This is a genomic window from Pseudomonas sp. ES4, from assembly GCF_050586665.1.
GTDB lineage: Bacteria > Pseudomonadota > Gammaproteobacteria > Pseudomonadales > Pseudomonadaceae > Aquipseudomonas > Aquipseudomonas frederiksbergensis.
Window position 1 is genome coordinate 344893 of record NZ_JBOBDO010000001.1, and the last position, 57671, is coordinate 402563.

General features: G+C 58.9%; 50 protein-coding genes and 1 other RNA gene (1 of these 51 running past the window's edge). 16 read left to right on the forward strand and 35 right to left on the reverse strand.

Translation table 11 applies throughout. The features are described from left to right. From ACQ4OB_RS01505 to ACQ4OB_RS01520, 4 genes are all read left to right on the forward strand, one after another. Positions 1-1218 carry the 3' end of a multidrug efflux RND transporter permease subunit gene (locus ACQ4OB_RS01505; protein WP_430954999.1) on the forward strand. It extends 1887 nt beyond the left edge of the window, so only the last 1218 of its 3105 coding nucleotides appear in the window; its start codon lies off the left edge, out of view; it ends in the stop codon at positions 1216-1218. Between the two features lie 364 nt (positions 1219-1582). Further along, complete coding sequence (locus ACQ4OB_RS01510; RefSeq protein ID WP_074880051.1) at positions 1583-1807, forward strand: hypothetical protein; 225 nt, start codon at positions 1583-1585, stop codon at positions 1805-1807. Between the two features lie 194 nt (positions 1808-2001). Then, positions 2002-3321, forward strand: a complete 1320-nt coding sequence (locus tag ACQ4OB_RS01515) for an OprD family porin (RefSeq protein WP_430955000.1) — start codon at positions 2002-2004, stop codon at positions 3319-3321. 146 nt (positions 3322-3467) lie between these two features. Then, a complete protein-coding gene (locus ACQ4OB_RS01520; RefSeq protein WP_102616484.1) occupies positions 3468-4961 on the forward strand; it encodes a sensor domain-containing diguanylate cyclase in 1494 nt (497 codons plus the stop codon). 196 nt (positions 4962-5157) lie between these two features. On the opposite strand, the gene lpxC is transcribed toward ACQ4OB_RS01520, so the two are convergent. The 18 genes from lpxC to rsmI form a co-directional block, all read right to left on the reverse strand. Further along, entirely contained in the window at positions 5158-6069 is a 912-nt protein-coding gene (lpxC, locus tag ACQ4OB_RS01525) for a UDP-3-O-acyl-N-acetylglucosamine deacetylase (RefSeq protein WP_008147525.1), read from the reverse strand. Positions 6070-6181: 112 nt separating this feature from the next. Then, positions 6182-7375, reverse strand: a complete 1194-nt coding sequence (gene ftsZ / locus ACQ4OB_RS01530; RefSeq protein ID WP_074880059.1) for a cell division protein FtsZ — start codon at positions 7373-7375, stop codon at positions 6182-6184. 95 nt (positions 7376-7470) lie between these two features. Further along, the gene (gene ftsA / locus ACQ4OB_RS01535; protein ID WP_008147519.1) at positions 7471-8730 is read right to left on the reverse strand and encodes a cell division protein FtsA; all 1260 of its coding nucleotides are present in this window, start codon (positions 8728-8730) and stop codon (positions 7471-7473) included. 14 nt (positions 8731-8744) lie between these two features. Next, positions 8745-9614, reverse strand: coding sequence for a cell division protein FtsQ/DivIB (locus ACQ4OB_RS01540; RefSeq protein WP_074880062.1), 870 nt, complete (start codon positions 9612-9614; stop codon positions 8745-8747). 4 nt (positions 9615-9618) lie between these two features. After that, positions 9619-10575 (reverse strand): D-alanine--D-alanine ligase, encoded by a 957-nt coding sequence (locus ACQ4OB_RS01545; RefSeq protein ID WP_430955001.1) that lies wholly within the window; start codon positions 10573-10575, stop codon positions 9619-9621. After that, a complete protein-coding gene (murC, locus tag ACQ4OB_RS01550; protein ID WP_074880068.1) occupies positions 10572-12032 on the reverse strand; it encodes a UDP-N-acetylmuramate--L-alanine ligase in 1461 nt (486 codons plus the stop codon). Before murC ends, ACQ4OB_RS01545 begins: the two co-directional genes overlap by 4 nt. Further along, the gene (murG, locus tag ACQ4OB_RS01555; RefSeq protein ID WP_076029837.1) at positions 12025-13095 is read right to left on the reverse strand and encodes an undecaprenyldiphospho-muramoylpentapeptide beta-N-acetylglucosaminyltransferase; all 1071 of its coding nucleotides are present in this window, start codon (positions 13093-13095) and stop codon (positions 12025-12027) included. The genes murC and murG overlap by 8 nt, the downstream gene beginning before the upstream one ends. Further along, complete coding sequence (ftsW, locus tag ACQ4OB_RS01560; protein WP_074880076.1) at positions 13085-14302, reverse strand: putative lipid II flippase FtsW; 1218 nt, start codon at positions 14300-14302, stop codon at positions 13085-13087. The genes murG and ftsW overlap by 11 nt, the downstream gene beginning before the upstream one ends. Then, a complete protein-coding gene (murD, locus tag ACQ4OB_RS01565; protein WP_074880081.1) occupies positions 14299-15645 on the reverse strand; it encodes a UDP-N-acetylmuramoyl-L-alanine--D-glutamate ligase in 1347 nt (448 codons plus the stop codon). The genes ftsW and murD overlap by 4 nt, the downstream gene beginning before the upstream one ends. Positions 15646-15650: 5 nt before the next feature. Then, positions 15651-16733 (reverse strand): phospho-N-acetylmuramoyl-pentapeptide-transferase, encoded by a 1083-nt coding sequence (mraY, locus tag ACQ4OB_RS01570; RefSeq protein ID WP_008147501.1) that lies wholly within the window; start codon positions 16731-16733, stop codon positions 15651-15653. Then, a complete protein-coding gene (locus ACQ4OB_RS01575) occupies positions 16733-18100 on the reverse strand; it encodes a UDP-N-acetylmuramoyl-tripeptide--D-alanyl-D-alanine ligase (protein WP_430955002.1) in 1368 nt (455 codons plus the stop codon). Before ACQ4OB_RS01575 ends, mraY begins: the two co-directional genes overlap by 1 nt. After that, complete coding sequence (locus ACQ4OB_RS01580; RefSeq protein ID WP_430955003.1) at positions 18093-19556, reverse strand: UDP-N-acetylmuramoyl-L-alanyl-D-glutamate--2,6-diaminopimelate ligase; 1464 nt, start codon at positions 19554-19556, stop codon at positions 18093-18095. The genes ACQ4OB_RS01575 and ACQ4OB_RS01580 overlap by 8 nt, the downstream gene beginning before the upstream one ends. Next, the gene (locus ACQ4OB_RS01585) at positions 19556-21295 is read right to left on the reverse strand and encodes a peptidoglycan D,D-transpeptidase FtsI family protein (RefSeq protein ID WP_173860459.1); all 1740 of its coding nucleotides are present in this window, start codon (positions 21293-21295) and stop codon (positions 19556-19558) included. The genes ACQ4OB_RS01580 and ACQ4OB_RS01585 overlap by 1 nt, the downstream gene beginning before the upstream one ends. After that, positions 21295-21588 (reverse strand): cell division protein FtsL, encoded by a 294-nt coding sequence (ftsL, locus tag ACQ4OB_RS01590; protein ID WP_033053422.1) that lies wholly within the window; start codon positions 21586-21588, stop codon positions 21295-21297. The genes ACQ4OB_RS01585 and ftsL overlap by 1 nt, the downstream gene beginning before the upstream one ends. Continuing rightward, entirely contained in the window at positions 21585-22532 is a 948-nt protein-coding gene (rsmH, locus tag ACQ4OB_RS01595; protein WP_074880092.1) for a 16S rRNA (cytosine(1402)-N(4))-methyltransferase RsmH, read from the reverse strand. Before rsmH ends, ftsL begins: the two co-directional genes overlap by 4 nt. Then, positions 22529-22984 carry a division/cell wall cluster transcriptional repressor MraZ gene (gene mraZ, locus ACQ4OB_RS01600; RefSeq protein ID WP_008147486.1) on the reverse strand — a complete coding sequence of 152 codons (456 nt, stop codon included), beginning with the start codon at positions 22982-22984 and terminating at the stop codon, positions 22529-22531. Before mraZ ends, rsmH begins: the two co-directional genes overlap by 4 nt. Before the next feature lie 355 nt (positions 22985-23339). Next, positions 23340-23694: RNase P RNA component class A (rnpB, locus tag ACQ4OB_RS01605), an RNA gene on the reverse strand. A 75-nt stretch (positions 23695-23769) separates the two neighbouring features. Beyond that, on the reverse strand, positions 23770-24675 hold the full coding sequence (gene rsmI / locus ACQ4OB_RS01610; protein ID WP_162493963.1) for a 16S rRNA (cytidine(1402)-2'-O)-methyltransferase: 906 nt from the start codon (positions 24673-24675) through the stop codon (positions 23770-23772). Positions 24676-24851: 176 nt separating this feature from the next. On the opposite strand from rsmI, the gene ACQ4OB_RS01615 reads away from it, so the two are divergent. The 4 genes from ACQ4OB_RS01615 to ACQ4OB_RS01630 all read left to right on the forward strand — a co-directional run bounded on the left by ACQ4OB_RS01615 (position 24852) and on the right by ACQ4OB_RS01630 (position 28298). Further along, complete coding sequence (locus tag ACQ4OB_RS01615) at positions 24852-26663, forward strand: penicillin-binding protein activator (RefSeq protein WP_074880099.1); 1812 nt, start codon at positions 24852-24854, stop codon at positions 26661-26663. Then, complete coding sequence (locus tag ACQ4OB_RS01620) at positions 26663-27025, forward strand: YraN family protein (protein WP_074880102.1); 363 nt, start codon at positions 26663-26665, stop codon at positions 27023-27025. Before ACQ4OB_RS01615 ends, ACQ4OB_RS01620 begins: the two co-directional genes overlap by 1 nt. A 104-nt stretch (positions 27026-27129) precedes the next feature. After that, the gene (locus ACQ4OB_RS01625; RefSeq protein WP_007943727.1) at positions 27130-27723 is read left to right on the forward strand and encodes a phosphoheptose isomerase; all 594 of its coding nucleotides are present in this window, start codon (positions 27130-27132) and stop codon (positions 27721-27723) included. Then, positions 27720-28298 carry a BON domain-containing protein gene (locus ACQ4OB_RS01630; RefSeq protein WP_074880104.1) on the forward strand — a complete coding sequence of 193 codons (579 nt, stop codon included), beginning with the start codon at positions 27720-27722 and terminating at the stop codon, positions 28296-28298. Before ACQ4OB_RS01625 ends, ACQ4OB_RS01630 begins: the two co-directional genes overlap by 4 nt. 100 nt (positions 28299-28398) lie before the next feature. On the opposite strand, the gene ACQ4OB_RS01635 is transcribed toward ACQ4OB_RS01630, so the two are convergent. The 7 genes from ACQ4OB_RS01635 to rplM form a co-directional block, all read right to left on the reverse strand. Then, positions 28399-28812, reverse strand: coding sequence for a ClpXP protease specificity-enhancing factor (locus tag ACQ4OB_RS01635; protein WP_074880107.1), 414 nt, complete (start codon positions 28810-28812; stop codon positions 28399-28401). A 16-nt stretch (positions 28813-28828) separates the two neighbouring features. Beyond that, positions 28829-29446, reverse strand: coding sequence for a glutathione S-transferase N-terminal domain-containing protein (locus ACQ4OB_RS01640; protein WP_008155978.1), 618 nt, complete (start codon positions 29444-29446; stop codon positions 28829-28831). 148 nt (positions 29447-29594) lie between these two features. Further along, complete coding sequence (locus tag ACQ4OB_RS01645; RefSeq protein WP_074880110.1) at positions 29595-30377, reverse strand: cytochrome c1; 783 nt, start codon at positions 30375-30377, stop codon at positions 29595-29597. Continuing rightward, positions 30377-31588, reverse strand: a complete 1212-nt coding sequence (locus ACQ4OB_RS01650) for a cytochrome b (RefSeq protein ID WP_074880111.1) — start codon at positions 31586-31588, stop codon at positions 30377-30379. Before ACQ4OB_RS01650 ends, ACQ4OB_RS01645 begins: the two co-directional genes overlap by 1 nt. Continuing rightward, positions 31588-32181: a ubiquinol-cytochrome c reductase iron-sulfur subunit gene (gene petA, locus ACQ4OB_RS01655; protein WP_074880113.1), complete on the reverse strand. Its 594-nt coding sequence runs from the start codon at positions 32179-32181 to the stop codon at positions 31588-31590. Before petA ends, ACQ4OB_RS01650 begins: the two co-directional genes overlap by 1 nt. 268 nt (positions 32182-32449) lie before the next feature. Beyond that, entirely contained in the window at positions 32450-32842 is a 393-nt protein-coding gene (rpsI, locus tag ACQ4OB_RS01660) for a 30S ribosomal protein S9 (protein ID WP_003216038.1), read from the reverse strand. 14 nt (positions 32843-32856) lie between these two features. Further along, positions 32857-33285, reverse strand: coding sequence for a 50S ribosomal protein L13 (gene rplM, locus ACQ4OB_RS01665; protein WP_007905295.1), 429 nt, complete (start codon positions 33283-33285; stop codon positions 32857-32859). A 245-nt stretch (positions 33286-33530) separates the two neighbouring features. Here rplM and ACQ4OB_RS01670 point away from each other — a divergent pair, with 245 nt between their 5' ends. Beyond that, complete coding sequence (locus ACQ4OB_RS01670; RefSeq protein ID WP_074880116.1) at positions 33531-34571, forward strand: NADP(H)-dependent aldo-keto reductase; 1041 nt, start codon at positions 33531-33533, stop codon at positions 34569-34571. A gap of 122 nt (positions 34572-34693) precedes the next feature. On the opposite strand, the gene ACQ4OB_RS01675 is transcribed toward ACQ4OB_RS01670, so the two are convergent. Continuing rightward, on the reverse strand, positions 34694-35830 hold the full coding sequence (locus ACQ4OB_RS01675; RefSeq protein ID WP_074880118.1) for an acyl-CoA dehydrogenase family protein: 1137 nt from the start codon (positions 35828-35830) through the stop codon (positions 34694-34696). 244 nt (positions 35831-36074) lie between these two features. Here ACQ4OB_RS01675 and ACQ4OB_RS01680 point away from each other — a divergent pair, with 244 nt between their 5' ends. The 5 genes from ACQ4OB_RS01680 to ACQ4OB_RS01700 all read left to right on the forward strand — a co-directional run bounded on the left by ACQ4OB_RS01680 (position 36075) and on the right by ACQ4OB_RS01700 (position 42525). Further along, positions 36075-36971 (forward strand): GlxA family transcriptional regulator, encoded by an 897-nt coding sequence (locus ACQ4OB_RS01680; RefSeq protein WP_173860460.1) that lies wholly within the window; start codon positions 36075-36077, stop codon positions 36969-36971. 224 nt (positions 36972-37195) lie between these two features. Further along, positions 37196-39133: a flavin monoamine oxidase family protein gene (locus tag ACQ4OB_RS01685; protein WP_430955004.1), complete on the forward strand. Its 1938-nt coding sequence runs from the start codon at positions 37196-37198 to the stop codon at positions 39131-39133. Between the two features lie 228 nt (positions 39134-39361). After that, complete coding sequence (locus ACQ4OB_RS01690; protein ID WP_076029827.1) at positions 39362-40249, forward strand: nitrilase family protein; 888 nt, start codon at positions 39362-39364, stop codon at positions 40247-40249. A 15-nt stretch (positions 40250-40264) separates the two neighbouring features. Beyond that, positions 40265-41467, forward strand: a complete 1203-nt coding sequence (locus ACQ4OB_RS01695) for a hypothetical protein (RefSeq protein ID WP_430955005.1) — start codon at positions 40265-40267, stop codon at positions 41465-41467. 77 nt (positions 41468-41544) lie between these two features. After that, positions 41545-42525 carry an asparaginase gene (locus ACQ4OB_RS01700; protein ID WP_430955006.1) on the forward strand — a complete coding sequence of 327 codons (981 nt, stop codon included), beginning with the start codon at positions 41545-41547 and terminating at the stop codon, positions 42523-42525. 84 nt (positions 42526-42609) lie between these two features. Here ACQ4OB_RS01700 and zapE read toward each other — a convergent pair whose 3' ends face one another. The 3 genes from zapE to ACQ4OB_RS01715 form a co-directional block, all read right to left on the reverse strand. After that, positions 42610-43704 carry a cell division protein ZapE gene (zapE, locus tag ACQ4OB_RS01705; protein ID WP_074880131.1) on the reverse strand — a complete coding sequence of 365 codons (1095 nt, stop codon included), beginning with the start codon at positions 43702-43704 and terminating at the stop codon, positions 42610-42612. Positions 43705-43795: 91 nt separating this feature from the next. Continuing rightward, positions 43796-45151 carry a tryptophan--tRNA ligase gene (locus ACQ4OB_RS01710; RefSeq protein ID WP_430955007.1) on the reverse strand — a complete coding sequence of 452 codons (1356 nt, stop codon included), beginning with the start codon at positions 45149-45151 and terminating at the stop codon, positions 43796-43798. Positions 45152-45175: 24 nt separating this feature from the next. Further along, positions 45176-45805, reverse strand: a complete 630-nt coding sequence (locus ACQ4OB_RS01715) for an alpha/beta hydrolase (RefSeq protein ID WP_074880135.1) — start codon at positions 45803-45805, stop codon at positions 45176-45178. 144 nt (positions 45806-45949) lie between these two features. On the opposite strand from ACQ4OB_RS01715, the gene ACQ4OB_RS01720 reads away from it, so the two are divergent. Next, on the forward strand, positions 45950-46384 hold the full coding sequence (locus ACQ4OB_RS01720) for a YhcB family protein (protein ID WP_008155956.1): 435 nt from the start codon (positions 45950-45952) through the stop codon (positions 46382-46384). Positions 46385-46626: 242 nt separating this feature from the next. On the opposite strand, the gene ACQ4OB_RS01725 is transcribed toward ACQ4OB_RS01720, so the two are convergent. Together ACQ4OB_RS01725 and ACQ4OB_RS01730 are read right to left on the reverse strand one after the other, a co-directional pair. Then, positions 46627-47358, reverse strand: a complete 732-nt coding sequence (locus ACQ4OB_RS01725; RefSeq protein ID WP_076029822.1) for an OmpA family protein — start codon at positions 47356-47358, stop codon at positions 46627-46629. Between the two features lie 103 nt (positions 47359-47461). After that, entirely contained in the window at positions 47462-48106 is a 645-nt protein-coding gene (locus tag ACQ4OB_RS01730; protein WP_046048274.1) for an MBL fold metallo-hydrolase, read from the reverse strand. A gap of 233 nt (positions 48107-48339) precedes the next feature. Here ACQ4OB_RS01730 and ACQ4OB_RS01735 point away from each other — a divergent pair, with 233 nt between their 5' ends. Continuing rightward, positions 48340-49110 (forward strand): PP2C family serine/threonine-protein phosphatase, encoded by a 771-nt coding sequence (locus tag ACQ4OB_RS01735; protein ID WP_430955008.1) that lies wholly within the window; start codon positions 48340-48342, stop codon positions 49108-49110. 102 nt (positions 49111-49212) lie between these two features. Here the strand turns inward: ACQ4OB_RS01735 and ACQ4OB_RS01740 are convergent, their stop codons facing one another. From ACQ4OB_RS01740 to ACQ4OB_RS01755, 4 genes are all read right to left on the reverse strand, one after another. Continuing rightward, positions 49213-51948 carry a LuxR C-terminal-related transcriptional regulator gene (locus tag ACQ4OB_RS01740; RefSeq protein ID WP_430955009.1) on the reverse strand — a complete coding sequence of 912 codons (2736 nt, stop codon included), beginning with the start codon at positions 51946-51948 and terminating at the stop codon, positions 49213-49215. A 256-nt stretch (positions 51949-52204) separates the two neighbouring features. Then, positions 52205-53569: a DUF1329 domain-containing protein gene (locus ACQ4OB_RS01745; protein WP_074880145.1), complete on the reverse strand. Its 1365-nt coding sequence runs from the start codon at positions 53567-53569 to the stop codon at positions 52205-52207. A 28-nt stretch (positions 53570-53597) separates the two neighbouring features. Further along, a complete protein-coding gene (locus ACQ4OB_RS01750; RefSeq protein ID WP_430955010.1) occupies positions 53598-55535 on the reverse strand; it encodes a DUF1302 domain-containing protein in 1938 nt (645 codons plus the stop codon). 335 nt (positions 55536-55870) lie between these two features. Beyond that, the gene (locus tag ACQ4OB_RS01755) at positions 55871-57553 is read right to left on the reverse strand and encodes a fatty acid--CoA ligase (protein ID WP_074880151.1); all 1683 of its coding nucleotides are present in this window, start codon (positions 57551-57553) and stop codon (positions 55871-55873) included. Positions 57554-57671: the final 118 nt, after the last annotated feature.

Consider the following 57671-nt stretch of genomic DNA (forward strand, 5'->3'; position numbering starts at 1 on the left):
CGGATTCGCCCGCAACTGATGAAAGTCCCGGGCATCGTGCTGTACCTGCGCGCCGGGCAAGACATCAACCTCAGTTCCGGTCCGAGTCGCGCGCAGTACCAATACGTGCTCAAGAGCAACGACGGGGCACTCCTGAGCACCTGGACCCAGCGCCTGACGGAAAAGCTGCGCGCCAACCCGGCGTTCCGCGACATTTCCAACGACCTGCAACTGGGCGGCAGCATCACCCACATCAGCATTGACCGCAGCGCCGCAGCGCGTTTCGGCCTGACCGCCAGCGATGTCGACGAAGCGTTGTACGATGCCTTCGGTCAACGGCAGATCAACGAGTTCCAGACCCAGACCAACCAGTACAACGTGATTCTGGAACTCGACACCAAGCAGCGCGGCAAGGCCGAAAGCCTCAACTATTTCTACCTGCGCTCGCCCCTGAGCGGGGAAATGGTGCCGCTGTCGGCCCTGGCGAAATTCGAAGCGCCGACCATCGGCCCGTTATCTATCGCTCATGACGGGATGTTCCCGGCGGCCAACCTGTCGTTCAACCTGGCGCCCGGCGTCGCGTTGGGCGATGCGGTGATCATGCTCGACCAGGCCAAGACCGACATCGGCATGCCGGTGGCCATCAGTGGCAATTTCCAGGGCGCGGCCCAGGCGTTCCAGAGTTCGCTGGCCAGTCAGCCTTGGCTGATTCTGGCGGCGCTGGTCGCGGTGTACATCATTCTTGGCGTTCTGTATGAAAGCTTCGTGCATCCGCTGACGATCATTTCGACGCTGCCCTCGGCGGGGCTGGGGGCGGTGATCATGCTGTGGATCTGCGGCCAGGACTTTTCGATCATGGCGCTGATCGGGCTGGTGCTGCTGATCGGCATCGTCAAGAAGAACGGCATCCTGATGATCGACTTCGCGCTGGAAGCGCAACGCAACCGTGGCTTGCCTCCCGAAGAGGCGATCTATGAGGCGTGTATGACGCGGTTCCGACCGATCATCATGACCACCCTCGCCGCCCTGCTCGGCGCCCTGCCACTGATGCTCGGCTATGGCACCGGCGCCGAACTGCGCCAGCCGCTGGGGATTGCGGTGGTTGGCGGCTTGCTGGTGAGCCAGGCGCTGACGCTGTTCACCACGCCGGTCATATACTTGTGGCTCGAGCGGCTATTCCATCGGCACCCTCTCCCACCAGCATCAGCACCTCAACCGGCGCTGGCGACCACAGACTGAGGCGGGTCATGCGCGTTCTGATTATCGAAGACTTCAAGGCCATTGCGCTGATGCATGGTGGGGATGTTTTTGTGCGCAGTGATCACGGCATGAATACCTTCGGTATCCATCTCCCGGTCTGACCCCGCCAAATGATCGTTCCCACGCTCCGCGTGGGAATGCAGCCAGGGACGCTCCGCGTCCCATTCCAAGCCGAACGCGGAGCGTCCGTTGAGGCATTCCCACGCAGAGCGTGGGAACGATCGGTGGTCAACTGTTGCCTTAAGCGCAACAGTCCTTTCATGAATCCGCTCTTTTTCCCCTCGCAAAACCCCCTTATCTTTGCCGCACCAAACAGCACTTGCCAAGCAAGAAGGTTTTAAAGATGTCCAACACTATGGGTATTGCCAGCGCTTTCGTTTTGTCCTCTTTGTTTCTGTCTCCGTTCGCCATCGCTGAAGAGTCGCAGACGTTCGTCGCGCAAAACTCCGCACGCGCGGCTGCATTCGAACAGACTCACAACGAAATGACGGCCAAGGCTCAGGAAGCTGCGCAAACCCCTCAAGCGTCGAGCACTCAGGCCCGACCACCGATTGAGAAAGAAAGCTGATTGTTCAATATCGCTCTGTTTCCCTCGACACTTTTCATCGGCTCTTTCCTTTGAAAAGTTGTCTTCAAGCCGCTGCTATCAGCGGCTTTTTTTCGTTGTGGTTTTAATCAGTTTTAGTTCGTCTCCCCTAACAAGAAACATCCTGAGTCTCAAGACAATGAGGCTCTAAGTTGACCCAAGGAGCTTTACCGCTAGTGCGTTTCCCTCTCAGATTCAGCCCGTTGTTCATTGCAATCGCTGCAACGGTGACGCCTGCTGCTCACGCCGCAGACGACTCAAACGCCGAAGGTTTCGTTGAAGGATCGAGCCTCAACCTCAACGCCCGTAACTACTACATGAACCGCAACCGCCTGCAGCAGACGGACGACAACATTGAATGGGGCCAGGGTTTCCTTGGCCTCTTCGACTCGGGCTACACCCAAGGCGCCGTCGGTTTCGGCGTTGACGCCCACGCGATGCTCGGGCTCAAGCTCGACGGCGGTGGCGGTACCGATGGGTCGAGCATCCTGCCGGTCAGCGATGGCAACGGCAAAGCGCCGGGCTCGTTCTCGACGGCGGGTGGCACGCTGAAAATGCGTGCCTACGATACCGAACTGAAGGCCGGTGACTTGTTTCTCGCCAACCCGGTGATCGCCGGCGGCGAAACCCGCATGCTGCCCCAGACCTTTCGCGGCGTCAGCCTGACCAACCACCGTTTTGACGGCTGGATGATTGAAGGTGGCCAGGCGAGTTTCACCAAGCCTTACAACCAGAGTGGACACACCCGAATCGGCACGTCCTACGGCAGCCTGGCCGACGGTGACGAAAGTAAGCACCTGAATTGGGCCGGCGTGGCCTGGAGCGGCCTGCCGGGGTTGACCAGCAGCGTCTATGCTTCCGAACTCAAGGACATCTGGAACCAGTATTACTACGACCTGGATTACACCTACGCCTTGAACGATCGGGTCAGCCTCAACCCCGGCCTGCATGCCTATCACACGCAAGACACCGGCGATGCGCTGCTGGGCCACATCGACAACAATACCTACAGCCTGCATTTCACCGTGGGGGTCGGCGATCACAGCGTTACCGCGGCCTATCAGCGGGTCAACGGCAACACGCCGTTCGACTACATCAGCCAGGGCGACAGCGTCTACCTCGACAACTCCCAGCAGTATTCGGACTTCAACGGCCCGAACGAACGCTCTTGGAAACTCAAGTACGCCTACGACTTTGTCGGGCTCGGCCTCCCCGGCCTGACCTCGGCGATCTCTTACTCCCGAGGTGAACTGGACCTGACCAAGGTCGATCCGGACAGTCCCGGTTATGCCTCGTGGTACAGCGCTGACGGCAAAAACGCCAGGCACTGGGAACGTGACATCGACCTCAACTACGTGGTTCAGGGCGGCAAGGCCAAAAACCTGGCGCTGCGCCTGCAATGGGCGACCAACCGTGGAGGCAACGGCTATGGCGCGCTGGATCAGGACACCGATGAATACCGGGTGATCGTCGACTACCCGCTCAATGTCTTCTAAGCTTCAATAAGCAAAAGGCCAGCATGTTTTGCTGGCCTTTTTTTTACTCGGGATTTATACAGGCGCACCGAACGCAAATGGTTTCCGGGATTCTGCCTGAGTCTTGCAAAACACTTTAATAACGCCTCATTAGCAGAAGTAGAACCATGAGTGTGAGCAGTGCGACATCTCACCACCCGGTCCGGTCGACGCGATCGGAGCGGCTCCTGGTTCTCGGCAGTTTGCTGTTGGTGATTGCGATATTGAGCATCGTCGCGTTCCTGCTCATTCGCGAACGCGCCAATGCTGAACAGTCGGCCACTCGCGCAGCAACCAACATTGTGCAACTGATCGACGCCGACGTGCTGCGCAATGTCGAACTCTATGACGTGTCCTTGCTCGGCTTGATCGCTGCCTCCCAGCGTGAAGACCTCAAGAACGTTTCTCCTGCCATTCGCCATTTGGCCTTGTTTGACCGTGCCACTGCCGCGCCGCACAAGGGCGACATTCTGTTGCTGGACAACAAGGGTGACGTGATCGCCGACTCGGCCTCGGTAGAACCCAGAAAGGGCAATTTTGCCGACCGCGAATACTTTCAGTCGCACGTGAACAATCGCGACACGAACATGCTCATCAGCCGTCCCTTCCGTTCCAGCCAACCTGAACATGAATGGCGAATCAGCTTCAGTCGCCGAATCAGCGGCTCACAAGGCGAATTTCTTGGCGTGGCCGAAGCTGCCATGCGCTTGAGTTATTTCGATCAACTGTTCAACAGCTTGAGCATCGGTCGTGACAGCTCGGTCAACCTGATCAGCTCGGACGGGATTCTTCTGGCCCAGGAGCCCCGCTTGGCCGAGGAGCTGATTGGCAAGGACTTCAGCAGCCGTCCCAACTTCCAGCGCATCGTCAAAGAAGGCAACGGCAGCTTCACCGGTGTTTCAAGCCGCTATAAGGACAAACGCCTGTACACGTTCTCCAAGGTGGGCAACTTGCCGTTGATCGTCATCGTTGCACTGTCCAGTGATGAAGTGTTTGCCTCGTGGAAGCGTACGGCGGTGGTGGTTAGCGTTGCGACGATGGCGCTGTGCATCGGCTTGCTCTGGCTGACCTGGCTGCTCAGCCGCGAACTGCGCCTGCGCCACCACGCCGAACAGGAACTGGCGCAACTGGCGGCTACCGATCCCTTGACCGGCCTGGCCAACCGCCGAACGCTGGATCAGGTGCTGCGGCATGAGTGGTTCCGCGCTCAACGTTCCGGCCAGCCTTTGTCGCTGCTGATGATTGATGCCGACCATTTCAAGGCGTTCAACGATCGTCATGGGCATCAGGCTGGCGATGATGCGTTGCGCTCGGTGGCCAAGGTGATCGCCGACAATGTGAGACGACCCGCTGACCTGGTCGCCCGTTATGGCGGTGAGGAGTTTTCGGTGATTCTCGCGGAAACCGATAGCCAGGGTGCGCAACAGATTGCCGAACACATCCGCGCGACCGTAGAGCAGTTGCCGCGGGTGGCAGGTGCCGAGTCGCCGATTACTGTCAGTATCGGTATCAGCACCTGGACCACCTCCACCGACATCAGCCTCGAACAGCTATTGTTTGCAGCGGACAAGGCGCTGTATCAGGCCAAGGAAAGTGGGCGTAATCGGGTAGTCGCAGGATGATCGTTCCCACGCTCCGCGTGGGAATGCAGCCCGGGACGCTCCGCGTCCCTTTCGAGAGCTGGAACGCGGAGCGTCCCTTGAGGCATTCCCACGCGGAGCGTGGGAACGATCATCGCAATGCGTGGGAACGATCGACTTTCCAGGCATAAAAAAAGGCCACCCGAAGGTAGCCTTTAAAAACTAGAGAGGTTTTTACTTACACGGCCGCAACTGGACGCATGTAAGAGATCGGTGCAGTGCTGGCGTCTTCGAAAGTCACGACTTCCCAAGCATCTGTCTGCTCAATCAACTTGCGCAGCAGCTGGTTGTTCAATGCATGTCCGGACTTGAAGCCCTTGAACTCACCAATCAGGCTATTGCCCAGCAGGTAGAGGTCACCAATTGCATCGAGGATCTTGTGCTTCACGAATTCGTCTTCATAGCGAAGGCCGTCTTCGTTCAGTACGCCATCCGCGTCGACCACAATAGCGTTTTCAACGCTGCCGCCGAGTGCGAGGTTGTGCTTGCGCAGGTACTCGATATCACTCATGAAACCAAAGGTACGGGCGCGGCTGACTTCTTTTACAAACGAAGTGCTGGAAAAATCCACGCTTGCACTTTGTGTGCGGTTACGGAAAACCGGGTGATCGAAATCGATCTCGAAACTCACCTTGAAGCCTTCGAAAGGGACGAAAGTGGCGCGCTTGTCGCCGTCTTCCACTGTCACTTCCCGCAGGATCCGGATGAACTTCTTCGGTGCGTCCTGTTCTTCCAGGCCGGCCGATTGAATCAGGAATACGAAAGGTCCAGCGCTACCATCCATGATCGGAACTTCAGACGCGGAGAGCTCGACGTAGGCGTTATCGATGCCCAGGCCAGCCATGGCCGAGAGCAAGTGCTCCACCGTATCCACTTTGGTGTCACCACTGACCAATGTGGTCGACATCGTGGTTTCACCAACGTTTTCCGCGCGGGCAGGAATCTGCACCACAGGGTCGAGATCGGCACGAACAAACACAATGCCGGTGTCGATAGGTGCGGGCTTGAGGGTCAGGTATACCTTTTCCCCGGAGTGCAGGCCTACACCTGTAGCACGGATAATATTTTTCAGTGTGCGTTGTTTAATCATGGCTTGGGCCGCTTCAGCGCAAATTGCGAACTGGTATCAACAAAGGCTGGCGATGATAGCAGACCAGACCTTTGCTGAACACCAATCACCTTCATAGCCCTGATACATTCCATCAATCGGCCTGACGACGCAGGAAAGCCGGGATGTCCAGGTAGTCCAGATCATCTTGCGGATTCATCTTCGCGGCAGTCGCAGCACCGGCCTGAGCCTGGTTGCGCATGACGGTCGGACGGTCCAGATCACGGTAGTTCACAGCAGGCGCTTCCTGACGCGAAGACGCTTGTTGCTGCGGCTGCGAAGCCACGGACGTGTGCATGGTGTTGTCGATGACCTTTACAGGCTTCTCGATTTTTGCGCCCAAACCAGTGGCTACTACTGTTACGTGCAGCTCGTCGCGCATGTCCGGATCGATAACGGTACCGACCTTGACCATCGCGTGCTCGGAAGCGAAAGCTTCGATGATGCTACCCACGTCGGAGTACTCACCCAGGGACAGGTCAGGACCGGCGGTGATGTTCACCAGGATGCCGCGTGCACCTTGCAGGTTCACGTCTTCCAGCAATGGGTTGCGAATGGCCGCTTCGGTGGCCTCACGTGCACGGTTCGGACCGCTGGCGCAGCCAGTGCCCATCATCGCCATGCCCATTTCGCTCATCACGGTACGCACGTCGGCAAAGTCGACGTTGATCATGCCCGGACGCTTGATGATGTCGGAGATACCGCGAACGGCACCGGCCAGTACATCGTCGGCCTTGGCGAATGCGGACAGCAGGCTTGCGTCCTTGCCAAGGATGGTCAGCAGCTTCTCGTTGGGAATGGTGATCAACGAGTCGACGCTTTCAGACAGCAGACGGATGCCTTCATCGGCGATCTGCATGCGCTTGCGACCTTCGAACGGGAAAGGACGAGTCACCACCGCAACGGTGAGAATCCCCATTTCCTTGGCCACTTCAGCAATGATCGGCGCAGCACCGGTACCGGTACCACCGCCCATGCCAGTGGTGATGAACACCATATTGGTGCCCTGCAGGACTTCGGCAATGCGCTCGCGATCTTCGAGAGCGGCCTGACGACCTACTTCAGGGTTGGCGCCAGCGCCGAGACCTTTGGTCACGCCGGTGCCCAGTTGCAGGATGGTCCGCGCGCCGATGCTTTTCAGCGCTTGGGCATCAGTGTTGGCGCAGATGAATTCAACGCCTTCAATGTTGCTCTTGACCATGTGGTTGACGGCGTTGCCGCCGCCTCCGCCAACACCGATAACTTTAATAACCGGGCTTGCGGGGATGTTGTCTACGAGTTCGAACATTTTCCCTCTCCTTTCATTTCTCTAGTTTTTTCGCCTACTGCGTTTTGCTGCTTTTACCGCTTGCCGCTTGAAACTTGTCGCTTGAATCTGCTTCGTTAGAAGTTGCCTTGTACCCAGCTCTTGATGCGATCGAGCAAGGCGGCTTTCGGTTCTTCATTGCTGTAGCTGTCGCGGCTGCTGATGCCCGAGAAGGAAATCCCGTCGGACTGCTTCTGCAGGCCGTACATCAACAGGCCAACGCCAGTGGAATAAATCGGGTTGCGGACCACGTCGTCCAGGCCCTTGACGCCATGCGGCACGCCCAGGCGCACCGGCATGTGGAAGATTTCTTCGGCCAGTTCGACTGCGCCTTCCATCTTCGACGTACCACCGGTCAGCACGATGCCGGCCGGGATCAGGTCTTCGTAGCCACTGCGACGCAGTTCGGCCTGGATCAGCGTGAAGAGTTCGTCGTAACGCGGCTCGACCACTTCGGCCAAGGCCTGACGGGACAGCTCGCGCGGTGGACGGTCGCCGACACTTGGGACCTTGATGGTTTCACCGGCACCGGCCAGTTTGGCCAGGGCGCAGGCGTAGCGAATCTTGATTTCTTCGGCGTACTGGGTCGGAGTGCGCAACGCCATGGCGATGTCGTTGGTCACCTGGTCGCCCGCAATCGGGATCACTGCGGTGTGACGGATCGCGCCTTCAGTGAAGATCGCGATGTCGGTGGTGCCGCCACCGATGTCCACCAGGCACACGCCCAGCTCTTTCTCGTCGTCGGTCAGGACCGAGTAGGCCGAAGCCAGCTGCTCGAGAATGATGTCGTCGATTTCCAGGCCGCAGCGACGCACGCATTTTTCAATGTTCTGTGCGGCGTTGACGGCGCAGGTGACCACGTGAACCTTGGCTTCCAGACGTACGCCCGACATGCCCAGAGGCTCACGAACGCCTTCCTGGTTATCGATCACGTAATCCTGCGGCAGGGTGTGCAGCACGCGCTGGTCAGCCGGGATCGCTACAGCCTGGGCGGCGTCGAGCACGCGCTCGAGGTCGGCGGAGCTGACTTCGCGATCACGAATCGCCACGATGCCGTGGGAGTTCAGGCTGCGGATGTGATTGCCGGCCACGCCGACGAACGCCGAGTGAATGCGGCAACCAGCCATCAGCTGCGCCTCTTCGATCGCGCGCTGGATCGATTGCACGGTGGACTCGATGTTCACCACCACGCCTTTCTTCAGGCCACGGGACGGATGGGTACCGATCCCGACGATTTCCAGCGTGCCGTCGTCCGAGACCTCGCCGACCAGCGCCACCACTTTGGAGGTGCCGATATCGAGACCGACGATCATTTTGCCGCTTTGCACGTTTGCCATGGTCCTGCCTCTTCTTAATTCTTCGCGACAGCGGGTTGGGCTGTCGTGGGCGCTACAGGTTCCCGCCAGCCAACAGCGAGGCCGTTGGCGTAGCGCAGATCGATGCGCGCAATGTTCGTAATCTGTTCTTTAAGCGTCTTGTCATAGATGGCAATGAAACGGCGCATCTTTTCCAGCAGGTTGCCGCGTCCCAGCAACAGTTCGATTCCCGGGCCCGCGCTGCCGGCGCCGGTGGTCAGGAACCAGCTACCTCGATCGCGCAATTCCAGGCGCGCAATCGAGAAGCCCAACGGCCTGAGCATCTGGCTCAGCACCTGGTATTGCTGCATCACTTGCTGTTGGGCCCGTTGTGGGCCGAACAGCTGTGGCAAATGTTCGTAGTTCGCCAGCTCGCGCGGGGTGAACGCCTGGCCCTGGTTGTTCAACAGCGATTCATCGCCCCAACGGGCCACCGGCAGTTGTTCTTCCAGGCGGATCACCACTTGATCCGGCCACACCCGACGCACTTCGGCGTGGGCAATCCATGGCATCGTTTCCAGCTCGGTACGCATGCTCGCCAGGTCGATGGTGAAGAAGCTCGACGCCACGTACGGGGCGATCCGTTGCTGTATTGCTTGCTGGCTGATGTAACTCAGGTCGCCCTGCACGTTGATCCTGGTGATCGGCCGGTCGGCGTACGGCAACAAACGCTGCGCGCCTTCGTAAGTACCGAAACCCAGTGCGACCAGCAGCACCGGCCAGAACAGGCTTTTCAGAAAACCGAAATTGGCTTTCGGCAGGCGCGCAGACATCGGCTCTTTGGCCACCATTCGGCTGGCACCCCGCGGTACCGGCTTGCGGCCGGTCGGTGCGGAGGGCTGATGTCTCAGCTGTGCGCCTTGCATGGTCTTAACCTCGCGGCTCAATGCTTGCGGCCAGAATCGCCAGAACCAGTTGCTGGAAATCCAGACCGGCAGCACGAGCCGCCATCGGCACCAGACTGTGATCGGTCATGCCCGGTGCGGTATTGACTTCCAGAAACCAGAACTGCCCGTCGGCGTCCTGCATCACGTCAGCCCTGCCCCAACCGGCGATACCCAGCGCCTCACAGGCTTTCGCCGTGAGGTCCATCAGTTCTTTTTCTTTGTTGCTGTCCAGGCCACACGGAATCCGATACTGGGTATCGCAAGCCACGTACTTGGCGTCGTAGTCGTAGAAGCTGTGCGTCGTGCCCAGGGCAATCGGTGGCAACACCTGGTCACGCAGGGTGGCGATGGTGAACTCCGGACCTTGAATCCATTGCTCGACCAACACTTGCGAATCGTAGGTACTGGCCGCTTTCCACGCGTCGATCAGCTCCGACGTGGAGGTCACTTTGGCCATCCCGATACTTGAACCTTCATGGGCCGGTTTGACGATCAAAGGGAAGCCCAGTTCCGTCACCGCCGAAATACAATCGGCCTCGCAGCTCAGTACGGCATGGCGTGGCGTCGGAATACCGAGGCTGTGCCAGACCTGTTTTGTCCGCAGCTTGTCCATGGCCAGCGCCGAAGCAAGAATGCCGCTGCCGGTGTACGGAATACCCAGGCATTCCAGCAGGCCCTGCATGCTGCCGTCTTCACCGCCACGACCGTGGAGAATGATGAAGGCGCGATCGATTTTTTCGTTCAGCAGGCGCTGCAACAGATCATCGCCCACGTCGAGACCGAACGCGTCCACACCGGCGCTTAGCAGCGCGTCGAGAACCGCGTTACCCGACTTGAGGGAAACCTCACGCTCGGCACTCTTGCCGCCGAAGAGCACGGCGACGCGGCCGAAATCTTTCGGCGCGACAGTGGAGACGAGGTTGGCGTAAGCAGCAGTCATTTCAACTTCCCCACACTCGGCGCAGCAACGGCGCCAGCGAACAACGGACTTTTCAACAGTTTTGGAGCAAGACCACCGATGTCACCGGCGCCCTGGCACAGCAGGATGTCGCCAGCACGCAGCAGCGGCTTGACCACCGGCGCGAGATCGACACCGCGCTCGATGTAGATCGGGTCGAGCTGACCGCGCTGACGGATGCTGTTGCACAACTTGCGGCTGTCGGCGCCCGGGATCGGTTCTTCACCGGCCGGGTAGACTTCCATCAGCAACAGGACGTTGGCGTCGGCCAATACATTGACGAAATCGTCGTACAGGTCACGGGTGCGGCTGTAACGGTGCGGCTGGTAGACCATCACCAGACGGCGTTCCGGCCAGCCACCGCGCACGGCTTTGATGACCGCGGCAACTTCGGTCGGGTGGTGACCGTAGTCGTCGACCAGCATCACGCTGCCACCGTCTACTGGCAGTTCGCCGTAGACCTGGAAGCGTCGACCGACACCCTGGAACCCGGACAGGCCCTGGACGATGGCTTCATCGCTGACGCCTTCATCGGTGGCGATGCAGATGGTTGCCAGTGCATTCAACACGTTGTGGTTGCCCGGCATGTTCACCGAGACATCCAGCGGATCGCGATCAGGACGCAGCACGGTGAAGAAGGTCTGCATGCCCTGCTGACGCACATTGATCGCACGCACATCGCAGTCGTCGCCGAAGCCATAAGTCACGGTCGGACGTTTTACCAACGGCAAGATTTCACGCACCACCGGATCGTCCAGGCACACCACCGCCAGACCGTAGAACGGCAGGTTGTGGAGGAACTCGACGAAGGTTTTCTTCAGTTTATTGAAGTCACCGTCGTAGGTCGCCATGTGGTCGGCGTCGATGTTGGTGACCACGGCCACCAGCGGCTGCAAGTGCAGGAAGCTGGCGTCGCTTTCATCTGCTTCAGCGATCAGGTAACGACTGGTGCCCAGTTGGGCATTGGTGCCCGCGGCATTCAGACGGCCACCGATCACGAATGTCGGGTCCAGGCCACCGGCGGCGAACACCGAAGCGATCAGGCTGGTGGTGGTGGTTTTGCCATGGGTACCGGCGACGGCGATGCCGTGGCGGTAGCGCATCAGCTCAGCCAGCATTTCAGCGCGAGGCACCACCGGGATGCGGCGTTCCAGGGCAGTGGCGACTTCCGGGTTGGAGGTGTTCACGGCACTGGAGGTGACCAGTACGTCGGCGTTCGCGGCGTTCTCGGCGCGGTGGCCGATAAAGATCTGGGCGCCGAAGGACTCGAGACGCTCGGTCACCGGTGAAGCTTTCAGGTCGGAACCGGACACTTCATAGCCCAGGTTCAACAACACTTCGGCAATGCCGCACATGCCCACGCCGCCGATCCCGACGAAATGGATGCGACGGATGCGGCGCATTTCCGGTTGCGGCATGGCTTTCTGATTCTCAACCATGGGCCACCTCCAGGCAGGTATCGACCACGTTACGGGTTGCATCGGGTTTGGCCAGGCGGCGTGCCGCGGTAGCCATGTCGGTGAGTCGTTGTGGTTGCATCAGGACCTCTGTCAGGCGTGCGGCAAGATCCGCTGCGCCAGTCGTTCTTTGCGGCATCAGGAAGGCAGCGCCTTCACGGGCCAAATAATCGGCGTTGCGGGTCTGGTGATCGTCGATCGCGTGGGGCAAAGGCACCAGCATCGAGGGCAGACCGGCGGCGGCCAGTTCACTGATGGTCAACGCGCCTGCGCGGCACACCACCAGGTCGGCCCAGCCATAGGCGTGGGCCATGTCTTTGATGAAAGGCTGCACTTGCGCCTCGACGCCAGCCGCGCGATAGCGCTCTGCAGTCACTTCATCGTGGTTTTTGCCGGCCTGATGAAACACTTCCGGGCGCAGGTCGGGGGCGACTTGCGACAGGGCTTCAGGCAGCAACTTGTTCAACGGTTCTGCGCCCAGGCTTCCACCCAGGATCAGCAAACGCGCCTTGCGACCGGCCAGAGCCTGTCGCGGTGTTTCGAGGAACAGCTCGGTGCGCACCGGGTTACCGGTGGTCCGACGGCTGCCCGACAGAGTAAAGGTGTCGGGGAACGCTTCACAGACTCGGGCGGCCAACGGCACCAGCAACCGATTGGCGGTACCGGCCACGGCGTTCTGCTCGTGAACGATCACCGGCACACCAGCCAGTTTGGCGGCAACGCCACCGGGACCGGTCACATAACCGCCAAAGCCGACGACACACACCGGCCGCAACTGGCGAATGATCGCCCGAGCCTGCCAGATCGACTTGAGCAACATGAATGGGGCCTTGAGCAGGGACAATTTGCCCTTGCCACGCAATCCGCTGGCATTGATCCGATGCAGTTCGATGCCGGCCATCGGGACCAGTTCGTTCTCGATGCCACGCGGTGTCCCCAGCCAATGCACGGTGTAACCACGGGCCTGGAATTCGCGAGCACACGCCAGCGCCGGGAACACGTGGCCACCGGTGCCGCCCGCCATGATCAATACGTTAGCGCCCATGGGTCGGCTCCTCGGCGAAGTCACTCTCATGGAACTCCATCTCTTCGCTGCCCAAGTGGGTTCGACTTTCCCACTCGATGCGCAGCAACAAGCCGAGACAGGCACAGCAGATCACCAACGAGCTACCGCCGTAACTGAGAAACGGCAGGGTCAGACCCTTGGTTGGCAGCAGACCGACGTTCACCCCGATGTTGATCAGGAACTGACCAATCCATAGGAACGACAAGCCGTACGCGATGTAGGCGGCGAAAAACTGCTTGGCCTTCTCGGCCCAATAACCGATGTACATCCCGCGAATACAGACAAAGGCGAACAGCGCTACCGTGCACAAAGAACCGACGGCACCCAGTTCTTCGGCCAGGACCGAAAACACGAAGTCGGTGTGGGCTTCCGGCAGGTAGAACTGTTTCTGCACGCTGTTGCCCAGGCCAACGCCCAGCCATTCGCCGCGACCAAAAGCGATCAACGCTTGAGACAACTGATAACCGGCACCGAACTGGTCGGCCCACGGATCGGCAAAGTTGGTCAGGCGCGCCATTCGATACGGCTGCACTTGAATCAGCAACACCACCGCCCCGACCGCCAGGACAACCATCAGGGAAAAACGGAACAGCCCGACCCCGCCGAGGAACAGCATCGCCGCAGCAGCGCCCATCATCACGACAGTGGCGCCGAAGTCCGGCTCCATCAGCAACAGACCCGCCATTGGCAGCAGAACGATGAACGGCTTGAAGAAGCCCATCCAGCTTTCACGCACTTCTTTCTGACGACGCACCAGGTAGCCGGCGAGGTAGATCACCACGAACACCTTGGCGATCTCGGAAGGCTGAACGTTGAAGAAACTGAAGCCGATCCAGCGCATCGAACCGTTCACTTCACGGCCGATCCCCGGGATGATCACCATCACCAGCAAACCGAACGCACCAATCAGCATCAGCCAGCCCAGGCGTTGCCAGGTGGCGATCGGAATCATCATGGTGACGATGCAGGCACCCAGGCCCAGCACCACGTAGATAAGGTGGCGAATCATGTAGTACAGCGCGCTGCCCGACTGCACAGCCGCCACTTCGGTCGATGCCGAGGCAATCATGACCAGCCCGAGGCCGATCAAGGCCAGGCAGCCGGCGAGCATAGGGAAGTCGAGGTCGATACCGCGCCCGGTGATGATCGGCGACGGGTAGGGCTTGATGATGTTCATCAGGCTCATGCCAGGTCCTCCACAGCGCGGACGAACTGGTGACCACGGTCTTCGTAATTCTTGAACATGTCGAAACTGGCGCAGGCCGGCGACAACAACACGGCGTCGCCCTTCTCTGCGATGGCGCGGCATTGCTCGACCGCTTCGATCAGCGAGTTGACGCGAATCAGTGGCACGGCATCGCCGATGGCTTGAGCAATCAGCTCGGCGTCACGCCCCATCAGCACCACGGCGCGGCAGTTGGCCGCCACCGGATCACGCAAGTCCTTGAACTCGGCACCCTTGCCATCGCCACCGGCGATCAGCACGAGTTTGCCGTCGATGTCCGCGCCCAGGCCTTCGATGGCCGCCAGTGCGGCACCGACGTTGGTGGCTTTGGAATCGTTGTAGTAGCTCACGCCATTCAGGTCACGGACCCACTGGCAGCGATGCTCGAGCCCGGCGAAGGTGCGCAGGCTCGCCAGCATCGCGTCGAACGGCAGGCCGACGGCGTGGCCCAGGGCCAATGCCGCCAAGGCGTTGGACTGGTTGTGGGCACCGCGAATTTTCAGCTCGCGCACTGGCATCAGGTTCTGGAATTCGAAGGCCAGGTACTTCTCGCCGTCTTCTTCGCGGATACCGAATGCCTTGAAATCGGGCTTGCTCAAACCGAAGGTCCAGCATGGCTGGCCTTCGCCAATCAGCGGACGGCTCAAGGCATCCTGACGGTTGACCACAAACTGCCTGGCACCCCGGAAGATCCGGTGCTTGGCCAGGTGATAAGCCGGCAGGCCGCTGTAGCGGTCCATGTGGTCTTCGCTGACGTTGAGCACGGTCGCCACTTCGGCGTTGAGCTGATCGGTGGTCTCGAGCTGGAAGCTCGACAGTTCCATCACGTACAGCTCGACGTCGTCGCTGAGCAGGTCCAGCGCCGGCGTACCGAGGTTGCCACCGACGGCGACACGCTTGCCGGCCGCCGCAGCCATCTCGCCGACCAGTGTGGTGACGGTGCTTTTCGCGTTGGAACCGCTGATGGCGACGATCGGCGCCTTCGCGTTACGCGCGAACAACTCGATGTCACCGGACAATTTCACGCCACGGGCGGCGGCAGCCTGCAGGGCCGGGGTCGCCAGCGCCAGGCCGGGGCTCACGTAGAGCTCGTCGGCGCGGCACAGGAATTCGACGTCCAGCTCGCCACAACGCACTTCCACGTGCGGATAGTCACGCTTGAGCGTGGCCAGTTCCGGTGGATTTTCCCGCGTGTCGGCAACAGCAAACGACGTGCCCCGGTTCGCCAGGAAGCGAACCAGGGACATGCCGCTCTTGCCGAGGCCGACAACGATGCGGAAGTGGTCAGAAGCGATCAGAGACACTCGTTCTACCTCAGCTTCAGGGTGGCAAGGCCAACCAGTACGAGAATCACGGTGATGATCCAGAAACGGACGATCACACGCGGCTCGGGCCAGCCCTTGAGTTCAAAGTGGTGGTGAATCGGTGCCATGCGAAACACACGGCGACCGGTCAACTTGAAGGAGGCAACCTGGATGACGACGGACAGGGTCTCCATCACGAACACGCCGCCCATGATGAACAGAACGATTTCCTGGCGGACGATCACCGCAATAGTGCCCAGTGCCGCGCCCAGCGCCAGTGCGCCGACGTCGCCCATGAACACCTGAGCCGGATATGTGTTGAACCAGAGAAACCCGAGGCCCGCGCCGATCAAGGCGCCGCAGAACACAATCAGCTCGCCTGCGCCCGGTACATACGGGATCAACAGGTATTCAGCGAATTTCACGTTACCCGACAGGTAGCAGAAGATCCCCAACCCGCCGCCGACCATTACGGTGGGCATGATCGCCAGACCGTCGAGGCCGTCGGTCAGGTTGACCGCGTTGCTCGAGCCAACGATCACGAAGTAAGTCAGGACAATGAAACCTATGCCCAGCGGAATGCTGTGGTCCTTGAGCATCGGCAGGATCAGGGTGGTTTCTACCGGTGTCGCTGCGGTCATATAAAGGAAGATCGCCGCGCCCAGGCCGAACACGGACTGCCAGAAATACTTCCAGCGGCTCGGAAGGCCACGGGAGTTCTTCTCGATCACTTTGCGGTAATCGTCGACCCAGCCGATCGCGCCGAACAGCAAAGTCACCAGCAGCACGGTCCACACGTAACGGTTGCTCAGGTCAGCCCACAGCAAAGTGCTGACACCGATGGACGACAGGATCAGCGCGCCGCCCATGGTCGGGGTGCCGGACTTGGACAGGTGCGATTGCGGACCGTCGTTGCGAACGGATTGACCGATCTGACGATTCTGTAACGTGCGGATCATCCACGGGCCGTAGCACAGCGACAAAACCAACGCGGTCAGCACACCGAGAATCCCGCGCAGGGTCAGGTACTGAAAGACCGCGAAGCCTTTGTAGAACTGTTGCAGATACTCCGCTAGCAGCAGCAGCATTAATGTTTCTCCAGGCTGGTCCCGCACAAAGCGGCGACGATGTTTTCCATCGCGGCGCTGCGCGAGCCCTTGATCAAAATGGTGGTGTTTGTGTCTTGCTCGGCGCCCAGGGACTCGATCAGTTCAGCCTGCGTGCTGAAGTGAAAGGCCTGCGGACCGAAAGCGTTCACGGCGTGAGCCATCATCGGCCCGACGGCGTAAAGCGCGGAAACCTTGCCGCGGGCGTACTCGCCCACATCGCGGTGCCCCTGCTCCGCCCAATCGCCCAACTCGCCGATATCCCCGAGCACCAGAACGGTGCGGCCGGAAAAGCCGGCGAGTATATCAACGGCGGCGCACATGGAGGTGGGGTTCGCGTTATACGTGTCATCAATTACGCGCATGCCATTGCTGGCCAGTTGCGCGACGGTGCGGCCCTTGACCGGTTGCACCGCGCCCAGACCGGTGGCGATGCCGAACAGCGACACGCCCAGTGCATGGGCGGCGGCGGCGGCGGCCATGGCATTGGCGACGTTATGGGTGCCGAGCAGGTTCAGTTGAACGCGCTCAATACCTTCAGGGCTGTGCAGGTTGAAAGCCGGGCAACCGCGAGCGTCGCGGTCCAGATCGCTGGCGTAGAAATCGGCACTGACATTGCTCAGGGCGAAGGTCAGCACTTTGCGACCGGCAGCGCGGGTCTTCCAGATGTCGAACGCCTTGTCGTCAAGATTGAGAACGGCGACGCCATCGGCATCCAGCCCTTCAATAATCTCGCCCTTGGCTTCAACGATTTTTTCCGGCCCGCCGAACTCGCCGACGTGGGCGGTCCCAGCGTTGTTGAGCACGGCCACGTGCGGCTTGGTCATGCCGACGGTGTAGGCGATTTCGCCGAGACGCGAAGCACCCAGCTCAATCACCGCAGCGGTATGTTCCGGTGCAAGTTCGAGCAGGGTCAGCGGTACGCCGAGGTCATTGTTCAGGTTGCCACGGGTCGCCAACACCGGACCGCGCGTGCGCAGGATGCTGGCAAGCATTTCCTTGACCGTGGTCTTGCCGCTGGAACCGGTGATGGCCGCGACAGGATGGGTGTAAGCCGAACGGTTCAATGCACCGAGTTGCCCCAGCGCCTGACGCGTATCTTTGACCAGCAACTGCGGCAGTGCGCTGTCGGCGACTTCACGCTCGACCAACGCCGCCACGGCGCCTTTTGCGGCGACGTCATTGAGATAGTCATGACCATCGAAACGCGGGCCGGCCAGGGCAATAAAGAGTTGGCCTGGCTTGATCGCGCGGCTATCGATGCTGACGCCGTCGAAGCTGGCATCGGCAGAAACCAGGCGGGCATTCAGCGCGCCGGTCAGTTCGCTCAGTTTCAAGGCTTTAAGCATGGGCCACCTCCCATGCGGTCAAGGCGTGACCGGCCTCGATCAGATCGGAGAAAGCATGACGCTGGCCGTTGATTTCCTGATAGTCCTCGTGACCTTTACCGGCCAGGACAATCACGTCATCCGCCGAAGCGTTGGCGATCAATTGGGCAATCGCCTGGCCACGGCCTGCGACGAAGGTGACTTTATCCACAGCGGTAAAACCGGCGCGGATGTCGTCGAAGATCACTGCCGGGTCTTCAGTGCGCGGGTTGTCATCGGTCACCAGCACGCCGTCAGCCAGACGCTCGACCACTTCAGCCATCAGCGGACGCTTGCCGCGATCGCGATCACCACCGCAACCGAACAGGCACAGCAAACGACCTTTGGCGTGAGGACGCAGGGCCATCAAGACTTTTTCCAGCGCATCCGGTGTATGAGCGTAATCGACCACCACCAGCGGCTGAGTACCGCCGCCGAGGCGCTGCATGCGTCCGGCCGGGCCTTCGAGTTTTGGCAGGACCTTGAGAATTTCGTCTAGCGCGTAGTCAAGACCCAGCAAGGCGCCGACCGCGGCCAGCACGTTGCTCAGGTTGAAGCGACCGAGCAAGGTGCTGCGCAGATGATGCTCACCCTGCGGCGTGACCAGCGTGGCGCGCACGCCCTCGTCATCGAACTGCGCTTCACGGCAATAAAGGTAGGCCCTGGAGTCTTCCAGGCTGTAGGTGATCAAGCGCGACTCACCATCATCAGCGGCCAGTCGGCGGCCGAAATCGTCGTCGAGGTTGACCACCCGGCACTTCAAATCATTCCAGGCAAACAACTTGGCCTTGGCTTCGCCGTAGGCTTGCATGGTGCCGTGGTAATCCAGGTGATCGCGGGACAGGTTGGTCATCACCGCCACATCGAAGGCCAGTGCGGTCACGCGCCCCTGATCCAGACCGTGGGAAGAAACTTCCATGGCGACGGCTTTGGCACCGGCCTTTTTCAGGTCGGCGAGGGTTGCCTGCACGGCGATCGGGTTCGGCGTGGTGTGCAAGCCGCTTTCGAGCGCGCCGTAAAAACCGGTACCCAACGTGCCGACGATGCCGCAGTGCTGGCCGAGCAAATCCAGGGCTTGTGCAACCAACTGCGTCACGCTGGTTTTGCCGTTGGTGCCGGTCACGCCGATCAGGTTCAGGTGACGACTAGGGTCACCGTAAAAACGCCCGGCAATGTCCGACAGCTGCGCCGCCAGGCCTTTGACCGGAATCAGCGGGACATCGGTAATCGGCAATACGGTCGCGCCTTCGACTTCATACGCCACAGCGGCAGCGCCGCGTTGCAGGGCGTCGGCAATGTGCGCGCGTCCGTCGAACTTGCCGCCAGGGACGGCGAGAAACAGATCGCCTGCCCGCACGTTGCGGCTGTCCAGGGTCAGTTCGCGGATCAACAGATCGCGGCCGGCGTGGGCGAAAATCTTGTTCAAGCTCAGAGACATCAGCCTCGCCCTCCATTGGCTTTCAGCGGAACGACCGGTGCTGCGTTCGCTTGTTGAGTAGGTGTCAGGTTGTCCGGGGTGATGTTCATCAGGCGCAAGGTCCCGGACATCACTTTGCTGAACACCGGGGCCGATACCAGACCACCGAAGTAACCGGCCTTGGACGGTTCATCGATCACCACCACGATGGCATAGCGCGGATCACTCATCGGGCCGAAGCCGGCGAACAGCGAGCGGTAGGAATTCTCGGCGTAGCCTTTGGTGCCGACCGACGTCTTGCGCGCGGTACCCGACTTGCCGCCCACGTGATACGCCGGCACTTGCGCACGGAATACACCGCGCGGGGCTTCGATCACTTGTTGCAGCATGGTTTGCATGGTCTTCGCGACAGCTTCCGGCAATACCTGTGTGGTTTGCGGTGCCTTGTCGGTTTTGATCAGGGTCAGCGGCGCGAGGCGACCGTTGTTGGCCAGGGCCGAGAAAGCGTGGACCAACTGGATCGCGGTCACGGAGATACCGTAGCCGTACGACAGCGTGGCGGTTTCAGCCTTGCGCCATTCGCGGTAGTTCGGCAGGTTGCCGACGCGCTCGCCCGGGAAGCCGAGGCCGGTGTCCTGGCCGAGGCCGACTTTTTGCGCCAGGCGGAAAATCGTTTCGCCGCCGATATCGAACGCGACTTTACTCATGCCGACGTTACTGGAGTTGATCATGATGCCGGTGAGGTCGAGCACCGGGCCTTCGGATTTGGAGACGTCCTTGATGGTGTATTTACCAATCTGCAAGGTGCCCGGATAAACCTCGACGGTATCGGTCGGCTTCCAGCGCCCGGTTTCAATCGCGGCGCTCATGGAGATCGCTTTCATGGTCGAACCCGGTTCGAACACGTCGATCATCGCGCGGTTACGCATCATCGCCGGTTGCAGGTTGCGACGGTTGTTCGGGTTGTAGGTCGGCTGGTTGACCATGGCGAGGATCTCGCCGCTCTTCACGTCCATGATCACCAGACTGCCGGCCTTGGCGCCGTTCTCGATGATTGCATTACGCAGCTCACGGTTGGCCAGGTATTGCAGACGCAGGTCAATGGACAACGCCAAGGGCTTTCCGGCCTTGGCGTTTTTGGTGACCTGAACATCCTTGATAAGTCGGCCACGCCGATCCTTGATCACCTGCCGTTTGCCTGGAACCCCGGCCAGCCATTCGTCGTAGGCCAGCTCGACGCCTTCACGACCGTGGTCATCGATGTCGGTAAAACCGACCATATGGGCAGTGACTTCACCGGCCGGGTAGAAACGGCGGAATTCTTCGATGCCATAAACGCCCGGCACTTTCAGATCGAGCACGGACTGGCCTTGCTCGGGGGTCAGCCCGCGCACCAGGTAAATGAATTCTTTGTTGGCCTGGGCTTCGAGACGTTCGGCCAGGGCTTTCGGGTCCTGCCCCAAGGCAGCCGCCAGTGCAGGCCACTTCTCTTTGGCCGTTTGCATTTCCTTGGCATTGGCCCAAAGGGTGGTGACCGGGGTACTCACGGCCAAAGGCTCGCCGTTACGGTCGGTGATCAGACCACGGTGAGCCGGAATCGGAATATGACGAACGCTGCGCGCATCGCCCTGACCTTTAAGAAAGGCACGGTCGACCACCTGCAGATCGATAATGCGCCAGGCAATCGCCGCGACCATGACGCCGAGCAAACCCAGTACCAGGCGGAACCGCCATGGAAAGAGAGCGCCCTCGAGTTTCATCATGGCGCCACCATCTGCACTTCAGCGGCGCCAGGAATGCGCATCTTCAGTTGCTCGGTCGCCAGGACTTCGATACGGCTGTGGGCGGTCCAGGTGCTCTGTTCGAGAATCAAACGGCCCCACTCCGCTTGCGCCTTGTCGCGCACGCTCAACTCGTTGTACAGGGAGTTCAACAGTTGACGGTTCCAGTGGGCGCTATAGGAAACGCCGATGGCCGACACGAGCACGCCAATAAACAGCAGAAACATGAAAAAGCTTCCGCCGGGAAGTGGCTTGGCGAAAAGCTTGCTCACCGCAGCTTCTCCGCGACGCGCATGACGGCGCTACGGGAACGTGGGTTGGCTTTGAGTTCGGCCTCGGAGGCGGACTGCGCTTTGCCATGGATTTTGATTATTGGTTCGAAGGCGACGTGACGGACCGGCAGATTACGCGGCAGGTTGTCGGCTTCGCCTTTCACCAGTTTGCGCATGAACAGCTTGACGATGCGGTCTTCCAGCGAGTGGAAGCTGATGACCACCAGGCGGCCACCGACTTCCAGGCATTCCAGTGCGGCTTCGAGGCCGGCTTCCAGATCACCCAGTTCGTTGTTGACGTGAATACGCAAGCCCTGGAACGCACGGGTCGCCGGGTTCTTGCCCTTTTCCCATGCAGGGTTGGCGACTTTCAGGACTTCAGCCAGATCGGCAGTGCGCTCGAACGGCTTGATGTCGCGACGCTCGGCCACGGCACGGGCCATGCGGCCGGAAAAACGCTCTTCGCCGTATTGCTTGAATACACGGGCGATTTCTTCCACCGGGGCGGTGTTGACGAATTCGGCAGCGCTGATCCCGCGGGACGGATCCATGCGCATGTCCAGCGGGCCATCGTTGAGGAAACTGAAGCCGCGTTCAGGGTCATCGAGCTGCGGCGAGGACACGCCGAGGTCGAGCAAAACGCCGCTGACCTTGCCGGCCAGACCACGTTCGGCGACTTCCGAACCGAGCTCGGCAAAGCTGCGCTGCACAACGACAAAGCGGCCGTCTTCGGCCGCTAGCGTTTGCCCGGTGGCAATCGCTTGAGGATCCTTGTCGAACCCGAGTACCCGACCCTCGGGGCCGAGCTGACTGAGGATCAACCGGCTGTGTCCGCCGCGCCCGAACGTACCGTCCAGATAGCAGCCATCAGGACGTACGGCGAGAGCCTCCACGGCTTCGTCGAGCAGTACGGTGATGTGGTTAAAGCCGCTATCAATAGTCACAGGATCAAATCACGCAGTTCATCAGGCATGGCGCCCGGTTGTTGAATGGCAGCCAGGTCAGCGGCAGAAACCGCATCCCAGGCATCCTCGTCCCACAATTGGAACTTGTTCAGTTGGCCTACCAACATCGCGCGCTTATCCAACTTGGCATATTCACGAAGACGCGGCGGAACCAGAAAACGACCACTGCCATCGAGCTCGAGGTCGACGGCATTACCAATCAGTAAACGTTGCAGGCGGCGGTTCTCTTCGCGAAGCGAAGGCAGTGCGCGCAGTTTGGTTTCAATAATTTCCCACTCATCGAGGGGGTAAACACACAAACACGGATCAACGGCATCAATTGTGACGATTAACTGACCGGAACTACGCGAAACGAGCTCGTCACGGTACCGGCTCGGCATAGCGAGACGGCCCTTTGCATCGAGACTGATAGCGTTAGCTCCGCGAAACACGTCAGCGTTTCTCCAAATATTAGCGTTTTGAGCTCAAAAAACCCACTTCATGCCACTTTCCGCCACTTGCGCACACTATAGGAATGCGGCCACCGCACCGTCAAGGCGCGGATTAAAGGAAAACCCTTACAGAACTGAGATTTAGGAGCGTAAAAGGAGGGGTAGCGAGAATTTGGCGCATCATCTTGCTCAATAACTTGAATCAGCACTGAAAGCTGCGTTCGAAAGTTAAAGTAGTTTGTTAAGAGTAAGATTTTTTCGGTATTAGGAAAGTGCTTCTGCTGTTGATTCTGTAAGGAGGGAAAAAGCTACTACAGGCGCCCTGCTCAATGATTAAAGCAGGGAGAGGAAAAAGGTGGAGAGTCGATCTGTAAGCCGGGTTCTGTCTTGAACAGTCATTCGTCTACGATGGCCATCACTGGACATCTTTAGCAACCTACCCGGTCCCAGCGCGGGCCACGCCTTGGGACCCTATTTGGTCTTGCTCCAAGTGGGGTTTACCTAAGCCACGAACTGTTGCCAGTCGTGCGGTGCGCTCTTACCGCACCTTTTCACCCTTACCGGCGCCGAAGCGCTTAGGCGGTTATTTTCTGTGGCACTTTCCGTAGGCTCACGCCTCCCAGGCATTACCTGGCACTTCGCCCTATGGAGCCCGGACTTTCCTCCCCCCCCTAATTTTCATAGAGGGCAGCGACTGTCCGATCGACTCTCCGCGGCGAAGATTAACGGCAGAGCGGCCGAAGGACAAGCGCTAAACGCCTTGGACTGCGCCTGCACGTCGGTTTCTATTCGCCCTTCTGTTTATCCAGCGCGACCTGATAGAGCACATTCTTGCGCTCGCCGGTAATTTGCGCCGCCAACGCTGCGGCTCGCTTGAGCGGCATTTCTTCAAGCAACAGATTCAGAATGCGCATGGCTTCACTGCTGACGGCATCCTCGGTCTCGGGGGCAGACCAACCCGCCACCAGCACCACGCATTCACCACGCTGCTGATTGCTGTCTGATTCGACGAACTCGCGCAACTCAGCCAGTGGCAAACCTTTAAGGGTTTCGAACGTCTTGGTCAGCTCACGCGCCAGCAACGCCGGACGTTCGCCACCAAACACCAACTCCATGTCTTGAAGGCACTCAAGGATCCGGTGCGGGGCTTCATAAAAAATCAGCGTGCGCGGCTCTTCCTTTACCAACTCAAGACGGGCGCGCCGACCGACAGCCTTGGCCGGCAGAAAGCCTTCGAAAATGAAACGGTCCGACGGCAAACCCGCCGCCGACAACGCCGCGATCAACGCACAGGCGCCCGGAACCGGCACCACATTGATACCCGCAGCACGAGCCTGACGCACCAGGTGATAACCCGGATCGGAAATCAACGGCGTGCCAGCATCTGAAATCAGCGCCACATCGTCGCCGGCAAGCAAACGAGTGATAAAGCGGCTACCTTCATCCCGCTCATTGTGTTCATGGCAGGCCGCCAGCGGTGTAGGAATGCCGAAATGCTGCATCAATCGCTGGGAGTGACGGGTATCTTCGGCGGCGATCAGGGCGACGTCGCGCAGGATTTTCAGCGCACGCGCACTGATGTCGTCCAGGTTGCCGATGGGCGTCGCCACCACATAAAGCGAGCCAGCAGCGGAATTCAAAGCACCTGGAGCAGTCAAAGCGCACACCTCATTATCGGTAAAAGCCGCCATTGTAGCGCGTCGCGACGCTCGCGATACGCGCAAGCAACCCTCGGTTTTGCAGCCTTTTGTGCAGTGCCGCAACATTTGCACGAGCTAAATTGATCGATTCACACCAGTAACATCGCGCCCCGGCCAGTGCTTGGGTACAATTCCACGCTAATTTGATCGAGTATCAGGAACACTACATGATCGCTTGCCTGCGGCTGTTCACTGCCCTCTGCCTTGCTGCCTTGCTGGCGGCTTGCGCCAGCTCGCCCTCCTCCAGCCTTGGCGAACTTCCACGGACCCCGGATGCCAGTATCGAGCAACTGCTCGCACAGGCCGCTGAAAGCAAAGACCCGGAAAAAGCCTCCCTGTTGCGCCTGAGCGCGGCAGACCTGGCCTATCGCCAGGGGAATGCCGGCCAGTCCGCGCAAATCCTGCAACAAGTCCCCGTCGAAACACTCAAGCCTGGCCCACAGGTTTTCGCCAGTACCCTGGCGGCTGAACTGGCCATGGTTCGCAATCAGCCCAAAGCGGCGCTGACAGCCTTGAGTCATCCGAGCCTGCAACGCCTGAGCGAACTGCCGGTCGAGCAACAGGTTCGCACCGGTACCGTCCATGCCCGCGCCCTTGAAGCCGATGGCCAGACACTGGCCGCCGCACGGGAGCGCATCTTCATCGCGCCAATGCTTGAAGGTGAAGCCGCCAGCAAAAACCACGAAGCGATCTGGACATTGATCGCCTCGCTGCCGACCGATCAATTGCAGCCGAGCGCCACCGACGACCTCGGCGGCTGGATGGGCCTGGCGCAGGCGGTGAAAACTGCCGGCACCCTGGAACAACAGCAAGCCGCGATCGACAACTGGCGCGCCCAGAATCCAAAGCACCCCGCCGCCATTCAATTGCCGCTGCCACTGACCAAGCTCAAGGAACTGGCCAGCCAGCCCCTGAGCAAAATCGCCCTGCTGCTGCCACAAGATGGCCCGCTGGCCTCGGTCGGCAGGGCACTGCGCGAAGGTTTCATGGCTGCTCACTACCAGGCCCAACAAGCCGGGCAGAAGCCGCCAGCCATCGAGTTCTATGACAGCACGCGTCTGACATCCCTCGATGAGTTCTATCGCAAGGCCCAGGCCGACGGCGTGCAACTGGTCATCGGCCCGCTGGAGAAACCGCTGGTCAAACAGCTCAGCGCTCGCCCGCAACTGCCGATCACCACCCTGGCGCTGAATTACAGCGAAGGCGCACAAGGTCCGGCCCAACTGTTCCAGTTTGGTCTTGCGGCAGAAGACGAAGCCCGCGAAGTGTCCCGCCGTGCTCGCGCCGATGGCCTGCATCGCGCAGCCATCATGGTGCCGAAAGGCGAATGGGGCGATCGCGTCTTGAGAGCATTCAGCCAGGATTGGCAGGCTAACGGTGGCAGCATCGTCGCAACCGAACGTGTCGATCAACCGGTTCAACTGGCCCAGCAGATTGCCGACATGTTCCAGCTGCGTCAGAGCGAAGGTCGTGCCAAGAGCCTGCAAAGCACCGTTGGCGGGCAGATAGCCGCCCAACCTTCGCGTCGCCAGGACATCGAGTTCATCTTCCTCGCTGCAACACCTCAGCAGGCCCAGCAGATCAAGCCGACCCTGAACTTCCAGTACGCCGGCGACGTGCCGGTCTATGCCACCTCCCACGTGTTCAGCGCCAGCGGCGATGTGAACCAGTACAACGACATGAACGGCATTCGCTTCTGCGAAACCCCATGGTTGCTGGAAACCAACGATCCGCTGCGCAAACAGGTCACCGCTCAATGGCCACAAGCTGCTGGCAGCCTGGGCCGCCTGTACGCGATGGGTGTCGATGCTTACAGCCTGGCACCACGCCTGGGCCAACTCAAGGCTCTGCCGGACAGCCGCATCGAAGGTCAGTCGGGCAGCCTGGGCATGACTCAGAACCAGCGAGTCGTGCGCCAGTTGCCGTGGGCACAGTTTGTCAGCGGTCAGGTTCAACGCCTCCCGGATACTCCGCGCTGATGCCCGACAGATCACGCCAGCAAAGCGGTAAAGATGGCGAGCGCCATGCGCTCGAGCATCTTCAACAACAAGGTCTGCGCCTGTTGGCGCAGAACTGGTTGTGCAAACGCGGCGAGCTTGATCTGGTCATGCTTGATGGCGATACAGTAGTATTCGTTGAAGTCCGCTACAGAAAAAACACTCAATGGGGTGGCGCGCTCGGCAGCATCGATGAGCGCAAACGGCAGAAACTGATAATTGCCGCGCAGCACTTTCTTCAGCGCGAGTCGCGTTGGGCCAATTCCCCTTGCCGTTTCGACGTGGTTGCCATCGACAGCAACCTCGATCAGTTGAACTGGTTGCAGAATGCCTTCGACAGCTGATCGCGCGCGCCCCGAACCGGACACTTTCACCCAACACTTTTGCTCTTTGCTTTGCGGGCTGCACATTCATGTGCCGAGTAGCCGCGCTAATTAAGGTCACACAGATGGACATGCAATCCCGAATTCGCCAGCTTTTTCAGGCCAGTATCGATACCAAGCAAATGGCGATGGACGTACTTGCACCGCACATCGAGCAAGCCAGCCAGGTGATGGTCAACGCCCTGCTCAACGAAGGCAAAATGCTGTCCTGCGGCAACGGCGGCTCTGCCGGGGATGCCCAGCACTTTTCGTCCGAGCTGCTCAACCGCTTCGAGCGCGAGCGCCCGAGCTTGCCAGCGATTGCGCTGACCACCGACAGCTCGACGATTACCTCGATCGCCAACGACTACAGCTACAACGAAATCTTCTCCAAACAGATCCGCGCCCTCGGCCAGCCGGGAGATGTATTGCTGGCGATTTCCACCAGCGGCAACTCGGCAAACATTATTCAAGCGATCCAGGCCGCACATGATCGCGAAATGGTTGTCGTAGCATTGACCGGTCGTGATGGCGGCGGCATGGCGTCGCTGCTATTGCCCGAGGACGTCGAGATTCGCGTACCGGCCAACGTCACCGCACGTATTCAGGAAGTCCACCTGCTGGCGATCCATTGCCTTTGCGATTTGATCGACAGCCAATTGTTCGGGAGTGAAGAATGACCCCTAATCGCCTAGGCCTTCTGGCCTTGACCCTGTGCCTCGGCATCAGCGGCTGCACCTCGGTGGTTAAAGCCAGCCGCGAAGCACCGATTGAAGATGACCGCGGCACGCGCACCTTCGGCAGCAAGATCGACGACTCTCTGATCGACACCAAGGTCGGCGTGAACATTGCCAAGGCCGATCCCGCCCTGGATAACGACTCGCACATCGTCGTCACCAGCTTCAATGGCGTCGTGCTGCTTGCCGGACAAACCCCGCGTGCCGACCTCAAGGCCAAGGCTGAACAGGCCGCTGCGGCTGTTCAGCGCGTGAAGACAGTCCACAACGAACTGCAAGTCCTGCCACCTTCCGGCTTCCTGGCTCGTCAGAACGACACCTGGCTGACCTCCAAGATCAAGACCCAGATGCTTACCGATCCGAACATTCCGGGCTCGCGCATCAAGGTTGTCACCGAGAACGGCATCGTCTACCTGCTGGGTCTGTTGACCAAACAGGAAGCGGCCCAAGCCACCAATTTGGTACAGGGCGTTTCCGGCGTGCAGAAAATCGTGAAGCTGTTCGAATACATCGACTGAACCAACCCTGCCGACGATGACGATCTCAGGATCGCCATCGCCGGCAAGCCGTGCTCCTACACGTAATAAAAAAGGCGATCCTTTCGGATCGCCTTTTTTATTACTTCACCACTTTCAAACTGGGTCGACCGCTGGGACGCGGTGGCTCACTGTCGGGTGGCGGAATATCGTCATCCGGCTCGATCTCTTCGTCGTCTTCCATAGGCGATTCCAGATCGAACACCATGCCTTGACCGTTCTCCCGAGCGTAAATGCCCAGGATCGATGCGATGGGCACGTACAGGGTGTGTGGCACGCCACCGAAACGCCCTTCGAAGCTGACCGCTTCGTTGTCCATGTGCAAATGACGCACGGCTGCCGGTGATACGTTCAGGACAATCTGTCCGTCACTGGCAAAACCTTGAGGCACCTGCACCGACGGATACTCGGAGTTGACCAGCATGTGCGGGGTGCAATCGTTGTCCACAATCCACTCGTAGAGCGCGCGGACCAGATAAGGTCGACTGGAGTTCATAGCGGCTCCTTAAGCCTTAGCGCATATCGCGTTCGACACCAGACAGACTCGCCTGGAAAGCCTCACGCGCAAACGAGCGCTCCATATAATCAAGCAGCGGCTTGGCAGGCCGCGGCAGTTCAATACCCAGAATCGGCAATCGCCAGAGTATTGGCAATAGGCAGCAATCCACCAGGCTTTGTTCCTCACTGAGGAAAAACGGCTTGTCGGCGAACAGCGGCGACACGCCAGTCAGGCTTTCGCGCAACTCTTTACGAGCAACGACACGGGCTGCTTCCTTGGATCGGGAATCCAGGATCAGATCCACCAGACCACACCAGTCACGCTGAATACGATGAATCAGCAGACGGCTGTTGGCACGCGCCACGGGATAAACCGGCAATAAAGGCGGGTGCGGGTAACGCTCATCCAGATATTCCATCACCACGGTCGACTCCCACAACGCCAGGTCACGATCGACCAGGGTGGGCAAGCTGCCGTAAGGGTTCACTTCAATCAGTTTAGGCGGCTGGCGACCAGCTTCCACGTAAATGATCTCGGCGCTGACACCCTTCTCTGCAAGTACGATACGCACTCGGTGGGAATAGTGGTCGGCGGGGTCGGAGTAACAGGCCAACCGATTGGTCACGCCCATGGCGGTCCTCCTCGCTTGTTGAAATTATCGGAAACGGAAAAACGCGCGCGCCCAGAGGGCGCCTCCCGTAACGCCTGGACCACCAGGCTCGTTACACCTTAAGAGACGCCCCTGGGCGCGCGCGATTGACAGCAATTTTACAGCAATATCAATGGACGTCTTTCCAGTATTCACGCTTGAGCAAGTATGCGAATACGAAGAAGAACGCCAGGTACAGCAACACATAGGTACCGATGCGCTGATGCTGCAGCTTCACCGGGTTGGCCGAGTAGGCCAGGAAGGTCACCAGATTCTTGACCTTCTCGTCGAACTGCTCTTCGTTCAGCGTGCCGGTTTTCGGCAATACGGTCAGTTGGTCGCAAGCTTCATGAGTCAAAGCCGTGCCAGTCAGCGGATCGTATTGCTTCTTGCCGTCTTCGACGACTTGAACTTGCTTGCAGCCTACCACCTGGCGACCCTGCAGGCCGACCAGAACGTTAGGCATCCCGACGTTCGGGAATACCTTGTTGTTCACGCCCCAAGGACGCGATGGGTCTTCGTAGAAAGATTTCAGGTAACCGTAGAGCCAGTCAGTGCCACGAACGCGGGCGACCAGGGTCAGGTCGGGCGGTGCCGCACCGAACCAGGTCTTGGCGTCAGCCGGCTGCATGCCGATGCTCATGTGGTCGCCAATCTTGGCGCCGGTGAACACCAGCTTCGAGAGCATCAGGTCATGCGGAATGCCCAAGTCATCGGCAACACGCTCGTAGCGCTGGAACTTGGCGCTGTGACAGCCCATGCAATAGTTGGCGAACGTACGTGCGCCGTCCTGCATGGCAGCCTTGTCGGAAACGTCGATATCGACCTTTTCCAGCTCCGGGCCACTCGATGTCGATGCGAAAGACAGTACAGGCATCGCCGCAAGAATCAGTACAGCAAATAGCTTTTTCATCAGCCAGTCACCCTTTCCGGAACCGGTTTGGTCTTCTCGAGCCTGGTGTAGAACGGCATCAGAATGAAGTAGGCGAAGTACAGGAAGGTACATACCTGCGACAGCAACGTACGGCCTGGCGTTGGAGCCAGAACACCCAACACGCCCAGGATCACGAACGAAATGCAGAACACCCAGAGCCAGATCTTGCTCAGCCAGCCTTTGTAGCGCATCGACTTGACCGGACTGCGATCGAGCCATGGCAGGACGAATAGCACAGCGATGGCCGCGCCCATGGCGATAACGCCCAGGAGCTTGTCCGGAACCGCCCGCAGAATCGCGTAGAACGGTGTGAAGTACCAGACCGGAGCGATGTGCTCAGGAGTCTTGAAGGCGTTCGCCACTTCAAAGTTCGGCTTCTCGAGGAAGTAGCCGCCCATTTCAGGGAAGAAGAACACGATCGAGCAGAAGATGAACAGGAACACCACCACGCCGACGATATCTTTCACGGTGTAGTACGGGTGGAAGGCAATGCCATCCAGCGGTACGCCGTTTTCGTCTTTGAATTTCTTGATGTCCACGCCGTCCGGGTTGTTCGAACCGACTTCGTGCAGCGCCAGAACGTGCAGCACCACCAGACCGAGGATCACGATCGGCAAGGCAACAACGTGCAGGGCGAAGAAGCGGTTCAGGGTAATACCGGAAATCAGGTAGTCACCACGGATCCACTGGGTCAGGTCGTCACCGATGACCGGGATCGCACCGAACAGCGAGATGATCACCTGGGCACCCCAGTAGGACATCTGGCCCCACGGCAGCAGATAACCCATGAAGGCCTCAGCCATCAACGCCAGGTAGATCAGCATGCCGAACACCCATACCAGCTCACGCGGCTTCTGGTACGAACCGTAAAGCAGGCCACGGAACATATGCAGGTAAACGACGATGAAGAACATCGAAGCGCCGACTGCGTGCAGCATGCGCAGGATCGAGCCGTGCTCGACGTCGCGCATGATGTATTCGACGGAAGCAAACGCTTCTTCCGCCGACGGGGTGTAGCTCATGGTCAGCCAGACACCGGTAACGATCTGGTTAACCAGAACGAGCAGTGCGAGGGAACCAAAGAAATAGAAGAAGTTGAAGTTCTTCGGGGCGTAGTACTTGCTGAGATGGTCTTCCCACATTTTGGTCGCGGGAAAGCGCGCATCAACCCAATCCATGAACTTGCTCATCACGCTTTCTCCGTATCGACGCCAACGACAATGATGTCATCGGTCTCATAGGAATGCGGGGGAACTGGCAGGTTCAAAGGCGCAGGTTGCGACTTGTAGACGCGGCCAGCCAGATCGTAGTGGGAACCGTGGCAAGGGCAGAAATAACCACCTACCCAATCCTTGCCCAGATCCGCAGGTGCCACTTCTGGACGGAAGGTCGGCGAGCAACCCAGGTGCGTGCAGATACCGATCAGCAGCAGAACCTCTGGCTTGATCGAACGCGTTTCCGGGTCGACATAGGTCGGTTGTGTCGAGTTCTTGGAGGTCGGGTCAGACAGCTGGCCCTCGATCTTTTTCAGATTCCCCAGGATTTCCTCGGTACGGCGGACAATGAACACCGGCTGACCACGCCACTCAGCAATCATCTGCTGGCCTGGCTCGATCTTGCTGACATTCACCCTCACCGGTGCACCTGCGGCTTTCGCCTTGGCACTGGGAAACCATGACCCCACGAACGGGACCGCAGCCCCCACCGCTCCTGCAGCACCCACCACGGATGTGGCTGCTACCAAGAAGCGACGCCGGCCTGCATTCACGCCGTCATTGCTCATTCAGTCCTCTCCCATCAGCTTTGTGGCCTGTTAAATCAGGCGTCTACTAAGTAAAAATCTGAACTTATAAAAATTTTGCCGAATGGTAATGAAAAGCCCCAATTCTGACAAGGTAATTACCAAGGGGCTTAACTGCCAAGCCTTGCAGTATAGGGCTTCTACGGCTGTGGCAAGTTGTCACAGAGCAATTCTTTGATAAATCGCGCCCATAAAAAAACGCCCAGCTTCGCAAGGAAACTGGGCGTTCTTTTTTGAACGTAAAAGCGAATTAACGCTTCGAGTACTGCGGACGCTTACGCGCTTTACGCAGACCAACTTTCTTACGTTCAACTTCACGTGCATCGCGAGTAACGAAGCCAGCTTTGCGCAGAGCGCCACGCAGGGTTTCGTCGTACTGCATCAGTGCGCGAGTGATACCGTGGCGGATTGCGCCAGCTTGACCACTTACACCACCACCGATCACGGTGACGTAGATGTCGAATTTCTCGACAGTCTCAGTCAGTTCCAGCGGCTGACGAACTACCATGCGGGCAGTTTCGCGGCCGAAGAAATTCTCCAGGGTGCGGTTGTTGATGGAGATGTTACCAGTACCCGGACGCAGGAAAACGCGTGCGGTTGCGGTCTTGCGACGGCCAGTGCCGTAATTTTGAGTCGCCGACATAATGAACTATTCCGTTAAAACTTCAGTTCTTGGGGCTGCTGAGCAGTATGAGGGTGTACAGCGCCCGCATAGACTTTCAGCTTACGATACATGTCGCGACCCAGCGGGTTCTTAGGCAGCATGCCTTTGACCGCGGTCTCGATCACGCGCTCAGGGGCTTTAGCGATCAGCTTCTCGAAGTTGATCGACTTGATGCCGCCCGGGAAACCGGAGTGGGAGTAGTAGATTTTGTCGGTGGTTTTAGCACCGGTTACACGAATCTGCTCGGCATTGATAACGACGATGTAATCGCCGGTGTCAACGTGAGGAGTGTACTCAGCTTTATGCTTGCCACGCAGACGGCTCGCGATTTCGGTGGCCAGACGACCCAGGGTCTGACCTGCAGCGTCGACGACAAACCAGTCGCGCTGTACTGTTTCCGGTTTAGCAGTAAAAGTTTTCATTCTTTATAGCCTCAGGGGCCGCCCTGTAAATTAGACGGCGGATCTTACTGAATAGTGCGTACTTTGACAAGTCAAAGGCAGCCGGATACAGACGCTTTCGGGGGCTCGGGTCGGCGCGTCCGTTCAACGGCAAGATTCTTCGGCGGCGGCGCATCACTTCCACTGCAGAAAGAGGTGCGCAATTATGCAGATTGCGAAAAATAATTCAACCTGCTTTTATGATTGTTTTGCCCAAGGAGCACCCGATGGACTATCGCCAGCTAGGCCGAACCAATCTGAACGTGAGTGCAATCTGCCTCGGCACCATGACCTGGGGCGAGCAAAACAGCGAGACTGAAGCCTTCGCCCAGATTGAACGGGCCAAGAGTGCCGGGATCAATTTCATCGATACTGCCGAGATGTACCCGGTGCCGCCCAAGGCCGAAACCTACGCCACCACCGAGCGCTACATCGGCAATTACTTCAAAAGCCGTGGTGATCGCGCCGACTGGATCCTGGCCAGCAAGATCGCCGGCCCCGGCAACACCATCGACTACATCCGCGACAAAAACCTGCGACACAACCGCCAGCACATCACCGAAGCCGTGGACGCCAGCCTCAAGCGCTTGCAGACCGACTACATCGACCTCTACCAGCTGCATTGGCCGGAACGCAGCACCAATTTCTTCGGCCAACTCGGCTACAAACACCAGACCGAAGCCAACCTCACGCCGCTGGAGGACACCCTCGAAGCGCTGGACGAACAGGTCAAGGCCGGCAAGATCCGCCACATCGGCCTGTCCAATGAAACGCCATGGGGCACCATGCGCTTCCTCGCCCTGGCCGAAGCCCGTGGCTGGCCGCGCGCCGTGTCGATCCAGAACCCGTACAATCTGCTCAACCGCAGCTTCGAAGTCGGCCTGGCGGAAATCGCTATCCGCGAACAGTGCGGCCTACTCGCCTATTCGCCGCTGGCGTTCGGTTTCCTGTCGGGCAAGTACGAAGGGGGCGCGCGTCCGCCGAAAGGTCGCCTGAGCCTCTACAGCCGCTTCAGCCGCTATTTCAACCCGCAGTCGGAAGCCGCGTGCAGTCGTTATGTGGCACTGGCGCGTGAACATGGCCTGGACCCGGCGCAAATGGCGTTGGCGTTTGTCACGCAGCAACCCTTTGTGACCAGCAACATCATTGGCGCGACCACTATGGAGCAGCTTGAAAGCAACCTTGCCAGCTTCGATCTGAAACTTTCCGATGAAGTGCTGGAGGGGATTGAGGCGATTCACAAGGATCACCCGAACCCGGCTCCTTGATCGATAACTAAAAAGCCTTCGCGAGCAAGCCCGCGCCCACACTCGATCGCGTATCTCTAAGAGAACTCGGTCTAGTGTGGGAGCGAGCCTGCTCGCGATAGCGGCCTGACAGTCGCTGCAAATCAAAGCGACCGCGCAATAATCTCCTTCATGATCTCGTTGGTCCCCGCATAAATCCGCTGTACCCGCGCATCCGCCCACGCCCGGGCGATCGGGTATTCCCACATGAAACCGTAACCGCCATGCAACTGCACGCACTCGTCGAGCACCTTGCATTGCAGGTCTGTGCCCCAGTATTTGGCCATCGCCGCGGTCGGCACGTCGAGCTTGCCTTGCAAGTGCAACTCCAGACAGCGATCGACGAAGACCCGACCGATCTGAATCTCGGTCGCCATTTCCGCCAGTTTGAAGCGGGTGTTCTGGAAGTCGGCGATTGCCTTGCCGAATGCCTTGCGCTCGCGGGTGTAATCCAGCGTCCATTGCAACGCAGCTTCAGCCGAAGCAAGCCCGCCGATGGCCACGGTAAGACGCTCTTGAGGCAATTCCTGCATCAGGTACGCGAAGCCCATCCCGGCCTGCCCCAACAGGTTTTCCTTGGGCACCCGAACATCCTGGAAGAACAGTTCCGAAGTGTCCTGGGCCTTCATGCCGACTTTTTCCAGGCGTTTGCCCTTGGCGAAGCCCGGGGTGTTGGCCTCCACCAGAAACAGGCTGGTGCCTTTTGCACCAGCTTTCGGATCGGTCTTGGCCACGACAATCACCAGGTCAGCGAGAAACCCGTTGGTGATGAAGGTCTTCGAACCGTTGATCACATACTCGTCGCCATCAAGCACCGCGGTGGTTTTCACCCCTTGCAGGTCGGAACCGGCACCCGGCTCGGTCATGGCAATCGCCGTGACCATTTCGCCAGACACCAGTTTCGGCAGGTATTTGTGTTTCAGCGCTTCACTGCCGTAATGCAGGATGTAAGGCGCGACGATGTCCGAATGCAGGGAAAAACCGATACCTGTCAGGCCGAGACGACCGATCTCTTCGATCACCACCGCGCTATAGAGAAAGTCAGCACCCAGGCCACCGTATTCTTCCGGCAGATGCGAACAGAGCATCCCCGCCTCCCCTGCCTTGTTCCAGAGTTTGCGGTCGATAAAGCCTTGTTTTTCCCATTGCCCATGGAGCGGCACGGCCTCTTTTTCGAGGAACGTTCGTACGCTGTCGCGAAAAAGTTCGTGCTCGGAACTGAACAAGGTTCTGGGGATCATGCGGCACCTGTCGTTATTGTTAGCCGGAATTGATCCTCAAAGACTATGCCTCGCCTCCGGCACAGGACACTGGACACATGCGACAAAAAATAAGACGATCCAGCCGTCTGGTGACCACTTTCCCCTATAAGAATAAAGTTGAATTATGTCTAACCAAGTCTCCACGCCCTTGCGGCGCGTCAGCATCCTGGCTATCGACCGGGTTTTCGCTTCCACCCTCATGCAAGCCAAGGATTTTTTCCACCTGGCCAGCCTGCGTTACGGCAAACAACTGGGCCAAGGCCTGACTCCGGCATTCGAAACCCGCCTGGTCAGCCCCGACGGCAAACCGGTGAACAGCTTCAGTGACGTGATCATGCCGGTGGATGGCGGCCTGGAAAACGCCGACATCATTGTCCTTCCAGCCTTCTGGGACGATTTCGACACGCTTTGCCAACGTTATCCACAAGTCCTACCCTGGCTGCGTCAGCAACATGCTCGCGGCGCAGTGCTGTGCGGCGAAGCCACCGGGGTGTTCTGGCTGGCCGAGGCAGGACTGCTCGACGGCAAGGAGGCGACCACTTACTGGCGCTTCTTCAATGCGTTTGCCGAACGCTTCCCACGGGTTCAGCTCAATCAGGACAAGCACCTGACCGACGCCGACAACCTGTATTGCGCGGGCGGCACCACTTCGGCCTGCGACCTTTACATCTACCTGATCGAACGCTTCTGCGGCGCCAACGTCTCCCAGGCCGTGGCGCGGGACATTCTTTATGAAGTGCAGCGCAGCTACTCGCCGGGACGAATCGGTTTCGGCGGTCAGAAGCTGCACCAGGATGTGATCATCCTGCAGATCCAGCACTGGCTCGAAGAACACTTCGCCGACAAATTCCGCTTCGAAGACGTGGCTCGCGAACACGGCATGAGCATCCGCAATTTCATGCGGCGCTTCCAGACCGCCACCGGCGACAAGCCGTTGCATTACCTGCAACGACTGCGCATCGAAACCGCCAAGGGCCTGCTGTCCGGCAGCCGCAAGAGCATCAAGACCATCAGCTATGAAGTCGGCTATGACGATGCAAGTTTCTTTGCGCGCCTGTTCCGCCAGCACACCGAGCTCTCGCCGAACCAGTATCGGCAGCAGTTTCAACAAGCAGCCTAACGGTTGATACAGGCGCCGCCACGTAATTGCCAAGCGGCGCCTGCTTGCGAATTAAACTGCCTGTACCAACTGTGTTTAAAGATAACGATAAAGTGATTATTTCCCTTACATGAAAAACGGAATGCAGAGCACCGGACAAGTCCTTTGTACTCTTGCGAGCTGCTTTCTCGAATCGCCAATATATTCTTCCCGCCAACTGAACCGCACTTCAGGGAAGATCAATAATGACTACGGACATCACTCCCCAACCTCTTTCATGTAACGACAACACCGACAATCTCCAGACTAAAAAGAACTGGGCAGGTCGATTCCCCAATCCACCGGACTTGTGCTTTGACTACCGGGCGTTAATCGAACAGGAACATGGCGTCGCAAAGGCAACCAATCCAACGCATAAAATATGCATCATCGGCGCAGGTGTTACCGGACTGACTGCCGCCCGGGAACTTTACCGTTGCGGTTTTACCGACGTGACACTGATAGAACAATCGACACGCATCGGCGGCAGACACCTGACCGTCCATGGCCGCCATTCAATAAAAGAAAGTCACACTCCTTTCGAGATGGGCGCCATGCGCTTGCCATTCTTCAATAGGGAAAACGAACCACCTAAAGAGGGTCGATCGCTGATGGCTTATTACGCCAAGGCATTTGACCTGGCGCTATCGGATTTCCCCAACCCGGGAAGCCAGTGGGTGAGTTCGACAGGCATCTATCTACAGGAAGGCAGCCTAGGTGGTCGTGCGGATCCGCACATGTTGATCTGGACGAACAAAGACGGCTTGACCCCTCCACCCGACGAGGCGCTGCAAACGGTTTATGCCAAGTGGAAAACCTTTGCCGCCAGGATGACTCGCCAGGTTGCGCCGATCTACGCCACGCCGGAATGGGAAGCTGTCTGGGCGGCAATCGTCGAAAGATACGAGCGTGTTTCGTTTCGCGAGCTGGTCTGTATGCCGGTGCTGGACACCTGGGATAAAGACAAACCTGGGGATTTTGGCGGAGTCGGAATGACCTTGCACGAATCAACCCTGTTCTATTCGATAGGCATCGGCGACGGTAGTTGGGGCGCTTTTTATGACGTGTGCGCGCTCTACCCGCTGCGCACCGCCATTTTCGGATTCAGCACCCGCCTGCAACTCGTTCACGGCCGGGTCGATTCGTGCGGCGAACCGCTTCCCGCGCCTTACTTGCACAGCGATGCTGTTCTCGACGCGAAGGGCCTGCCTTTCGACAGTCCGCGCTACATCGGTCTTGCGGCGCTGGACGAATGCTTGCTGTTCATGAACACCGACAGCGCGCACAAGTCGTTCTACGAACATTGCCTTGAAAGGGGCGACGGTTTTTTCACCGATTCTTCCGTCAACAAACTGAAGAAACTGGACGATCAAAAAATACGCGTCTACTACACGTGGAAATTCAGCCAGCCCTGTCAATCGCAGGAACTGTTCAATGATTTTGACGCGGTCATCATGACCCTGCCTTCATGGCTGATCGAAACGGGTGTCCGGCTCGAAAACTTCAATCAGCACATGTTGCCGTTCGCAATGATCAACGCTTACAAAACAGCGCACTGGGAAACCAGCTGCAAAGTGTATGCGCCGTTAAGTAAGTCATTCCTTTCGAGTAACACCAGAATCCCCCAAGCCATTGTGACCGACAGTTTCATTCATGACGTTTACAGCTATCGCTACAACGAGAATTATCCATACGACTGCATATTATTAAGTTACACATGGGAGGATGACGCCACCAAACTGGCGTTGTTCAACGACCAGGAACTGGTGGCGAAGTGCGTAGAGGAACTCGACCGGATATTGATGAATTGCGCCAATATCCAGGAGAGGATTTCTCCCTATATTCAAACTGAACAAGCGTTGGTCCAACGCTGGATGACGGACAGAAACGCCTTGGGCTGCGCCAAGCTATACAGGCCCGGCACTTATTACGACGCAGTGAGCCTGATGAAGTACAACCGGGATTTCTCACATCTGTCCGGCCTGTATTTTTGCGGAGAATCGTTTTCGGTCGATGCCGGCTGGACAGAGCCCTGTTTTCGCGGCGCCGTGGATGCGGTGATTCATATCTGCAATAAAACCGCAGCGGTGTTCAATGGCGGATTCTGCATGAGCGACTACCCGCAATACCGCATCCGCACCTGAGACCTTGCCCGAACCAATGCGCCTGCGCGTTGGTTCTGCCTGCGTAAAACCGCTCTATTACGCCATCTTGCGCCCCGGCAGGGAAACCCGGGCGCTCTGCCCTGCGCGATCTTCGGACACGGACTACAGCTCAAACGGAAGCCGCTGACTTACGCAAAAACGCCATTTCAACTCTTAATAAACACGCAATTAAACAGCGTGAATAACAATAAAAAGAGGTCATCCCGAATGAGCGAGCCAACAAGTCCTGTTCGTGTAGCAGTTGTGCAATTCGACCCACAAGTCGGCATGGAAAAACGTGCAGGTAATTTGCGTCATGGTCTGGAACTGGCACTGGAGGCGGTAAATGGCGGTGCCAATCTCATCGTGCTGCCCGAGCTTTCCAGCACAGGTTATTTCTTCAGCAACCGGCAGGACGCGTTCGACCATTCGGAGGCCATTCCCGACGGACCGAGTGTGAAAATCTGGATGGACTTCGCCCGCAACCACAAAGTCTACCTGGTCGCCGGATTACCTGAGCGTGACGGCATGCGGCTGTTCAACACCGGCGTTCTGGTCGGGCCTGACGGTTTTATCGGCAAGTATCGCAAAGCCCATTTGTGGAATCTGGAGAAGCTGTGGTTCACGCCAGGCGACCTGGGCTTTCCGGTGTTTGATACGCCTATTGGTCGTATCGGCCTGTTGATCTGCTGGGATATCTGGTTCCCGGAAGTGCCGCGAATCCTGACTCAGCAAGGCGCGGACATCATTTGCAGCCTGAACAACTGGGTATGGACACCGCCACCGCTGTTCGACGAGGCCGGCAAGTGCATGGCGTCGTACCTGACCATGACCGCCGCACACGTCAACAATGTGTTTATCGCCGCCGCCAGCCGGATCGGCGAAGAACGAGGAGCCCGTTATCTGGGCTGCTCACTGATTGCCGGTACGAATGGCTGGCCGATTGGCGCCGTGGCGTCAGCGGACCAGGAACAAATCCTGTTTGCCGATATCGACCTGACCAGCTCCCGAAGCGCGCCCATCTGGAACAATTTGAACGATCTGCATCGCGATCGTCGCGCCGATCTCTACGATCAGATGCTCGGTTACACCCAGCACCCTTGCCTGCCGCGCTGACAAGGGGGCTAACCGATGAACATCACAATCGAAAAAAACCGGCCTGGCGCCAGATCGCCACTGGATCTTGCGATCATCCTGCTGATGATCGGCACGGCACTGCTGATTTTCTGGCTTTCATTCACCCACCGTTCCGTCTGGGAAGCGCATTGGCCAAGCTACAGCGACATGGTCTCGAAGCTTCCCGAACCGGCTGCGTGGTTGCGCTGGGTGCTGGGCGACATCAGCGAGGTGGCGTTCTACAAGCACGAGTTCGCCTCTATCGGGTTGTTGGCCGGCGCCTATCTGGCCTACTGGGCGAATCGCACGGGAAAAACCTGGCAAGGTTTTGCCATTTCCTATGGGACTGGATTGTGGCCGTGGCTGGTGACCAGTTCGTTGCTTGGACTGTTGCTGAGCAACCTGCTGTGGGGCTGGACGGTCACCGCAACCAGTTGGCAACCGACGTTTGCCGCGTTTGTTTCGCTGCCCGCGGCGATGGTGCTGATGTTTGGTGGTGGCTGGAAGGTCACGATCAATGGCGCATTCATGGGTGCCGTGCTGGTCACGCCGACGTGCCTGCTGTTCGTCAACTACGTGTGCAATCCCCTGGGCTTGCCTGTCGTCATCGGCAATGTCTTGGGCATGGCAGTCGCCAGCGTCTTCGCTTTTGTGCTTTGCCGTTACCTGCCAAGCCTGGTGAAGTCCGAGCCCTGCGAGAAGCCATCCGCCCCTTCGCCCGCAACCGTCAATACCAAAACGCCCGACTACGGGGTGATCTGGAGCTTGCGCCGGGTGCTGGCCGATTTTTCGGAAGCGCCGTTCTTTGGCAATGAGCTGGCCAGCCTCGGCCTGTTGCTGGGTGTATTGCTGGCTTACACCTGGAATCCGATGAGCCCGGTATACGGCTCGGGCCTGCTGCCCCAATTGATCGGTGCCCAGGCGTTGACCTCAGCGCTGGGGGTGGTGATCTGGCGTCGGCAATGGATGTCACGCGGCTGGTATCCCACTTACGTTCCATTGGTGTCCGTGGTGCCGGCGGCCGTTCTGACGTATGGCGGCAGTTGGCAGGTGATCCTCTCGAGCGCACTGCTGGGCGCACTGATTGCACCGCCCCTGGCTTGCGCCATTGCCCAGCGAGTGCCTGCGTACATGCATGCCTACATCGGTAATGTCCTGTCCATGGCCATCAGCACTTTGCTGATCATTCCGATTATCGGACTGCTGATCGCCAACTGATGCACGCTGCCAGCCGGCTGTATCCGGGCTCGAAGCCGGATACAGCCACTTCTCATTACAAACAAGCGAGGTATCACATGGACCTGCCCCAACTGGCCATAGCCGCGCTCGGCGGCACCGTGAGCATGCAAGCCCGGAACGCTGGCGAAGGTGTTGTCCCGACCGTCAGCGGCGAAACCCTGCTGGCGTCGGTACCGGAGCTGACGGCACTGGCCCGGGTCAACGTCGAAACGCTCGGGTTACTGCCCAGTGCCTCACTGGATTTCGAGTTTTTGCTGAGTGTCCTTTCCTGGGCCAACTTTCAGATCAAGCAAGGTGCCGTCGGGGTTGTGATTACCCAAGGCACGGACACCCTTGAAGAAACGGCCGCGTTTTTTGATTACTTGTGGGAGCACGACGAACCGCTGGTCGTGACCGGCGCCATGCGTTCGGCGGCGCAGGCAGGGGCTGATGGTCCGGCGAATCTGCTGGATGCTTGCCGGGTTGCACTGGCTGAAAACAGTCGACTGCGAGGCGTTCAGGTGGTCATGAACGGGCAGATTCACGCGGCATGCCGCGTGCGTAAAACCGATTCGCTGGCATTGCAGGCGTTTTCCTCTCCAGCCTTTGGTCCCTGCGGAATGCTTGTGGAAAACATCACCCGCTATTTGCGCCCACCAACCCCGCGAACGGTTTTACCTTTGCCGCAACAGACGACGCAGAAGGTTGCGATGCTGGAGGCGTCGCTCTCTGCCGACACGCTGTTACTGGAGAACATCCTTGAACTGGGCTATGACGGGCTGGTGCTCGGCGGTTTCGGTGCCGGACATGTTTCGCAGAGTTGGGCGGATGTTATCGAAAAGATCGCCAGGAAAATCCCGGTGATCGTTGCAACCCGGACCGGTTCCGGGTCCACCGCGCAATCTTCCTACGGCTTTATTGGCGGCGAGATGGACTTGATCCGCAAAGGTGTATCGATGGCTGGATTTCTTTGCCCGCGTAAAGCTCGGGTCTTGCTGTGGTTGCTGATCGGCTGCCAGCGGCAAGATGAACTGGCCAGCTTCCTCCTGGAAGACTGATACAACTACCTGTAGCAGCGAGTGGGGATCAGCACATCTACAAAAAAGGCCTGCAGATGCAGACCTTTTTCATTTTCCCAAATCCTACGGCTTGTGGGCCCGGGACAGGAATTCGTGGGATTGCATTTCCAGCAGGCGACTCAGGGTGCGCTGGAACTCGAAGTTCAGTCGACCGCCGGTGTAGAGGTCCTTGAGCTCGACTTCAGCGGAAATGATCAGCTTCACGTTACGGTCGTAGAACTCGTCGACCATGTTGATAAAGCGCCGGGCGATGTCGTCGGTGGTGACGCTCATTTGCTCGACACCGCTGAGCAACACGGCGTGGAAGATCTTGCCGAGTTCGATGTAATCGTTCTGGCTGCGCGGGCCGTCGCAGAGTTCGCGGAAGTCGAACCAGGCCACGTCATCGCACGTGCGCAAGGCGCGGATTTCGCGGTTCTCGATCATCAGCACATCGTTCTCGATGGCTGCCGTGCATTCCGGCGTCAGGGCGCGGAAGCTCTTGCGCAGGCTTTCGTGGGACGCATCATCCAGCGGGAAGTGGAACAGCTCCGCTTGCTCGAGGTGACGCAGACGGTAATCGACGCCGCTGTCGACGTTGACGATCTCGGTGTGCTGCTTGATCAGCGCAATCGCTGGCAGGAAGCGCGCACGTTGCAGTCCATCTTTGTACAGACCGTCCGGCACGATGTTCGACGTCGCGACCAGGGTCACGCCGTTCTTGAACAGCTCTTCCATCAGCGTGCCAAGAATCATCGCGTCGGTGATGTCGGAGACGAAGAATTCATCGAAACAAATCACTCGCGACTCGTCAGAGAAACGCTTGGCGATGATGGTCAGCGGGTTTTTCTCGCCACCCAGGGTCTTCATCTCTTCATGCACGCGCTTCATGAAGCGGTGGAAGTGAGTGCGGGTCTTTTCCTTGAACGGCAGCGCTTCGAAGAAGGTGTCGACCAGATAGGTCTTGCCGCGACCAACGCCGCCCCAAAAGTACAGGCCCTTGATCGGTGCCGCGTCTTTTTTGCCAAACAGTTTGCCGAACAGGCCCGGCTTGCTCTGCGAGGCCGCGACCAGATCGTCGTACAGGCGCTGCAAATGGCGCACCGCAGTTTCCTGCGCGGCGTCATGGAAGAATTCCGGGCGTTTCAGATCAGCTTGATATCGTTCTAGGGGCGTCATAATTCGTTAGCAAGGCAACAAAAACGGGCCGTCACTGTAGCGACGGCCCGTGGGAATGGCAATCAGCCCTTGGTCGGGCCGAGCCGCTGATTTATTCCTGTACCGGCGTCAGAGCCACTCGCAGGGTCTCGATGGCAGCATCGCGGGCGGCGCTGTCAGCAAAGGCCGGGCTGTCGGCAACGCACTCGCCTTCGAGCCAGACGCTGAAGCTCAGGTCTTCGCTGCGCACGTCCAATGGCTGGCCCGATTGCAGTTGCTTGGTCACTTGCCCTGCGGTTTTACCGTCGGCGAAGTTGCGCGACAGCAGCAGTTGTTCGCCGTCGGCCGCCAGCAGACGGAAGCGGAAACTGCCATCGTCTTCACGGAAACTGACGAAACGCGCGGCTTTCGCAGCTTTCTTCTTGGTCGTCGCCGCGACCTGGGTCTGAGCGACGAAAGAACGCAGGCCAACCGCTTCACGCAGTTCGTGAAGGAACGGTGTCGCCACCGAACGAGCCTTTTTGGCGCCGAGCTGCAGCATGTCTTCCAGGTCCGCCGGACGTTCGATCAACTGGTGATAACGCTCGCGGGATTCGCCCAATTCGCTGTCGAGCAACTGGAACAGACGATTCTTCGCCTCACCCCAACCCAGGCCCTGCAACAATTCGCTGCGGAATTCCTCGGACTGCGCCGGGGTGGCGAAGGCCTGGAACAAGGTGAACAGGTGCGAGTTATCCGGATCTTTCGCCTCGCCCGGCGCGCGGGAGTCGGTGACGATCCGCGAAATCGCGTCCTTCATTTCCTTGGCGCTGCTGAACAACGGAATGGTGTTGTCGTAGCTCTTGGACATCTTGCGACCGTCGAGGCCTGGCAGCGTGGCGACGCTTTCTTCGATCAGCGCCTCGGGCATGGTGAAGAATTCTTTGCCCTGGCCGAACAGGTGGTTGAAGCGCTGGCCGATGTCACGGGCCATTTCCACGTGCTGGATCTGGTCACGACCGACCGGCACCTTGTGGGCGTTGAACATCAGAATGTCCGCGGCCATCAGCACCGGGTAGCTGTACAGACCCATGGTGATGCCGGCGTCCGGGTCTTCGCCGGTTTCGACATTCTTGTCCACCGAAGCCTTGTAGGCGTGGGCGCGGTTGAGCAGGCCCTTGGCGGCAACGCAGGTCAGCAGCCAGGTCAGCTCGGGGATTTCCGGGATGTCGGACTGGCGATAGAAGGTTACGCGGTCCACATCCAGGCCACCGGCCAGCCAGGTCGCGGCGATTTCCAGACGCGAGCGCTGGATGCGCAGCGGGTCATCGCATTTGATCAGGGCGTGGTAGTCGGCCAGGAAGTAGAACGAATCGGCATTGCTGTCACGGCTGGCGATGATCGCCGGGCGGATCGCGCCGGCGTAGTTGCCCAGGTGCGGCGTGCCGGTGGTGGTGATGCCGGTGAGGATACGGGTACGAGTCGTCATGGGTAATCGCTTGTCAGACTGCAATCAATTCGAAAGACGCGGCAGGATCAGATCCTTGAGATCGGTCAGCTTGCCATGAAAAAAGTGTCCGCATTCTGCCACTTTCAGCAGCTCATGGGGGCGCTCGAGTTTCGAGGACCAGTCGTAAACGAGCTGCGGATCGATGACTTCGTCGGTTTCCGGCTGGATCAGCGTCAGTTCGCCTTGCTGCGGCAGTTGATCCTGATCGCCCAGGCGCATCACCGCAGGCGCAACCATGAACAGGTGATTGAGCGGCTCACCCTTGGCTTCCAGACGTCCGCCGAGACTGGCTGCAACAAAACCGCCGAAGGAGAAGCCGAACAGCGTCAGCGGCAACTCGGGGTGTTTGGCCCGCAACCATTCGGCAACGGCCTGGGCGTCGTCGACTTCGCCGGTGCCCATGTCGTGGGTGCCTTCGCTGGCACCGACGCCACGGTAGTTGAACCGCAAAGTAATCAAACCGGCATCGCGGGCGGTGCGCTGCAAGGTCGAGACGACTTTGTTGAGCATGGTGCCGCCCTGCACCGGGTTTGGATGGCAAATCAGCGCCACGCCGCGGGGCTGCTCGTTTTCCAGGTAAAGTGCTTCCAGTTGACCCACCGGGCCATCAATCACTACAGGGGTTTCGCGCATAAGCAAGGAAGGAACTCCGTGACCTCGAATCGGGTCGACTCGTCTAGCAAATTGTCTGTGCCAATCTATTGCGAGTGAATCGCGGTATACAGCGCAGGTTCGAGCCGTTAACGTAAAGCAAAGCCGTTTATAGAGGAAGGACTCGTGGAACACTCGCTCTTAGTTTGGTTGTTACCGACTCTTGCCCTGGTTGTGGGTGTCGCCATTGGTTTCCTGATCGCTCGCCTGGTGCCGAATGCCGCGCCTAGCAGCACGCAACGTCAGCTGGATGACATTCAGGAACGTTTCGACAGTTATCAGAACGAGGTGGTTACCCACTTCAACAGCACTGCAACACTGGTCAAGAAGCTGACTCAGAGCTATCAGGAAGTGCAGGATCACCTCGCCGAGGGTGCCAACCGCCTGGCCCTGGACGAGCAAACCCGCCAACGCCTGCTGGCTTCGCTGCACGCCGATGCGGCAGCCGCCCCACGGGAACGCCTGACGCCGCCGCGTAATCAGGAGCCGCCTCGCGACTACGCCCCCAAAGCCCCGAACGCGCCGGGCATGCTCGATGAGCATTACGGCCTGAAGAAGTAATCAGGTTTCGCGCGACATGAAAAAGCCCTCGGACAAGTGATTGTCCGAGGGCTTTTTTGTTGCTGATGGTTTAGTTGCCAGTTCGGGCCTCTTCGCGAGCAAGCCCGCTCCCACATTTGGAATGCACTCCCCTGTGGGAGCGGGCTTGCTCGCGAAGAGGCCCTGACTGACGGCACAAAAAAGCCCGCCCGATCTGTTGAGGATCGAGCGGGCTTTTTTACGCCTGGGGTTCAGTCAGACGCTTATGGATACTGCTGAACCGTACCTTGCTGTTGCTGACCACCATACTGCTGACCCGGAATCGCCTTCAGGTTGACCTCGACCCGGCGGTTCTGCGCCCGGCCATTGGCGTCGCCGTTGCTGGCAATCGGGTTATCCGGCCCGGCGCCGCGAGCCGACAGGTTGGCACCGCTCACGCCCTGGGACGTCAGGTAAGTCGCCACGCTCTGGGCCCGACGCTGGGACAGGTCCATGTTGTGCTGCCGGCTGCCGGTGCTGTCGGTGTAGCCGACGATCTCGATCTGGTTCTGGCTGAACTCTTTGAGCGAGCCCGCCAGGTTGTTCAACGGCTGATAGAAACCCGAGGCGATGTTCGCCGAATCGGTGGCGAAGGTGATGTTACCCGGCATGATCAGTTTGATCTGATCACCCTGGCGCTGCACTTCCACCCCTGTGTTGGCCATGCTGGCCCGCAGCTTTTTCTCTTGCTGGTCGGCGTAATACCCGTAACCGGCGGCGGAAGCACCGACCACCGCGGCGCCAATCAGCGCGCCCTTGCCACGGTTATCGTGACTGATCGCGGCACCGGCCAAAGCACCGGCCAGAGCGCCGAGGCCACCGTATTTAGCGGTTTTGCTCATGCCCGTGGAACCACCGTCGGCCTGGCCCTGGTTGTCGTAAGGGTTAGGCGAGGCGCAGCCAGACAGCAAGGCCACAGCCGTAGCGACAATAATCAAACGCTGCTTGGTGAACATGTAGAGCTCCTACTTTTTTTGCATTCTGTGGTGCAACGGACAAGGCATTAAACCTTTGCGGGCGTTGGATCGTTTCAGCGGACAAAAATTCCGTCCGTAACAATTAAGCCCGTACAAAAGGATTCTCGCGCATTTCATCGCCAAGACGTGTGTCCGGACCATGCCCGGTCACCACCGTCGCCTCTTCATCGAGGGTGTACAGCCGCTGCTTGATCGACCGCACGATGGTCGCCTGATCGCCACCCCACAAATCCGTGCGCCCTACCCCGCGACGAAACAACGTGTCACCGGCAATCAGCAGCTTAGCTTCTGAAAACCAAAAGCTCATGGAGCCCGGCGTATGACCCGGCGTGTGCAACGCCACGCCACAGCCGCAGGCCAGTTCTTCATCATCGGCCAACCAGCGATCCGGCGGCGGAACCGGGGTGTAGGGCACACCGAACATCTGGCATTGCATCTCCAGGTTGTCCCACAGAAATTGATCTTCTTTATGCAGGTGCAGGGTAGCACCGGTTTTTTCCTTCAACTGACCGGAAGCCAGAAAGTGGTCGAGGTGAGCATGGGTGTGAATGATGCTGACCACCTTCAGGCCCAATGCGTCGAGCCGCGCGAGGATCAGTTCGTGGTTACCGCCCGGATCGACCACGATGGCCTTTTTGGTGATCGGATCGCCGATGATCGTGCAGTTGCACTGCAAGGGGCCGACGGGGAAGGTTTCGCGGATGAGGGCAGTATTGGGGGTTTGCATGGGTTAAATCCTGGTGCCAGGGCTGGGTACTGCGGTTGTGATCCGCAAAATTGATAGGTTATCCTCGCGCCGCGCCAGTTTTGAAACAAGACGGCAGGAAGCCAATGCCTGGTTCAAACGACTCTTGAAGCGTTTTTTCTAACGCTCAGCCCAAAAAGGATAATCCCATGCAAGAAGACTATCTCCTTCATCAGGACATTAAAGGTATCGAAGCCTGGGCACAGGTCTGAACCATGCCTGAGATCCCGATAGACTTCAGCTGTAAAACGACCTGCGCTTTTGTGGCAGGACGCTCGCACCTCAAGACGCAAACCTCTTGCCAGGACTATGTCGCGGCCAGAGAGTCCAACGAGGTGACCTGCATTTCATTGGCCCATGGGGCCGGCTCCCGAGCCAGCTCTGCAATCGGCGCCCAGGTAGCGGTCACGGCGACCCTGGCCTTTGTCTGCAAAAACTTTGAAAGCCTCTGGCAAAACATGGACAAACACAACGCGAAGGCAGCCCAGCGTCTGGTTAATCGCTGCCTCGATGCGTTCAGGCGTAAATCTGCAAAACTTGGCGGCGAGATCAATGACCTGGCCTGCAACTTGTCATTCGTCGCTTACTCACGAGGCCGCTACCTGGCAGGCCACTTGGGCGATGGCGTTATCGCAAGCGCTGATGCGGACGGACAACTTCAGGCCCTTTCTCATCCGGAAAACGGCGAGCTCGCCAACACCGCCCTGTTTCTGACTGACCATAAAGCGGCGTCGCGACTCAGGTTGTACCGTGGGCCAATCGAAGCCACGACTGGCTTCGCGATCATGAGCGAAGGCAGCGCAGAAAGCCTCTATGAAAAATCCAGCGGCGTCCCCGCCCCGGCGCTTCAAAAGCTACTGGAGTTGAATGCAACGCTGCCCAGAAAAAAAATGAAGGAAGTGCTGGCTGACAACCTGCAACAGTCCATTGCCAGTAAAACCGAAAATGACTGCTCCCTGGGCTTACTGTCGATCCTGAAGCCCTGAATCGACGTGAGGCAAACGCCCCGGAGTGACTGCCTCCGAGGAGAAATGACCGAAACCTCTGATCGCAAGGCCCACCTTGTGCCAGAGGTCTTTAATCGGTGATTACTGCAATACACCCAACTCTTTCGCCCTGGCGACCGCCTGCGTGCGCCGTTCAACCCCAAGCTTGCTGTTGATATGGCTGGCATGGGTTTTCACCGTGTGCAGCGAAATAAACAACTGATCGCTGATTTCCTGATTCGAACAGCCTTGGGCAATCAGTCGCAGGACGGCCATTTCCCGCGTACTGAGTTGTTCCGCTGCGGCGGATGACTCCGCCGGACGGGCTGACACTGCCGGAAGCTGCTCTGAAAGGCTCTGCGAAACGGGCGTCGGCACACCGAGTTGAAGTTGGGTACGCAGCCAGTCCGGATGTTCAGCCAACAACCGGTCAAACGGTTGCAGCGCTCCACCGACCGCCGCTTCCAGCGCCTGACCCAGGGCCTTGCGGGCCTCGGGTTCACGCCCATTCCCAAGCAATAACGTCACTTTTTGAGTCAGCGCCATCACGCTGAGCAGCTGCCTGCCGGTTTGCTGCCCATGCTCAAGCAACGCGTTCAATCGTCCTTCGGCCAGCATCGGCTGCCCCTGAATGACCTCCAGCAAGGCCTGTTGCAACTCGATATGCAGCGGTAGTTGCGGATGGAACTCTGGAGGGGCTGCCGCGTGTTCGCCGTTGTAGGTCTGCCCCAAGCGAGCGAGCCAGGCTTCGGCCAGGTCGGTGCGCCCCTGCGATAGCCAGAGTTCGCATTTGACCAGGGTAATCATCGCCAGGTAGTAGATCGGCGGCACATCCCAGATGTGCATCAGGCGCTCGGCTTCGGCAAGTTCGGCGAAGGCTTTGGCGAATTCGCCGCTGCTGCCCTCAAGCCTGGCGATCACGCAGTGACCGATCAATACGCTGATGTCCCGACAGGCGCGTGCCTCATTCAAACCGGCTTGCAAGCGTGCCCGCGCAGCTTGGGGCTGCAAGCGCAGGGCTAGCAAAAAGCCTTCGTACAGAATCAGTCGGGCGCGCACGGCATAAAGTCGTTGCGGGGATAACGGTTGCAGCCGTTGCAGCCCCTGGCGCACCTCATCCAGTGCACGCAGGATTTCCCCTCGCGCTTGCAGTACGCGAGCGCGATCGTAATGGGCCAGCGCTTCGAACAGTGGGTTGCCGACCCGTTGCGCCAACTCCAGAGATTCTCGGTTCAACTCGCGGGCACGCCACAAGTCGCCGTCGGCAATGGCCAGGTTGGACAGGGTCGAGAGGCACATCAGGCGTTGCCCGTAGCGTTTAGCGGGCAGGCTCTCCTGCGCTTCGGTGCAATAGCGCAGCGTCAACTCACGATTGCCGCGCCCGCGAGCAATGATCCCGCTCAGGGCCAGCCATTGCGCCAGCATGGATTTCTGCGCAGTGGCCGATGGGGCCGGCAGGAAGCGGCTCAAATGACTGACCAACTCCTCGGCGGCGTCCAGTTGACAAGCCAGCCCCAAGGCCCAGCTGTACAGCACAATCAGCCGTGGGGTGCTGATCAGCAGGCTGTCGGGCAAATCCATTTTCCAGCGCAGCAACATGCCGACGTTCTGTTCGGCCAGCAATTGTTCTTCGGAGAGGTTCTGCACCAGGTTCGCCGCGACGTCCAGGTGCCCGGCACGCAGCGCCTGCTCCACCGCCTCGTCGAGCAGCCCTTGGGCATTGAACCAGCGACAGGCGCGCAGGTGCAGGCTGGCCGCCGGCACCATCGCTTGAGCGGTAGGCCGGGTGCGCAACAGGTCGGAAAACAAATGGTGGTAGCGATACCAGTGACCGTTTTCATCCAGTGGCACCAGGAACACCTGGTGGGCCAGCAGAAAACGCAGGATCTCGGCACTGTCATGGGCTTCGCGAACGGCATCGCACAGTTCGCTGCAAAAGCGCTCCTGAGGGGCGGTGTCGTAAAGGAACGACTGCACCTCGGCAGGCAGACAATCGATGACTTCTTCCAGCAGATAATCGCGGATCAGCCCTTCCCCGCCATGCAAGGTCTGCGGCAAAGCCCCCTGGGAGCCTGCTTCAGACGCCGCCAACAGCCAGAAACGCAACCCGGCAACCCAGCCTTCGCTGCGCTGGATGAGGCTTTCCAGCGCTTCGCCGCGCAAGGAACTGCTGTGCCGATCGAGCAGGGTCAAGGCTTCATCGTGAGTCAGGCGCAAGTCCTGTTCATTCAACTCGAGCAATTGCCGCGACAGCCGCAGGCGCGCCAGATGCCAGTCCGGCCGCTGTCGACTGGTGACCATCACCAGTAAACCGTCAGGCAAGTGATTGAGGAAAAATTGCAGGCAGCGATCGAGAACCGGACCCTGTGCCAGATGGTAGTCATCCAGCACCAACAGCAGGGGCGTATTCGTTGACAGGTGCACGGCCAACTCATCGAGCAAACCGTCCAGCCATTCCTCAAAGGCAAACGGCTGGTGCCGCTGCCGCATTTTCAGCAGCCCCAGGGACTGGCTGCCCAGTTGCGGAAAAAAGTCCTGGAGGCCTTCGAGCATCCGCTCAAGAAAACGTCCGGGATCGCTGTCTCGCGGACTTAACCCCAGCCACAGACTTTGCCAGTGAGCCGGCAAGCCCTGACAGAACTCCACCGCCAACGAACTCTTGCCAAACCCTGCCGGAGCGCTGACCAGCAACAACCTGCCGCCGAGGCCCGCACTCAGGCGCTCGCACAGACGAGGTCGCAGGACATGGCCATCAGGCAACGGAGGCCGAAAAAAACGCCCGTCCAGTGCCGCGACGGCAACGCTTGCAGGGCCCGGGGGTGGGGACAGATCAGTCATGGCCGGCTCTTGTTTGAAATGCTGTTGGCGGCGTTGCAGATGTCCGCAGCCTAGCGGTAAACGAAGAGGGAATGAAGGTTATTGCTACAAATGGCTACAAAAAGAATACAAGCAATGCCTGATCTGAACTCACCTTGTAGCAGCTGTCGAGCCTGCGAGGCTCGACAGCTGCTACAAGGAATTGTTATGGCCGTAAAAAAAACGCCCCGAACCAGTCGGGGCGTTTTTCGAGGATGCGGCCTCTGTTCAGGGCAGCTTAGCGAACACCATCCTGGCGCAGCGCGGCCGGGGTGAAGTCGCTGGTAGTGGCGGTGAAGCCAAAGTCGTACGCCGATTTCTCTTCGTTCTTCATGCCCAGCGCCAGGTAGCGGCCCGATTGCAGGTCGTACAAGGTTTCCAGGGTGTACCACGGCACTTGGACGTTGTAGTAGTTCTGGGAGTGAGCTTCCGCCACACGCCACAGTTGATTACGACCGTCGTAGTGGTCGATCACCGCTGCTTGCCAGGTGTCTTCGTCGATGTAGAAGTCACGCTTGGCATAGATGTGACGCTGACCTTCCTTCAAGGTAGCCACCACATGCCAGACCCGGCGCAGCTCGTAACGAGTCAGGTCCTGGTTGATGTGACCGGCCTTGATGATGTCGTCGTACTTGAGTTGCGGCGAGTCGAGTTTGTAGGCGTCGGAGGCGATGTACATCTCTTTCTTGCCTTCGAGTTTCCAGTCGTAACGATCCGGCGCACCGTTGTACATGTCCAGATTGTCGGAGGTACGCAGGCCGTCGGCTGCAGTACCCGGCCCGTCATAGGACACTTGTGGTGCGCGACGCACACGACGCTGACCGGCGTTGTAGACCCACGCCGAACGTGGCTCTTTCACCTGGTCGAGGGTTTCGTGCACCAGCAGCACACCACCGGCCAGACGTGCCGGCGCGGTCACTTTCTGCTTGAAGTAGAACAGGATGTTGCCCGGGTTCGCTGGATCGTAATCCTTCATCTTGTCGCGGAATACGAACTGGTCCTGGAAGTACACCAGGCTGTACGAGCCGTTCGGCTGCGGTGTGGCCTGGGTCACCAGACGGGTCACGCTGCCACCGCGATAACGGGTGATGTGGTTCCAGATGACTTCGACGCCGGTCTTCGGAATCGGGAATGGAATGGCGGTTTCGAAGTTCTCCAGACCGTTGCCGCCGGACACCAGGTTAGTGGACGTGGCGTTTTTCTTGATGGAGGCAAACACGGCATCCGGCACGGTCGCGCCGCGATGGGACGGGTAGACCGGCATTTTGAAGGTTTCCGGGTAGCGCTTGAACATCGCGTACTGGCCCGGTGCGAGTTTGTCCTTGTACTGGTCGACATTCTGCGCGGTGATGGTGAACAGTGGCTTTTCACTGGCGAACGGGTCGGACAGGAAACCTTTGCTGTCGGCGGTGCCGGCGTTTTTCGCCATCGGCTTCCAGGCCGGGATCGATCCGTCGGCGTTACCCGCCATTTCGGCGCCCATCGGCGTCAGGCTCTTGCCCAGTTTGTCCGCTTCGGCCGCAGGGACCGCCGCCATGACGCCGGTCGCCAGCAGCGAAAGCCCCAGAACACCGACGTGGAACAGACTCTTTGTTATTTTCATAGGTGTGTTCGTCCTGATAATGCAGTGCTTAGAAGTTCACGCCGAAGCTGAGCGCAACGAAATCGCGGTCATCGACGGTGGTGTACTTGCCATCAAAGAAGTTGGTGTAGGCCAGGCTCGCGGTGTAGGTGTTCTGATACTCGGCATCCACACCCAGGCTCACCGCTTTGCGGCCTTCCTCGAAGTTGCCGCCAGGGCCAGGCGAGTAGCCTTCCACGTCATGAGACCAGGCCACGTTCGGCTTGAGGTTCACACCGGCGAACACGTCGTTGTATTCCCAGATGGCACGACCACGGTAGCCCCAGGAGTTTGCGGTGGTGAACCCGTCGTTTTCGCAGTAGCGACTGACGTTGTTTTGTGGTCCGCCGGCCAGGGTGCCGCTGTTCAATGTCTGGCACTGACCACCGGGCAATGGACCGGGGCCGTAGCTCGGGTCACGGCCGTAACGCGCTTTGTTAGTGCTTTCCAGACCACCAACGTGAGTAAAGCCGACCTCGCCCACCAGGGTCAGTCGCTCGGCGCCCATCACCTGGTCGAAGAAGTGAGTAAGGGTCGTCTGGAGCTGGGTCACTTCCTTGCGGCGATAGCCTTTTTGATCCTCCCCTGGCGTCCCCTGGAGCACGGAAACGTTAGGGTTCAGCGGCGTCAGACCGGAAAACAGAATGTCGGTGGTGTTGAGCTGAACGGGAGCATTCGGCCGGTAGCTGACTTCACCGCTCCACGCAGTACCTGTCGGTAGCGTCGTGGAGAAGCTCAAGCCATACAGGCGAATATCTTCAGGGTACTCGACGTAGTAGCTGGAGTTACCGGCCACGTTCAATGGCAACAAGGTCGGTGCCAGGCTTGCCGCGACACCGGCCGGAACCCCCGCAGCCCTCAGTGAACCCACCAGGCCCGCCGCGCTGTAAGCGCTCGCCGGAGCACCCTTGCCGCTGAAAATCGGCGCACGGCTGTGGTAGTTCATGAAGTAGGCGCCGAACTCGGTGTCCAGCGGATCGAACATGTATTTGAAGGACACGCCGAATTGCCCGCTGTCACGAGCATCGCGATCCGGACCGCGACGAACGATCACGCCTTCATCCGGGTCCCCCCAGGTGACGCCCCTGGCAGCCAGGGTGTTGATGCTGGCATTACGCAACGAAGCCGGCAGCCCCGCCGCCGCCAATGCGCTGTTGAGCCCGTTACGGGTGCGCAGTACGGCCAGATTGTTGTCGCAGCCATCCGAAATCACGTCCGGTTGCGAGAAGAAGGTGCCGCAGTTGTCGGTGACGGTCTGGTCCCATTCGAGCTGGTAGAAGGCTTCGGTCGAGAGGTTCTCGGTGAGACTCTGCGAGACGTAGAACATGTTGACCGGGATCAGGCCTTCCTTGATCTCGGCACCGGGACGACGGAACGCGGACACATCGATCGGGTTGATCGAGTTGATACCACCGCCGATGAAGGTACTTTCACCCCAACTTACTACTTGCTTGCCCAGGCGCACGGAGCCCGGCTGATCGGCAACGGCGTAGTTGTGGTAGACGAAGGCGTCGAGGATCTGGCCGCCGGAGGACTTGGCGCCTTCCTTGCGGTTGTTGTCGCTGATGTCCTTGAACGGACGGCTTTCGTCCTTGAGTTCAAAGTCGTACCAGTATTTGCCACGGACGAAAACGCCGGTGTCGCCATATTTCAATTCAAGGTCATGGATACCCTTGAAGATCTTGGAGAACGTTTCGCCACTCTTGAAGTTCAGGTGACCGTCGTCCGAAGTCTGGGACAGGCCGCGGCCGCCGTTGTTGACGCCGATGAGGTTCTTGTTGGCACTTTGAGTCGACCAGCTGGAACCGATCGACAGGGACGAGTCGAACTGACCTTCGATTTCCCCAACGTTGAAACTGACGCCGAATGCTGGCCCGGCGAGCGAAGAGGCAAGACTGACCGCCAGGGGCAGTTTTGCCCGGCGCCAGAACTGGTTTACTGATGTCATCGACGCTACTCCATGTGCATTATTGTTATGGCAGTGAGCACTTTTAAAAACGCTTGGATGACGGGGAGCCAAGGTGTCCCCAAGTCATTCCAAAGTTGCATCGCCCCGGTTTGTGCGTTTGCCCCGTTCTTAAAAATCCTTGAGCGGACTATAGCCAGCAGGTAGTACTGCTTGATCCCTCTAAAGTGTGATTTGCAGCTGCCAGCCACTCTGGAACAGTCCTTTGCCAAGCCGACACCCGTCGGCACGGCAAGAATGGCTGAAATTTCAGATTTGACAAGCCAAGCGCTTGCTTGGTGGGGCTGGCGTGCCCTTTTGGGCACGCCAGGTGACGCTTAAAGCGTCGAGAGGAAAGTGCTGTTGTTGGCTTGCCATTCGGTGATGTCGACACGAATACGCTTCTTGTCGAGTTTGCCGACACTGGTCTTGGGAATTTCAGTAACAAGGGCGATCTGGCTCGGGATGGCCCACTTGCTCAGGTGCCCCTGCTCCACGAACGGCTTGAGGTGTTCCTTCAGTTCCTTGGCCCCGATCTCATGGCCTTCGCGAACCACCAGCAGGGCAAACGGACGTTCGCCCCACTGCGGGTCGGCGATGCCCACCACTGCTACTTCGCGTACCGCAGGGTGGCGACTGATCAAGTCTTCAAGGTCCAGGGAGGAGATCCACTCGCCGCCGGTCTTGATCACGTCCTTGATCCGGTCGCGAATGTCGATCACACCCATGCTGTCCAGAGTCGCCACGTCACCGGTGTGCAACCAGCCTCCGGCCCAGAGCTCTGCGCCTTTCTGCGGTTCCTTGAAATAGCCCTCGGTGAGCCACGGCGCACGCAACACCAGTTCGCCCTGGGTCTCGCCATCGGCGGGCAGGAAGTTGCCGTCGGTATCGACGATCGCCGCTTCCACCAATGGGCCTGGTACACCGGCCTTTATCCTGTACGTGGTGCGTTCGTCTTCGGTGCCGGCCATCAGCTCGTCATTGAGGTGTGCACACGATACCAACGGCCCGGTTTCCGACATGCCATACGCGGCGGTCAGTTGAATGCCCTTGGCCTTGGCCGCGTCGTAAAGCGCATGGTTCAGCGCGCTGCCGCCGATGACGATTTTCCAGCCGCCGAAATCCGTGCCTTGCGCCGCTTTGGCATTGAGGACCATTTGCAGGATGGTCGGCACGCAATGGGAAAAGGTGACCTTCTCCTTGCGCCACAGCTCCACCAGGTACTCAGGGTCATAGCGACCGGGATAGACCTGCTTGAGCCCGAGCATGGTCGCCACATATGGCAGGCCCCAGGCGTGCACATGGAACATCGGGGTGATCGGCATGTAAACGTCGTTGGTGCCCAGCAACCGCACGCTGTCGATGGCGCCCATGATGGTCGACACCCCCATGGTGTGCAGCACCAGTTGCCGATGGGTGAAATACACACCTTTGGGATTACCGGTGGTGCCGGTGGTGTAGAACGTGGTCGCGACGGAGTTTTCGTCGAAGTCCTGGAAGTCGTACTGCGTGCTCGCCGCCGCCAGCAATTGCTCGTACTCGCCGATCAGGTCCGGCAAGTCGGCGGTTTTTTCCGGCAGGTCAGTCAACAGCAGGGTTTTCTCGACGGTGGTCAGGTGCCCGGCAATCGCGTTGTAAAGCCCCACGAACTCACTGTTGACCAGCACAAAGCGGTCCTCGGCGTGGTTCATGGTGTAGAGGATCTGTTCCGGTGACAGGCGCACGTTAATGGTGTGGATCACAGCGCCAATCATCGGGATGGCGAACATGCATTCCAGATAACGATGGCTGTCCCAGTCCATCACCGCCACGGTATCCCCGGCCTTGACGCCGGCCGCCGTCAGCACGTTGGCCAGCCTGGCCACCCGTTCGATCAGGGTCGGATAGCTGTAGCGCAACTGGTCGCGGTAAATGATCTCGCGGGTTTTTTCATAACGAGCGCCGGACATCAGCAGCCGTTTAATCAGCAGCGGATACTGGTAAGCGCCTTCGGCTGGAGGGATAACGCGAGTCTGCAACATAAGAGTCCCTTTTCTGACTACACGGTCGTGGCTGAAAGTAAGCACTTTAGTGCCCTTGGGCGCCAGCCAAATCAGCCAAAGGAATGATTTGCAGAAGAGGGGCAAATGCTAGCTTTGC

What these genes read in the sequence shown, in the direction of transcription:
- rpsI (WP_003216038.1), bottom strand. Translation starts at nt 32,842, where the DNA reads ATGTCGGCGACTCAAAATTACGGCACTGGCCGTCGCAAGACCGCAACC.
- ACQ4OB_RS01580 (WP_430955003.1), bottom strand. Translation starts at nt 19,556, where the DNA reads ATGTCTCTGAGCTTGAACAAGATTTTCGCCCACGCCGGCCGCGATCTG.
- ACQ4OB_RS01745 (WP_074880145.1), bottom strand. Translation starts at nt 53,569, where the DNA reads ATGAAAATAACAAAGAGTCTGTTCCACGTCGGTGTTCTGGGGCTTTCG.
- ACQ4OB_RS01540 (WP_074880062.1), bottom strand. Translation starts at nt 9,614, where the DNA reads ATGCAAGGCGCACAGCTGAGACATCAGCCCTCCGCACCGACCGGCCGC.
- ACQ4OB_RS01510 (WP_074880051.1), top strand. Translation starts at nt 1,583, where the DNA reads ATGTCCAACACTATGGGTATTGCCAGCGCTTTCGTTTTGTCCTCTTTG.
- ACQ4OB_RS01715 (WP_074880135.1), bottom strand. Translation starts at nt 45,805, where the DNA reads ATGCGCGAAACCCCTGTAGTGATTGATGGCCCGGTGGGTCAACTGGAA.
- ACQ4OB_RS01695 (WP_430955005.1), top strand. Translation starts at nt 40,265, where the DNA reads ATGAACATCACAATCGAAAAAAACCGGCCTGGCGCCAGATCGCCACTG.
- ACQ4OB_RS01675 (WP_074880118.1), bottom strand. Translation starts at nt 35,830, where the DNA reads ATGATCCCCAGAACCTTGTTCAGTTCCGAGCACGAACTTTTTCGCGAC.
- ACQ4OB_RS01640 (WP_008155978.1), bottom strand. Translation starts at nt 29,446, where the DNA reads ATGGGCGTGACCAATCGGTTGGCCTGTTACTCCGACCCCGCCGACCAC.
- ACQ4OB_RS01650 (WP_074880111.1), bottom strand. Translation starts at nt 31,588, where the DNA reads ATGAGCAAGTTCATGGATTGGGTTGATGCGCGCTTTCCCGCGACCAAA.
- ACQ4OB_RS01585 (WP_173860459.1), bottom strand. Translation starts at nt 21,295, where the DNA reads ATGAAACTCGAGGGCGCTCTCTTTCCATGGCGGTTCCGCCTGGTACTG.
- ACQ4OB_RS01700 (WP_430955006.1), top strand. Translation starts at nt 41,545, where the DNA reads ATGGACCTGCCCCAACTGGCCATAGCCGCGCTCGGCGGCACCGTGAGC.
- petA (WP_074880113.1), bottom strand. Translation starts at nt 32,181, where the DNA reads ATGAGCAATGACGGCGTGAATGCAGGCCGGCGTCGCTTCTTGGTAGCA.
- ftsZ (WP_074880059.1), bottom strand. Translation starts at nt 7,375, where the DNA reads ATGTTCGAACTCGTAGACAACATCCCCGCAAGCCCGGTTATTAAAGTT.
- ACQ4OB_RS01625 (WP_007943727.1), top strand. Translation starts at nt 27,130, where the DNA reads ATGGACATGCAATCCCGAATTCGCCAGCTTTTTCAGGCCAGTATCGAT.
- murG (WP_076029837.1), bottom strand. Translation starts at nt 13,095, where the DNA reads ATGGGCGCTAACGTATTGATCATGGCGGGCGGCACCGGTGGCCACGTG.
- ACQ4OB_RS01670 (WP_074880116.1), top strand. Translation starts at nt 33,531, where the DNA reads ATGGACTATCGCCAGCTAGGCCGAACCAATCTGAACGTGAGTGCAATC.
- rsmI (WP_162493963.1), bottom strand. Translation starts at nt 24,675, where the DNA reads ATGGCGGCTTTTACCGATAATGAGGTGTGCGCTTTGACTGCTCCAGGT.
- ACQ4OB_RS01520 (WP_102616484.1), top strand. Translation starts at nt 3,468, where the DNA reads ATGAGTGTGAGCAGTGCGACATCTCACCACCCGGTCCGGTCGACGCGA.
- ACQ4OB_RS01710 (WP_430955007.1), bottom strand. Translation starts at nt 45,151, where the DNA reads ATGACGACTCGTACCCGTATCCTCACCGGCATCACCACCACCGGCACG.
- ftsA (WP_008147519.1), bottom strand. Translation starts at nt 8,730, where the DNA reads ATGGCAAACGTGCAAAGCGGCAAAATGATCGTCGGTCTCGATATCGGC.
- ACQ4OB_RS01735 (WP_430955008.1), top strand. Translation starts at nt 48,340, where the DNA reads ATGCCTGAGATCCCGATAGACTTCAGCTGTAAAACGACCTGCGCTTTT.
- ftsW (WP_074880076.1), bottom strand. Translation starts at nt 14,302, where the DNA reads ATGAGCCTGATGAACATCATCAAGCCCTACCCGTCGCCGATCATCACC.
- ACQ4OB_RS01630 (WP_074880104.1), top strand. Translation starts at nt 27,720, where the DNA reads ATGACCCCTAATCGCCTAGGCCTTCTGGCCTTGACCCTGTGCCTCGGC.
- murC (WP_074880068.1), bottom strand. Translation starts at nt 12,032, where the DNA reads ATGGTTGAGAATCAGAAAGCCATGCCGCAACCGGAAATGCGCCGCATC.
- ACQ4OB_RS01730 (WP_046048274.1), bottom strand. Translation starts at nt 48,106, where the DNA reads ATGCAAACCCCCAATACTGCCCTCATCCGCGAAACCTTCCCCGTCGGC.
- ACQ4OB_RS01545 (WP_430955001.1), bottom strand. Translation starts at nt 10,575, where the DNA reads ATGACTGCTGCTTACGCCAACCTCGTCTCCACTGTCGCGCCGAAAGAT.
- ACQ4OB_RS01740 (WP_430955009.1), bottom strand. Translation starts at nt 51,948, where the DNA reads ATGACTGATCTGTCCCCACCCCCGGGCCCTGCAAGCGTTGCCGTCGCG.
- ACQ4OB_RS01725 (WP_076029822.1), bottom strand. Translation starts at nt 47,358, where the DNA reads ATGTTCACCAAGCAGCGTTTGATTATTGTCGCTACGGCTGTGGCCTTG.
- ACQ4OB_RS01685 (WP_430955004.1), top strand. Translation starts at nt 37,196, where the DNA reads ATGACTACGGACATCACTCCCCAACCTCTTTCATGTAACGACAACACC.
- ACQ4OB_RS01755 (WP_074880151.1), bottom strand. Translation starts at nt 57,553, where the DNA reads ATGTTGCAGACTCGCGTTATCCCTCCAGCCGAAGGCGCTTACCAGTAT.
- ACQ4OB_RS01620 (WP_074880102.1), top strand. Translation starts at nt 26,663, where the DNA reads ATGCCCGACAGATCACGCCAGCAAAGCGGTAAAGATGGCGAGCGCCAT.
- mraY (WP_008147501.1), bottom strand. Translation starts at nt 16,733, where the DNA reads ATGCTGCTGCTGCTAGCGGAGTATCTGCAACAGTTCTACAAAGGCTTC.
- ACQ4OB_RS01645 (WP_074880110.1), bottom strand. Translation starts at nt 30,377, where the DNA reads ATGAAAAAGCTATTTGCTGTACTGATTCTTGCGGCGATGCCTGTACTG.
- ACQ4OB_RS01750 (WP_430955010.1), bottom strand. Translation starts at nt 55,535, where the DNA reads ATGACATCAGTAAACCAGTTCTGGCGCCGGGCAAAACTGCCCCTGGCG.
- rplM (WP_007905295.1), bottom strand. Translation starts at nt 33,285, where the DNA reads ATGAAAACTTTTACTGCTAAACCGGAAACAGTACAGCGCGACTGGTTT.
- lpxC (WP_008147525.1), bottom strand. Translation starts at nt 6,069, where the DNA reads ATGATTAAACAACGCACACTGAAAAATATTATCCGTGCTACAGGTGTA.
- ACQ4OB_RS01615 (WP_074880099.1), top strand. Translation starts at nt 24,852, where the DNA reads ATGATCGCTTGCCTGCGGCTGTTCACTGCCCTCTGCCTTGCTGCCTTG.
- ACQ4OB_RS01575 (WP_430955002.1), bottom strand. Translation starts at nt 18,100, where the DNA reads ATGCTTAAAGCCTTGAAACTGAGCGAACTGACCGGCGCGCTGAATGCC.
- zapE (WP_074880131.1), bottom strand. Translation starts at nt 43,704, where the DNA reads ATGACGCCCCTAGAACGATATCAAGCTGATCTGAAACGCCCGGAATTC.
- ACQ4OB_RS01690 (WP_076029827.1), top strand. Translation starts at nt 39,362, where the DNA reads ATGAGCGAGCCAACAAGTCCTGTTCGTGTAGCAGTTGTGCAATTCGAC.
- ACQ4OB_RS01635 (WP_074880107.1), bottom strand. Translation starts at nt 28,812, where the DNA reads ATGAACTCCAGTCGACCTTATCTGGTCCGCGCGCTCTACGAGTGGATT.